Source organism: Nostoc sp. FACHB-190, assembly GCF_014696905.1.
GTDB lineage: Bacteria > Cyanobacteriota > Cyanobacteriia > Cyanobacteriales > Nostocaceae > Nostoc_B.
Genome location: NZ_JACJQW010000015.1, coordinates 57,672 through 115,342, shown reverse-complemented (window position 1 = coordinate 115,342; position 57,671 = coordinate 57,672). Strand labels below are relative to the sequence as shown.

Here is a 57,671-nt window from a genome sequence, read left to right as displayed (position 1 = left end):
AACATAAAGTTTTCCTTTTGTGTGTTTTGGAGAACGAGAACGAAGTTATTTCATCATGTGCGCTTTGTCAAGGAGGGTCTGACCCCCATTCTAGGTATCAGGATTTTTCTGAGAACCTAACGTCAGGAAGATATCAGGCAAAAAAGTATGAAGTGTGAAGTCTAAAGTATGAAATTTTATCCTTTAGCCTCCTGCCTGGTGGGTGAATCTCGACTTCGCTCGATTACCGCGAGGTCGAACCCACTGCCCCCTGCCCCATGAAATCAGATAAATAACTTAACAAACCCTCTAGCAGCGACCTTCAGGTTGTAGAGTGAAATCAAATAGCCCTATATATCGGCAATTGATAACTAAAAGGGAAGATAATCATGGTTCAACGTGGTTCTAAAGTACGTATTCTCCGCCCAGAATCCTACTGGTTCCAAGATGTCGGCACCGTGGCTTCTATCGATCAAAGCGGCATTAAATACCCAGTAATCGTCCGTTTTGAGAAGGTAAACTACTCTGGTATCAACACCAATAACTTTGCCTTAGATGAACTAATCGAAGTAGCACCTCCGGCTAAAGCTAAAAAATAAGTAGCAAAGCTCAAAGGGGATTCTTTAATGGGATGATGAAGGGAAGCTTTAAGTATGTAGAATGAAGCCTAAAGTTTCAGTTCTCTCATGCTTCCTCTCAGCCTACTCTAAGTCAGAGCAACTGCCCTGCGGGTATTTACGGTTTCTGTTCGAGACAATAGATATTTACCCCTAAGTGCGTACAGTACTTCCTCTCATCTTTCCCAACCGGAATAGGCAAGGGATTATGTCCCTGATCCTTTTCGATGATCCCTAAATAATTTGCTTACTTATCAGTTCCAATGCCTGAACTGCCTGAAGTTGAAACAGTCCGCCGGGGTCTTAATCAATTGACCCTGAATCAAAACATTACGGGTGGAGATGTGTTGCTCAATCGCACCATCGCCTACCCGTTTTCTGTTGATGAGTTTATTCAAGGAATCCAAGGTCGTGCCATTATGACTTGGCATCGTCGGGGGAAATATCTTCTCGCTGAATTATCTCCTGGTGCTGGCTACCTTGGGGTACATCTGCGGATGACTGGTCAATTATTATGGCTGCACCGTGATGAACCACTGCACAAACACACAAGAGTCAGACTATTTTTTGGGGATCAACAGGAATTGCGCTTTGTTGACCAACGCACCTTCGGTCAAATGTGGTGGGTTCCCCCAAAAATGCCGATAGAAATTGTCATGACTGGTTTAGCTAAATTAGCAGCCGACCCATTTGCACCAGAATTCACCGTTGAGTATCTGGCTGCTAAACTCAAAAACCGCCGCCGTCCGATTAAAACCGCATTATTAGATCAATCTGTCGTCGCCGGATTAGGTAACATCTATGCTGATGAAGCGTTATTTAAATGTGGCGTGTTACCAGAAACCTTGTGTACAGATTTGCAACCCCAGCAAATTGAACAGTTACGCAAAGTCATCATTGAAGTCTTAGAAACTAGTATTGCGGCTGGCGGTACAACCTTTAGTAACTTCCTCAACGTCAAGGGGATCAACGGTAACTATGGTGGTGTCGCCTGGGTTTACAATCGCACTGGGGAACCTTGCCGAGTTTGTCACAACGTGATTCAGCGAATTCGATTAGCTGGCCGTTCTAGTCATTTTTGTCCCCAGTGTCAAAGTTAGTTTTATAGGACTTACGTACAAAGGTTTTCTGTGGAGATTGGGTGCAAGGATATGGGATTTAAGGGTTTTAGATACACCCCGGAAGTCAAAATCCAAAAGTCAGAGAATTTTTGACTTTTAACTTTTGACTTTTGAATTGATGTTTTCCCTTCACCTCTCCCCAAACCCTTGATTTTTCATCTCACTGCGTAAGTCCTATTAATATAAAAATACCCGCAACCATTACTCATCGGTGAAAAGCTATGTCAGACACCACTCTAGCTGCACCAGATATTCAAATTCCGCCTACCCAAGCAGAACTTCCCTATGATGATGGTGTACCAATGGAAAGCGCCCGCCATAAAGCCCAAATGGATTTACTCATAGATGCTTTAATTCCTTGGTTGGAACAACGGGATGATGGGTTTGTGGGCGGAAATATGTTTGTTTATTACAGTCTGGCACAGGTACGAAACAAAGATTTTAAAGGGCCGGACTTTTTTGTTGTGTTGGGAGTTCCAAAGGGTGAACGTCGCAGTTGGGTAGTTTGGGAAGAAGGGAAAGCCCCAGATTTAGTAATTGAGTTACTTTCTGACAGTACAGCCATAGCTGACAAAAATGAGAAAAAACTGATTTATCAAAATCAAATGCGTGTCCCGGAATATTTTTGGTACGACCCTTTTCACCCCGATGATTTAGCTGGTTTTTCTAACGAAAAAGGTGTTTATCAACCCATCGAAACCAACGCTCAAAACCAGTTAGTGAGTCAATTTTTAGGTTTAGCCTTGCAATTGTGGCAAGGAAATTATAAAGGTATTGATGCTATTTGGTTACGCTGGGCAAGTTTGGCTGGAGAATTATTACCCACTCCTGAAGAAAAAGAACGTCAACGAGCCGAGAAGGCAGAATCTCAGCTATTACAAACTGCACGTAACTTACTTGAGACTGGGATGACAGTAGAACAAGTAGCTAATTTAACAGGTTTGAGTGTAGCTGAAATAGAAAGATAAAACTTTGCTTGATGAACTCGATGTGCAACTTATTTTTATAACCTCTTCCCGAAGTGGAAAGAGGCTATAGAATTAGGCGATCGCACTTACGCTTTAAATGTCAACACCGGACTTAATCTGGCTACGACATCTACCATTTGCGCTTCTACCTGTACATCAATCACCGACTGAATTGGCTTATAAGCTGCTGGTGCTTCTTCAATTCGCCGTTCTGCACGCAAGGTAATACAGTCTACTCCGGTTAAGCCCAGTTCTGACTCAGTTTGAGATGCACCTTGGCGACTCAAATCAAATCGACTCCGAATTCTACCAGCGCCATGCGAAGCTGAATTACAAAAAGCTGCATTGCCTTTGCCCACCATCAGATAAGAGTCAGCCCCCATTGAACCGGGAATAATCACAGGTTGTCCTGAATGGGCGGGACAAGCACCTTTGCGCGTTACCCATCCTTTACCTTCAGCTAAGGTGATATTGTGGGGTAAGTCGTAAACTAAAGGTGCTTCCACATCACCATAAACTTCTCGCAACCGCAGACGTAGCAGTTCTGCTAATAATAGGCGATTGATAAAGCCATAATTAGCAGCCGTCGCTTCAGCTTGGAGATAACTAGCAACTAATTCTGGATGGGAATGCACTGATAAAGGAAAAATCTGGGATTCTGGATACTTGAGACCTTTCGGCCAAGTTGCTTTCGTTCGGTCTCGCCACATTCCCCCAATGTACTTACCGACATTGCGTGAACCAGAGTGAATCATAAAGGCTAATTGTCCTTCTCTGATTCCCCAAGCATAAGCCAGGGAGCGATTTTCGATTTTTTCCACTTGTTGTACTTCAACAAAATGGTTGCCAGAACCAATCGTTGCCAGTCCTCCATCCCTTACCAGTCCAGTATCAGGAATTAATTCTTCTGGTGCTAACTTCCAGTCGCCCTCCATTGCACCACCTAAAAATATAGATTCGCTTTCCTGGGAAATCTGCTCCAAGTCTGATTTGACAAAACTACCCGTCGGCTGATCAAACATGGTATCTAACCAACCAAGAACACCATACTGAAATAATGCTTTCATGGTGTGGGCGGTCATGGTGACATCTCTTGTACCAAAGAAATAATCCCCCTTCATCCGTTCTACAAAGGAGTCCCGTTGAGCAAGAAATTTGTCAATGGTCAAATCGGCAACGTGTAACCGCATTCCACAGTTAATGTCAGAACCGACAGCATCAGGGATGACTTGACCAACCGTTTCAACTACAGAACCAATGGCAATACCCGCATCACCAGGATGAAAATCAGGTGTGGCACAGGCACGACAAACGCATCCGCCATTGGGATGACGCACATTTGCTAAATTAGCTAGTTGCTTCAGGGCTTTAGCTTCAATGGGAAAGCCTTCTGGTAATAAGACTTCAGCTACTGGTGCATCAGGAGAATTAGTTAAACGAACAGAATAAACACCATTAAAATAATTGACATTCAAACCTTGTCGTGCTAAAGCACGCAGGAGGCGTTGAAGATTTTTGGGCTGCATGAAAACTCCATGAGAGTCTGAAAAAGACCCTAGTTTTAAATTGATTGCAGAGACATGGGTTCAGCAGCCGCATCTCAAGTATTTTTAGGGGTTATTTTCCCAGAACTATGGGGAAAACAACGGGATGATTGTTAATATTTTGCCTATTTATTTTGGTAACACAGATTCTTGTGGTCTGGCAAGGGGGATATGTGAGGCGATCGCACTTTGATATGATGGTCATCGCAGCGATCGCACTCAACTAAGGCACAATCAACACTGGACAAGGAGAAAGATTAATTACTCTTGTTGTCACACTATCAGTTGCACCTTCATCCGTTAAGCCCAGTCCCCGACAGCCCATAATAATTAAATCCGCACCGATTTCATCAGCCACATCACAAATAGTAAAAGCTGGTTTTCCCTGTCTTTCTAGAATTTCAGACTGAATACCTTGCTGTAAGAATAAAGCTTGGGCATTTTCTAGCAGTTTGGCAACTACCTCTGGCGACACCATCGGATCAGGACTTGGTGCTTGTGTCTCTGTGGCGGTTTCCTCAACCACAGATAGCAAAACCAAGCGGCTACCGTACTTCTGCACAACATTAGCCACTACATCAGCAGCTTCTCGTGCTTCCCGACTTTGATCGATTGGAAATAATACTGTCTTAAACATATCTCTCCTCCGCACCCCAGACTCCGGTAAAATCTTGATGGTTATACTTTCAAAACGATAACAAAAAGGCAATCAGGAGGGTTTGGCTGTGTCCAAAAAAAGTTTAGCAAGTTTATCGGCGGCTGATATTTCTGGTAAACGTGCCTTAGTGCGGGTGGACTTTAATGTGCCTGTTGATGATCAAGGTAACATTACCGATGATACTCGTATCCGCGCTGCGCTGCCAACCATCCAAGATTTAACAAACAAGGGTGCTAAGGTAATTCTGGTCAGCCATTTTGGTCGTCCCAAAGGCGTAGACGACAAACTGCGTTTAACACCAGTGGCCAAGCGTTTGTCTGAGTTGTTGGGTCAAGAAGTTGTCAAGACTGATGACTCTATCGGTGATGAAGTTGCTCAAGCAGTTGGCGCTTTGCAAAATGGGCAAGTGCTTTTACTAGAAAATGTCCGCTTTTACAAAGAAGAAGAGAAAAACGATCCAGAATTTGCGAAAAAACTAGCCGCGAATGCTGACTTTTATGTAAATGATGCTTTTGGTACTGCACACCGCGCCCATGCTTCTACTGAAGGGGTGACTCAATTCCTGAGTCCTTCTGTGGCTGGATATTTGGTGGAGAAGGAATTGCAATATCTACAAAATGCAATTGAAAATCCCCAACGTCCTTTGGCTGCAATTGTTGGTGGTTCCAAGGTATCTAGCAAAATTGGCGTAATCGAAACTCTCCTAGAGAAGTGCGACAAGCTAATCATTGGCGGTGGGATGATTTTCACCTTCTACAAAGCCCGTGGTTTGAATGTTGGCAAGTCTCTGGTAGAAGAAGACAAGCTGGAACTAGCAAAATCTTTGGAAGCAGCAGCTAAGGAAAAAGGCGTTACCTTCTTGCTACCTACAGATATTGTCTCGGCTGATAAATTTGCTCCCGATGCCAATGCAACCACCGTCAGCATTGAGAATATCCCTGCTGATGGTATGGGCTTGGATATTGGCCCTGACTCTGTGAAAGTCTTCCAAGAAGCTTTGGCTGATTGCAAGACTGTAATTTGGAACGGGCCTATGGGTGTGTTTGAGTTTGATAAATTTGCTGTCGGTACAGAAGCGATCGCACGTACTCTTGCAGATATCAGCAAAACAGGTACAACTACCATTATCGGTGGTGGTGACTCTGTTGCAGCTGTGGAAAAAGTAGGTTTGGCTGATCAAATGAGCCATATTTCTACCGGTGGCGGCGCAAGCTTAGAATTACTCGAAGGCAAAGTTCTTCCCGGTATCGCGGCTTTAGATGAAGCGTAATTAGAAGTATGAAGTGTGAAGTGTGAAGTATGAAATTTCATACACCATACTTCATACTTCATTCTCACTAAATTGCTAAAAGCCTGACTATAAAAATTTCGGCGTTGCTGATTAGAGGCATGTTTTTTGTTTCGCGCAAAGGCTCAAAGGCGCGAAAAATGGATAGTTAACCTTGATAAAAAGGCTTAATCCATGCCGCATTTATGCAACGCCAAAATTTCTTCATTTCAGACTTTAGACTTCAGACATCAGACTTTTTTTGCCAGCCACAAGGCAAGATTACGAACATAAGTTTTAATATCTTCTACAGCCTGTGGCTCTTTTTTCATCCCATCTCCAGGCGGTTCATCAACAAAACTAGGACAGCCTTTGGTAATATCCCAGTTATAATCCACAAAATGATGAAAACTGGAAGTAGCTACTGTACGTCCTAAGTTATTACCTTGTGCATCTTGGTAATGATCAACTGCCACAATTAAATTAAAATCACGACCTGTAACTAAGCTTTTTCCTAAAGCAATTACCTGCGCCTGAGAATGACTAGGAGGTATACCAATACCGCCTTCGTGGGGATGGGCGGGGAAAAATTCAATCTTGCCTGATGGTGAATTGGGGTTTTTTAATAGTTCGTGAATTGGTTCAACAACAGTAATTTTTTGATAGTCGCCATTCGCCCCTGAATGATAATTGGGCCATGAAATATAAATTGTATATGGGTCATCTCGACACCAACGAGATTGATCAGGGTCGGGATTTTTGCTGTTGAAATAATGAATCTCGCCAATATCAATTAAATCGCACATAGAACAGCCCATATCTTGATGATCGCGTGTAGTTAAAACCCCGCCTCCGCGTCGGCGAAAAGCGTTAATTCCAGCAATATCTTTGGCTGTTAAACCATCACCAACATCTAAAGCAAATAACCAAAGTTCATCAAAATCAGATTGGTCAAGACTCCCTAAAATGGGATCATTGCCTTCTGCATCGGAAATGCGATCGCGTGCTACAACTGTAAATAAAAAATTACCCGCCTCATCTTGAATAGATGCTAAATAATCCCGGAGCATTGAGAATCTAAAAATGCTCCAGTCATTTTCAGTAGGGGGAATTGTGGTTTGTAAAAGAATCTTAATTGGTTCTGTCATACCCTGTAAAAACTGCTGACATACTCTACTTAACACACAATAGAGTATAGGACTTAAACACAAAAGTTGTCTGCTACAGCACTTGTGAAGTAGGTGAGGTACACCATGAGTATTAAGTAATGAGTAATAAGTAGTGAGTAATAAGTAGTGAGTAATAAGTAGTGAGTAATAAGTAAATTTCTGACTCATTACTTTTTTCAATCAGTTGCTGTACCTCATAAACATCTAATACCAATTTGAAAAATGATTGCGACAAATGGGTTACTGAAAAGCTCACCAGTAAGCAATTTCCCAATCCAAAATCCAAAATCTAAAATCCAAAATGGTATAATCTGCTGTAAGAATGAGTGTAAGAATTTTGAACACCTACACCCTTACACCCTGATACCCAGTTACTACAGATAAACTTTCTGTATAAATTCTGTCAGTTTATCTTGGCACGGAACCTAATAAAACCATAAGAATTAGTCGGTGTACCTTGTCCAGTCGCCGCAGGTAAGCTTGTTAGACTAGAATTTGTAACATTCACTACTACAGCCCCATTCGTATTACTTCCACAACTTGTAGGCGTAGATGAATCATTCGCTGTGTAAAAGGCTCCTCGATCTGAATCTGCGGCATTACTAAAATAAACAGTTGGTGTAGTAGAACCAACAGCCATTGCAATACCTTGGTTTCCGCCTGAAACACCATCATTAGGAGATAAACCATTAAATGCTGTAGAAATAAAAGTAGTATTCCCTGGAACTAAATCACAGAATTTCACATTAGTAGCACTACCACTACCGTTAGAGAGGAAATAAATAGTGTACTCTACCTCATCTCCTGGCTTGACATCAGTAGCACTGATCTTGCCTCGCAAATAACCACTCGGCCACTTAGAATCATTATCATCAGTACCCGCACCATCTACACTATCGTTTAAATCGGTACTATTAATGCGGGTAATGCGTTTTACTAAAACTATCTTGGGACTACCATTATTATTAACACCGACGCTGGTGACTCTAGTACCCACATTATCCGTATCTCTAGTTGGTAGATAACTAGGACATCTGCTGCTGGCATCGGTGCTAATTGTTCTTTCCCAACAAGCACTGGTGTTGGTATCATTACCATTTCTGGTTAAGCTAATCGATTGAGCATCAGCAGCATTATCAATGTTTGATTGATAAGTACTGTCCCAAAGATTAAGAGAACTAGGCGGAGGTGTGCTAATTGCATTACCAGAACCATAAGCAACATAATCAATAATTTGATTCTGGCTATCGTACAACCAGACATCATCACCGCCGTTAGTCAGTCGAGTTGAAACCCCTAGCCAATCTTGAAACGCTGCATCTGAAGCTTGAGTGTTGGAGTTTTGAGAACCTATCCAAATAACGGCGTATTCTCCTGGTTTTAAAGTTGTCCCATTGGGAAATGTGTAATTAAAGCTATTTGCTGTAGTCTCAACACTATTAACAATGAGATTACCATCTGCTAATTTGAAACCACTTAAATCAACAGTTGAAGAGGAAGCATTATAAAGTTCGATAAACTCATCGTTTGTACTAGCACTGCTACCTGATCCTGTTTCGTTATATAACACTTCATTAATAATAATTTTACCGGCTTGAGGCGAGACTTGATAAACATCAAAGCCAAAGTTTTGATTGGTGATTGCGCTTCCAGAAACAGTAACTGCTAGGTCATTAGGTGTACCCAAAGAAAATCCTACAGGAATGTTGCTATTGGCCGTATCAACTTGAATTTTATAACTACCATCTACCACACCAGTAAAGCTGTAAGTTCCATCTGCTTTTGTGCTAGTTACAGTGACAACAGAGTTATCACTGGCTTTGAGTAGTTTGACATTAATCCCAGCAGGTAAAGTTGGTTCGCCAGTATCAAAATCATCCCCGCGATCGCTATCTTGATATAAAGTACCTGAGATAGTTGCACCAAAGTCAACAATAGTTAATTGAGCGTTTGCAGCATTACTAGGAAAATATGTCCACAAATCAAGTCCCTTAGTATCCCCAAAAGAACCGTTACATTTGCTTCCAGCATTACCAGCGTTCCCCGACTGACCAAATTTTCTATCATTGTTTGTACTGTCAAACCCAGAAATAGGATTACTAAAAGCTGGGTTTGGTGGATTAATACCACAGAGTACTGTACCTGGTATACCAACATTTGTACCACCAACAGTGGTATATCCTCGGTCGTCATAAAATGCTTGGGTCAAACTGCCCAAACGAAGAGGCCCAGGTGGATTTAACAGCCTAAGAGTAGGGCCACCAGAAAAATTATTCTCTGCATCTAGTAAGGGAAAATGATATTCACCTCCATGAATTTTCACTTGGGCTTGATAGCCAGTACCTATAGGAAAATTATCCCCGCTATTATCTTTACCGTTCCAAGTAACAGACTGTGAACCAGAGCTAATCATTACCCCCCTCAGTACACGGTTTTGACTGTTAGTAGGGTCAAAATTTACCCCGTCCCGACTGATAATGATTTCGTAGTTACCCGGTACGTTGGTATTAAAAGAGAAAGTACCACCTGTGCCTAGAGAACTGGTATTTCCTGCCAGTGTACCTGTAAAGCTTAAACTATCTACGCTGGGGTCGGTTGGGATGGCAGGAATACCAGTACCATCAAATGTGCCATCGGCTCGGTAGCGATCAAGATATGAAAGTACCGTATCATTTGATAACTGATTAAAAAATGTAGGGAATTGAGGACGAGATAAGTTAGTACCACCTTCTCTCGTTGTCAGTACACTCTCTTGTGCAAGAATATTGTGATAAAGTGGCGTTTTCCCATCACTATCATAAAATCCTATTTGATTACCATAAAGTAAAAACCCATCTGGATCTGTACCTCTCAGTTCTATTTTGTAGCGGTAGCCATCTGTAGTGACTGGATAGACTGGGAAATTGAGAGTTCTGCCGTTACCACCCGTAAATAAAGCAAGATAGTAAGTAAATAATCTGGCGTTTATGTCTGTTGTAGAGTTTTGGTCACTACTGCGTACAGTGACATCCCATGCAGCAACAGTGCTTCCCTGACTAGCGTTAAAATTACTGCCACTGCTCAAGTTAATCTGACCAGTAGGAGCATTATTGGATATGTTATCTCCCACGGGGCCGTAAAATATGATGTCGTATATTCCGGTGGATGGTGCTTGGTAGTAGCAGGGCGTATATCCAGTTGTATTACCTGTACCAGAAATCGATTTCGGGCCTGCTAATTCCTGGGTACGAGATGAGATAAAACCCTGTCCTGTTTGAGTAGAACATTTAAAATCTGGTGTTGAGGGAATAGTTTCGCTCCCAATACTACCAGTGACATTGTTTCCTGGTTGAAAAACGACAATATCGCCATTATTCACTCTGACAGCACTAGAGCCTAAAAGAATGTATTCGTCTTTTTCGGCGTAGACCTTTAGGATGGTTCGTCGCTTAATTAGTCCCCCCCATAAATCAGTACGCCACTCTAGGTTAGCTCGATTACCCGTAGCACCACTGGGATACAGTGTACGGCTACCTTCCGCCTGAACAGGTTGTATCCACAGACCCAGAGCGCACAGTGAAACAGCCAAGTTCCCTAGTGATGTTCTACAACGATTAAAAGAAATTTTTTTAGTTGCTAAATATTGCTTGCTAAGTAATAAATTTCTGATCATAGTGGTTTTTCATATCTGGGAATGATCGAGACGTGTAGTTTCGCGTCTCTAAATTGATTTGCTTGGGACAATTAATAAAAATGATGTCGTGGATATTGCTAAGTATAATTACATAAAATTTATTGTATTTTTAATTAAAATCCCTGGGAGTTTTTACTTGAAAGTTTCGAGTTATTTTACTAATTACGGATAGTATGATTTGACTAGTGTTAACATGCCCAAAAAATTGGAGCGATCGCTTATCCAACAGAAACAAAATCCGAATTATCAGCCGCTTCATTGTGACTTACTAAACGACTAGATCGTAAGCAGTATTTTTACTGAGAATTATGTCAAATCATGGTTATTAAAATCCGCAAAACTTCTATTATCTAGAGAGCCAACAATGTCAAGTTTCTAACGCTGTGGTGGTGGGATTTTCTGCTGTCCAAAACCTTCAAATAATTCGTTGAGTTTCAAAGTTAAACCCAAATAAGGGCCGCCAGCAGAACGCACGCCGGAAAAATCTCGGTCATCAACTCTGCCAAAAGCATATCCAGCAGCTAAACGCAGGTTAGGCGACAAATAATAACCAGTTTCGACAACAAAGCCTGTTTCACTATAATTACCTTGCCCAATCCAACGCGCTTCTCCTACTAAATCCATCTTGTATCCCAAGCGGTAAGTAGCTCGCAATTGCCCCAAATTCACGCTACTAGTCCCAACTAAATCGTTAGCTAAGTAAGATGTACTGTTCCGCAAAGCATATTTACCGTAAAATTCCCATTGCCAATTGGGTGCATAAATAGCTTCCAGAGCAAAAGTATGGTCTGTAGAGCCTGTACCACTACCTAACAAAATCGTGTCAGGAATCACGGCTGGATTTTCTCGGTATTCATAGCGTAGCAAAGCATTAAATTGATCATTGCTGGGGTCACGGTAAGCTAAACCTAGTTTGAGGTTCACTGTATCACCCAAACCCGTGAGTTTTTGATTGGCTGAGTTTGCCTGTTGATAACGTGCTAAGGCTGTGAGTGCTGGCGAAATTTTCCCTGTGGCTGCTGCTGAAATTACTGTATTAGAACCACTAGCAGAAGTGCGATGCTCATAACGCGCACTGGCTTGAAACTCAGGGTTATCACTGTATTCTAAACCCACACTGTAGCTATCGCCACTCTCAAAACCTATAGATGAAGCGGCTTGGCCGACTGTGAAAGGTTGGGCGTATTGTTGTCCTGCGCCGGTGCGGTTAAAGAAACTGCCAAATACATGTTCGTAAGCCAGATTCAGCCGTAAACCAGGAGCAATTTTCCAACGGTTATTTAGGCCAATAGCACCTTGAGTTGTGAGTTGGTTAGCACCTCCTAAAATTGAGTAACGAGCAGTCAAAGTTGTGTCTGTGCCGAGTTTATGCTCGCCATTGATACTTAAACTGGTGATGGAATTGCCGCTTTGTTGACCGCTACTGTAAAACTGTTGGGCAAGACTGACATTCACACCAGGGATAGCAGCCCAATTCAAGCCCAAGATGGTACGGTCTGGATAAACAGTATCGGCACTGGAAGAGAGTGTGAGTTCATTTTGGGCGGCGAAGGTCAGGTTTTTGGCGATGGGAAAAGTCAAACGCGATCGCAATTGATGGGAATCACTCGTTAAAGCATTCACCGGAATCCGATCTTCTCGATGGCGATGAATCCAATCAACGTCAACGGTAGCCTTACCTAAACGTTGTTGAATCCCGGCAGAAATTGTTGTCAAGGAGTTATCAACTTTACTTCCTGGTGTAGCTTCCGAACGTTGTGCAAATAGTTCTTCAAAAGTATCTAGCGGTTGGGGTGCAATTCCAAAGTTATCTTCGTGGTCATATTGCGCCCGGAAATTCGTTGTTTGCGAAAGTCTCGCTGTGATTTGTCCACCATAGCGAGTTTGTCCAGGTACAAAACTGATGGTGGCATTATTGGCAAAGCCTGTATCAGCAAATCGATAATAAGCACGTCCTTGAATAGTCTTGCTAATTTGTCCCTCGGCTTCTAAGCGGTAAGCTGCACCACTGACTTTACCAATCACCTCCGAATCATTCGATGAATGAGCATATTCAGCAATTAGCTTGCCATTACCACCTAAAGAAATCAGCGTATCTGCACCATACAGTTGAAAGTCCCGCATTCCTTGATTTTCTTGGATAAAAGTTGCACCTAACCAACTTTCTTGATTCAAAGTGCGGGAAAAATGATACTGTAATCTACCTGCATAGATATTACTGTCAGAGTCTTGACTGTCATATTGATAGCTCACTACAATGCGTCGGACTAAGACTTGTCCAGTACTATCTATATCTGTACGAAGAATCGGTTCACGAAAAATTAAAGTACCGCGATCGTAATCAATTTCGTAGTCTGGGCCACGACTGAGTTGTTTCCGCTCTAATACAGTACCAGGACGGTTGAGTTCTTCTAATTCCAAAAAGACATTTTCACTACCAGCGATGACTAACCTTCTGGAAAGGAAGTAATAACCACTGGTTCCATCAGGCGCAATAGTATCTCGTTGAAAGCCTTCGATATTGTTACCATAAAAGCCTGTAAATTGAAAATTTCCAAAATTATAGTTAGTTTTAAAGCCGTGGAGTTGACGAGTAATAGAAGTAAATTGCTGGGATGTCCGGGCAAACTCTTCTGTGTCATAATCACCCCACATGAAATAATCAGGAGCCGCATTAGGAATTTTTGAGGTGCGTTCAAACCGCAAAAATACACTATCAATTGAGGGTGTAACAACGTCGGTGCGAGAACTATCGCCATAAACAGGATAGTTCTGCTCGTTAAATTGATAGTTTCTAAATAGGCGATTGTCGCAGTTACAATCTTCGTTGAGAGTGCGGGAACTATTATATGCACCTGTAAACAACCATTCGCCGATTGCACCTGTGGCAAATATCGCTGAGTGAAAATCTAATTGCGTGCTGGTATCTTTGTCAGGACGGACAAAATCTCGAAAACTACTGTAGTAATCTGTACCTCTTGCACCCAAACGGACATCAATCACACCAGTTAATAAACTTGGACGCAAGGCTGTTTCAAATTGCAGTTGGGTAAAGGCTTCTAAATCATTGGTTGTGGCGCGAATGCGGACGGTTTGGGCTTTTAAATCAGACCGCAATCTGGCGGTAAACTCCCCAGCTTTCGCTTCTACCTGAAATCCTGGTTCATCAGGTTTGAAGTCCTTTCCGATTAATTCTCCCGCCGTTGGTATTACGGTCACAACAGCATCGCGGTTAGAGCGATTGCCATTTTCATCGATTAATTCACCACGGATAGTTGCAGTTGAACGTCCATCAGCCGGAATACGGGCTTCTAGGGTTTCTAGTGTGAGCTTTTTTGGTGTACTCCGCACTACTACCCGTACTTTTACAGATAATTCTGGTTTACCTACTTCTTGTGCAGAGATGATATTTTCTCCGGCTTGGAGTGAGACACCATACCATGTCTGTGTGACTAAATTGGTCTGACTATCCGTTTCTGTCCGTCCAATTAATGAAGCATCTACCAGTAGGCCGTTAACGCGCAATTCTATTTGACTATCACTCGAAAACTGCACACTCACGTTCGTCGCCGGAATATCCACCACACTATCAGTAGAGGGGTTAAGAATTTTGATAGTTGTGTTTTGATTCTCTACAGATGCCGCAATTTTACGTAACTTTTTAGGAATTTGAATATCAGTAGCAGGTTGAAATGGTTGTATGCCGGTTGTTACTAAAGGAGGTTCAACCGCAGTTAGTTCGTTGTCAGATATTAACGAACTATGAATATGATTGTCTTGGGTTGCAGGATTTGGCTGAGAAAGTTCATCAACTTCTTTGGACACATCCACAGAAGTTTGATTATCTGCTGTGGCTAAGGTAGAAGCTGAGGGAAACTGACTCTTTTCTGTTTCTGGCGTGGATGTTTGGGCTTTAACGACAGCTGGATACAAAACAACGCTGATTGCACTTGCTACAGCACCCATCAGCCTGAGATTCAAGGTAGTTACACCATGCACTTGAGGTTTCATACTTTATTTACTCCTGCTTGCTGGGGGTGACAGCAAAGTTCATTCTGACTAAGCCGCCAGGTTCCAGACGTACCCAGCGAGATTGCGTATTACGTTCGCGGAATTTGTGGTTGGGGGCTAGAGTGTAGCCGGGAATGCTGCTGAGGTCGAGTACTCCTGTATGGCTTCCTGGCAAAACATTGGCGACAGAAAACAAACCATTGGGATCTGTGGTGATGCGATTACCGTTTTCTAGAAAAATTACGGCATTGGGAATTCCTGGTTCGCCATTTTGCTGTTCGCCGTCAAAGTTTTTATCTTCAAACACACGACCGATAATTGTGCCGCAGTCAGCCACAATCCCTGGACGAATGACTAATTGGTGAGTTGCAGGGCCATCCTTGGCAGCTAGGTTGTTGTCAGTTCTAAGTACACGAGCGATCGCACTATTGCGGCCAGTCCCCCGCACTGCATCAGGTGTGAGTTGGGCAGCGTAGGCAATATTGACAACTGTTTGAGATGGAATTGTGACATCTGTGCGGAAGGTAACTGTATTACCATTGCGCTCTGTAGTAATGTTAACTGCTTGACCATTTAACTCACCACGCACAGATTTGTTAATGAAATTAAAGCCTAAAGGCAAGGTATCAGTGACAACTAAGTTATTTAAAGTAGTATCAGATAAGTTTTTCACTGATATACGGTAAATAACTGTATCCCCTGGTTCCGCCGTGGCGCGATCGCCTGTTTTAATAATCTGTAATTGCTGTGCTTGACACATATTAGTGGTCAAGGCAAAAGCTAATAAATCTAGCCCCACTACCTCTGCATTGGGTACAACAACAACGCTATCTTCTACTCTGGTTTCGCCTGTAATTCGGATTGGTTGACCATCTAAAGAGGTAGCAGCATAACGCACAATACTGTTATTACCTGTACCTGTGCGATCGATGATTTCAATTTTAATCCGCCGTTGTTGGTATATAGAATTAGCTGGAGGATTAATAACTAAAATATATTGTCTCCCCGGATCAGTTTGGCCTCGATTGGGGTCAAGTAAAAAATTATAGAAACCGGCTGGATTATTAGTAATCGAAAAGGGATTACTATTCTCGCTATTGGGTGATTTACCACCAGGAATATTGTTACTCGGAATATCAGGAATTTCGGTACGGGTTAAAGAAAGTAATTGCCCTAATTCTGTTCCTGTAGGGTCAGAGGGGTTAGGTTCATATATACCTACAGAAAAACCCGTGTAGTCTGCTAGGGGTGTACCCCCACAACCTAAAATCCTTCCTGATGGGTCAACTAATGGGATAGGACTAACTTGAAGTTGACTAGTAATTCCTTGATATGGAATATTTTGACCATTATCTTGATAAGTATAAGTATAAGTAGCTTGGTTAGTGAGATTAACCACGCGAGTATCTTGCGCGGTTACTACTATGGGTGCGTTAGTATGCAAAAAACTAATCAAAAAAACTATTTTTGTTAAACCTTGGTTCCAGTTAATACCAAAGGTTATCTGTTTTTTTTTACAAGGATGACTCATTGAATTAATCTCCTCATAAACGCCATAATACTTGTTAATAAAAACATTTATTGATAAGTTGAATTTGTTGTCGTTTAAAAGAAGCCTGTCAATGACTTGTTGGTAATTATCCAGTCAAATGAAGTAGTAAAAATAGACCGATAATGACAGATGACTAGTAAATAAATCTTGCCCAAAAGCGGAACAAAAATTATCAGTTAGCGTACCTGATTTTGATAAGTTAATTTAACTGTAGTTTTTGCTGCTACCAAGGGAATGTTTACCCGGATGTGAGTGTAAGCAGTTGCAGGTGCTGGTTTGGTTTCTAATTTGCCGTTTGGTAGAGTAACTTTTAATGTGGGATTTTCAACAAAACTACGTCCGCCGTCAATGCTGTAGGTAATTTTGGCATCACCAGTAAAATTGGCAGATTTTAAAATATAAATCATTCCCTTGGGAATGGGTTGATTGAGTGTAAGATTTTTTAGTGGGCGATCGCTTGTATTTTGCCCAGTCAAGGTATACCGTAATATATCTCCCGATTGTACTACTGCTTGCCCTTTTAATGCTTGCCAATTTACCTTTTGCTTACCTTGCTGATCTTTAAATAAAACCTGCTTTTCTGCTGCCAAAACTAACTTTAAAGCCTGTGTTTTTTGTGGAGTTTGAGCAACGGCAATGTTAAATTTTTGCCAATGAAATACCCCTGATAAATTAGTTATAAAAGAGGCTGTGGTCAGCAATAAACTTGCTCCTATCCCAGCCATAAAAATTTGTTTCATGTTCATCACCCTGATAAATTACTGTTAATTAACCTTACGTTGAAAGATAAATGTTCCTGTTTGACCAGGTGTAACTGGGGCAGAGAGAGTATTTACATACTTGGTGATATCTGTAGCCGCAGTAGTACCACTTTGTTCACTACCAACAGTATTAGCAAGAGTACCACCGAAGAATTGAATTGTTCCTGCTGCCTGAACTGAGCCAAGAACATGGCTTGTATCAATTACGTTATTGGTAGGTGCATTGTCTACCGCCCAATTATTAGGAGCTAAAGTACCATCTTCCGTAATTACCACTTTGGTAGCATTTAAAATTACATTATTGTTACCATTTGCTGGCTGTGGTTCAGAAATATTTTTGTATTGAATCACGTACTCAACAATATTTCCCGGTGCAGGTTTTTTCGGTGTTGTACTCAAAGTACCATCCGTACCTTGAACTGCTGGCCCAGTTCCTTGTAAAATCCGTGACTGTTTAATTAGTTGCAAGAAACCAGTGTAGACACGATCAATAGTGATGTTTGCCACTTCGTTGTTGTTAGACACACCATCACCATTAGCGTCAATAAATGCCGTGATTGGTACAGGGAAGCCGCGTTCCAAACCAGGATCAGTTGAAAGTGGAGTACCAGCAGGCAAATCAACAGTGACGGTATAGCTAGATTGAGTATTTGTTGCCAATGCGCTAATTTGTAATGGGTTAGTAGCACTGATAGGGTTGCCTGCCGCAAAACCAGTGCCACTTGTAAATGTAAAGACTGTGCCGTTGTATGTATAAGTAGCGGATGAAGAGCCAACAGTTATCGTTACGGTTGTACCGTTAGGCAAGTGACTTGGGGTAGCTGGTGGTGTAGGTAGTAAAGATATATTGGCTACCAAACTACCTGTATTGAGAATAGTGTTAGTAAAAGTAACTGCGTTTGGATTAAATGTTGAACCAGGAGTTAAGCCAGCCGGAACATTGGAAGACTTGTTTGTAAAATCATCATTATTATTATTCGGGCCTACTGCGTCAGGAAAACCATTCGGCCCGTTGACAAGTGAGTTAAGGCTGATTGTAAATACGTTGGCTTCACCATCAGTGCCTGAACCAGTATTATTACCATTGGTATCAGTTCCGGTGTTGTTTAGATCAGTGGGGTCAGTTTTTGGATCAGTAATATAACCATCAGGTACGACATCTGGTAACTTATCTGGTACATTATCCCCATCTGTATCTACGTTTCGTGAGGGTGTCATGTTATTCGGAGTCCCATCAAAGTTGCTGGGATTGATATCACCAGACTCGTCAAATACAGGAGCATTTGTCTCTGGTGTTTTACCGAAGACTTGCGCGATGTTGGCAATGGTTAGAGGTGCAGTCTGTCCTGTTTTAACTTTTACCTGAATAGAGAAGTTGGTTGATTGTGCATCCGCAGCAGCAAGATAAGTAGATGTGTTGCCATCTACAGTAGTTTTTGCAAAACCGATGCGGGTGACAGTAGATAAATCTGCTGGCGCTGTGGTTGTCCAGGTAGCAGCGTTAGCAGATGTAGTTACAGGAGTAGTAGAGTAAACTACAGTCCAACCAGTGGGAGCAGTTGGTATTGCTGCTAATTGTGTCCCAAAAGGAATAGCATCGGAAACTAAGATATTGGTGCCAGTAAGACCAGGTATAACAGAACCAGCTAAAGCTGAGGGAGTGATGTTTTGACCTGTGTTATCAGTAGACCTAACTTGTAAACTCAAGCTGTAGTTGATAGTATCGTCTGTAATATCAGTTGGCGTATTGCTATTGCTATAAGTACCGCGAGTTTTGAGTATGGTAGCCAAAGAATAGTACTTCGGAGCAATAGTGATTGTGGCTGCCGCACTGCCTTCTACTACACCGTTAGCAGGTACACCTGTAACTTCTCCTTGTGTGCCATCTGCATTGTCCACAGTGTAAATATCTCTAGCATCATTAATCGATCCGGCTCGTGGAGAGTTAGAGTTAGTCTCAGCAGGGTTAGTTTCCCCTAAAGTCACTTTAATGGTTTGTCCAGGTGTTACTCCTGAATTTACTGTGACTGGGACTCGTACTTGTATCGTGCCATTAACTGGTATGGAAGCTGTAGTGAAGCCACCAGTAGGAACATCTGTCCATGTTGTTCCATCAGTGCTGTATTGTAGTGTGCCTTGTGTACCTGGCCCTGTAATACCAGCCTGGGTGGGAATTTGGAACCGAGTCGGGTCGTTACCGATGTTGGTGATAGTAAAAGGAAAATATATCAGATCGCCTGTTTGAATAGTTCCACCGTTGTTATCTACAGGTGTACCAGCTTGAACCAAAATACCAGCTACTTCTGCTATGGAGATAGTAACGGTGTTAGAAGTGGCATTGATGGGTATATTTGGATTATTGGGATCTTCGTAGGTGGCTGTAGCTTGGTTATCGATAGATGTACCAGCTGCGGTTGGCGTAGTTTGAGCTAACACTGGGGAGACCAAGAAAAACCCGTTAGCTAACAATACTGTTGCTACTACAGTATTGTATAATTTGCCGTTTTTAGTCTTGTGAGTTGGGTAACGAGATTTCATTGGGTGTAGTTGCTAAATACGGTGCAGTCTGATTAATTTCGATAAGAGTTGATATAAATGCTGGAATTGAATTCTTCCATTCCAATAGTGATGTAATACTAATTAAATATAAGTGACAGATTTTACTTACATTTTGCTTGATTTACTGACACTTTGGCTATTACTTCTTACACAAATATTGCGTAACAATAACAACCTTAAATCAAGCATCTGCAATAAAAAAACAGTCGAAATACTGGTATACCAAAAATTCATACTTAAATTTACCCAGTATTATCAACGATATCTTAATTAAAAAAAATACATTTTTTTATACTTAATTAATAAGGTATTACCGTAATACTGAGTGTTCATCAACAATCAGAAAGATATTTTTATTTTTTCAAGGAATTTTTGTGCGTAGACAAATATCCGACTATTTTTATCGGGTATGTTTGACTGGTATTTTTACTCGTGTTACTATCAAGCGACAGTTGACGGACAAAACAGGGAAAGCGATCGCTATGACTCAGGCAATCTCCAAACATACCCAAACCACCACAGCCACATTAGAAGCGTTGAAGTGTAAAGAATGTGGTGCAGAATACGAACTCCAAGCTAGTCATGTTTGTGAGTTTTGCTTTGGGCCGTTGGAAGTGAAATACAACTACAACAATATTCGCCTGAGTGTGAGCCGCGAAAAAATTCAAGCCGGGCCAAATTCAATTTGGCGCTATCGTCAATTTTTACCTGTTGCAACTGACAATGTAATTGATGTGGGAACTGGGATGACTCCTTTGGTGCGTTCCCAACGTCTTGCCCGTCGCCTGGGTCTGAATAAGCTTTACATTAAAAATGATGCCGTCAACATGCCTACCCTCAGCTTTAAGGATCGGGTAGTTTCAGTTGCTTTGTCTCGCGCTAGGGAACTAGGCTTTACTACAGTATCTTGTGCTAGTACTGGTAACTTAGCAAATTCTACAGCTGCGATCGCGGCTCATGCTGGTTTAGACTGCTGCGTATTCATCCCCTCTGACTTAGAAGCAGGTAAAGTTTTAGGTAGCTTGATTTACAGCCCTACACTCATGGCTGTTAAAGGCAACTACGATCAAGTAAACCGCCTCTGTTCAGAAGTTGCAAATACACATGGTTGGGGTTTTGTAAATATTAATCTGCGTCCTTACTACTCTGAAGGTTCCAAAACTCTCGGCTTTGAAGTCGCTGAACAACTGGGTTGGCAATTACCAGATCATATAGTTGCGCCTCTGGCTTCTGGTTCGCTGTTTACCAAAATCTATAAAGGCTTCAAAGAATTTGTCGAAGTTGGCTTAGTAGAAGATAAAAATGTGCGGTTTAGTGGCGCACAAGCTGAAGGTTGTTCGCCCATCGCTCAAGCATTTAAAGAAGACCGCGACTTTATCAAGCCAGTGAAACCAAATACAATTGCTAAATCGATCGCAATTGGTAATCCAGCAGATGGTGTCTATGCTGTCGAAATTGCGAAGAAAACAGGCGGTAATATTGAATCAGTCACCGATGCAGAAATTATCGAAGGCATCAAGTTGCTGGCAGAAACCGAAGGTATCTTTACAGAAACAGCAGGTGGTACAACCATCGCTGTGCTGAAAAAATTGGTAGAAGCTGGCAAAATTGATCCAGATGAAACTACCGTTGTTTATATCACTGGCAATGGTTTGAAAACTCAAGAAGCAATTCAAGGTTACGTTGGCGAACCATTGACAATTGATGCCAAACTCGATAGTTTTGAACGCGCCCTAGAACGTTCTCGTACCCTAGACCGCCTAGAATGGCAACAAGTTCTAGTTTAAAGGTAAAAAACAACAAACCTAAATTTCCCACTTCATACTTCACACTTCACACTTCCAATATGGCTGTTACTGTTTTAATTCCAACTGCTCTCCAAAAATTCACAAATAGTCAAGCTACCATCGAATGCACAGGTAGCAGTGTCGCTGAGTTGTTCGATTCTTTAGAAAAACATTGTCCTGGTATCAAAGAGCGACTGTGTGATGAAGCAGGACAACCACGACGCTTTTTAAATTTGTATGTGAATAGTGAAGATATCCGCTTTTTAGAGGGAATAGCTACATCGTTGAAAGATGGTGATGAAGTGAGTATTGTACCTGCTGTTGCAGGCGGTTGAGCCAATAAAATGTAGGTTGCTCAAATCGGTACAATATCCATCTACAAAAATAGCGAACAACTGTTCTTAATTACTCCCCTGTTTGTCGAAATTTGCTTGTTGCACCAGGAAGATACCCCACCCAGGGTATTTTACTGGTGCATTTGTTTTTGTAGACAAAGATAGGTCAGGCTTCTTTCCTACTCCCTGGGTACATAACTAGATTCAGGAATCAAACCGTATTCCTATATGTTTAAAACAATTAATTCACGACTTGGCTACCATGACTGCGGGGATCATCTTGCGGTTTTGGTGCAACTGAGGTGGAAACTTTAGAAGTTTTACCACTAGCTTGGGCATAAGGTAAGGGTGTACCAGCCACTAACGCCTCGACATTATTAGCCATGATATTACGGGGTATATCACCGATCGCCTGGGCCGTACTTTCTCCATCTTTAGTTAAAAATATAAAATGGGGAATACCATCTACGCGATATTTCAACATTTCTGGCAACCATTTGGTGTTATCTACGTTCAGCATGACAAAATTAGCTTTGTCGGCATACTGCTGTTCTAGTTCTGCCATATCTGGTGCCATTTTTTGGCAAACAGTACACCAGTCAGCGTAAAACTCCACGATGGATGGTTTACCGTTACTCACAGCAACATCTAGGGGTGTGGAGTTTTTCGCCAACTCAGCCACAGAAATGGAATTAGTTTCAGTTCTTAACCCTAAAACAAGGGCAACACTCAGGGCGATCGCTACTATTACAATTAAGAAGTTTCTTAAACGCTGCCCAAATTTAGATTCTGGCTTGGTGGGAGTATTAACGGATGCTTCTGTAGTCATAGCAAATTTATTCATACTTATTAACTATTGCCACTTTTTAGTTTATCGCTTTCTTTTTATCTGTCCGCCTCTACCTGCTTAAACCTGTGAAAAAACGAGTTACTTTAACATTTCCCAAGCGTGCTATTCAAATGCCTGTAACCTATGTACTGGCAAAAGATTTTAATGTAGCTGCCAATATTATCCGCGCCCAAGTCGCCCCCAATCAAATCGGTAAATTGGTGGTGGAACTTTCTGGAGATATTGATCAGTTAGATGCAGCAATTGAATGGATGCGATCGCGTCACATTGGTGTATCTTCCAGTTTGGGAGAAATTGCTATTGATGAAGATATCTGTGTTGACTGTGGCTTGTGTACTGGGGTATGTCCCACAGAAGCACTGAGTTTGCATCCAGAAACATATAAATTAACATTTACGCGATCGCGCTGCATTGTTTGTGAACAGTGTATTCCGACTTGTCCTGTGCAAGCAATTTCTACTAACCTTTAACTTAAGGAGAATATATCGGCGGTGACGCTGCGATCGTCAATTAACCTAGTCTCAGCCGGAGAATCATAAACCACTAACAGCGAAGGCGCTCCTAAAATATCTTGAAATAAAGTCATTCCCTCAGCATGATCATTGCGATTTCCATAAGGAATTTCTTGCACAAGCTGTGGATAGTTGAGCAGATTTTCTGAAGACTTCACAGCATTTTGCCAACGATAAACTTGCACTGGGCCATCTAAATCCATTGTTGGCCCAGCTAAAATTAATAAATCTTCCCCATCCAGACACAAATCACGAATTCCTAACCCATTCAGCCAAAGGAAATATTTTTTGTATTCTTTCTTTTCTTCACCAATCGGCATGAGTTTCAGCAATCCAGGACTGGAGTTTTGTAGTTCAATTTCCAGAACTATTGCCCAACCTCGTAATACAGGGCCACGCAACCCTAAAAAAAGCTTATTTTGATAAATAGCTAACCCTTCAATATCAAAACCATTGTCTTTACCGGGAATTGCAGCTTGAATAAATGCCCCCAAATGAGGGTCATTTACTAAAGCAGACATTAGTAAATTGCCTTGTTTTGTGATTTCTAATTTTGCCGAAGTTAACTGTAAATTTGCGTCTTGTGGGTGTTGACAAGCAGAAACTAATTTGCCATCTATCAAAGGAATTCTGCCTAAGATATAACGATTAGGTTCGGTTTCAATTTTTGCCAGTCTCGAAACATTTTTTTGATCAGACTTGTCAGGTTTGGGTTTTTTGCGTTTGTAACTATGGGAACCAACTAACCATAAATAATAATCTGTATACGCCAATCCTTCAATATCAATTTCTTCGTCTTCTGAAGCAGGTAATTTAAGAAAATCTGAGACTTTATATTGTTGGTGTTCGGCAAATTTATTTTCTTCACTCAAAGTTAGTCTTTCCAAGGTAGAAGTTTCATCTGAGCCTAACCATAAATGTTTATCAGGCGTTAACATTACTCCTGAAATATCCGTTCTGTATTCTCGAAAACTTTCAGTAAATGTGAGAATAACTTGCTTGATGATCTGTGAGTTTGGCATTTTTATGATGAATATTTTTTGTGATTCCAGTAACTATCCAAGATAATGACAGCCATTTTAATCAGTATTAGACAAAAATCTCTATAAACTCACTTTATTTTTAGATTCATCTCAAAATAATGCTAATATTAATACTCATCATTATAGTTATCAAGTTTAAAAAACTATCTGGAGATAGATGGTTTTTTTAAACTGATGCTAGTATGCAATAACCCTAATCAGTAACTAGTTGCTATTAATTATGAAACTAGCCACCAAACCCACAGTCAAAACACTAGGCGAATACGCCTACCAAGCAATTCAAAAGCATTTTAATAAAACTTTAAAGTACGAAAAAACTGTTAAAAAAGATGAAGATCCTGAAGCATTACATCAAATGCGTGTAGGGATGCGCCGTCTCCGTACCGCAGTCAGTCGGTTTGATATTGTACTAGATTTGCCAAAGCCAGCAAGTGATAAAAATATTGGTAAAATTGCTCGTCGGCTAGGTAGCCTCAGAGACTTAGACGTACTCAAAGAAAGTTTAGAACAGCTTTATCAACCAAAACTACCACATAAGGAACAAAAATCTCTACATAAAGCTTTTCAGGCTTTAGCAAAACAGCGAGAAGTTGCATTAGCTGATGTGTTGAATACACTCAAAGATGAGCCATATAAATCTTTTAAACAAACATTAGAAGACTGGTTAGAAAAACCTCATTACCACTCTTTAGGTTCTCTGCCAATTCAGCAAGTATTACCAGATTTACTCTTACCAGAAGTCAGTATTTTCTTCCTCCATCCAGGGTGGTTAGTGGGAACTCAAGTTACCGAGTCAGAATTGAAGATTCGCAGTGATTGGCAAGCTGAAAAAATAGAACAACATTTAACTAGTAAAGGTGAGACGATTCATGATTTACGCAAACAAGCAAAACGCTTGCGTTATCAAATGGAATTATTTGCTGAATTATATACAGACGCTTACACAGGCTACATTGCGGAAATAAAAAGCATACAAGATATTTTAGGAAGCATTCAAGATAGCGTGGTGATGGGAGATTGGCTGACAGAAATTTTTAAGTCAGAATTTAACACTCATCTGCCTACTTTAGCTAACTTATTAGCAGAACATCGTTACCAATTATGGCAGCAGTGGCAACCGTTACAACAAAAATACTTGATAGTAGAAAATCGACATAATTTTCATTTAGCCATCTTGCAGCCAGCGTAAAACTTTGGGAATGATTTTTTCTGTTACTAACGAGGAGTTAAACTAATAGGAGCTTCAAGGGATAGGACATAAACACTACTTTGGGGAATTTGTACAATCCGGGTGTTTTCTGCGGAACGTAAACCTGTCAACAATCCTACAGCACTGCCTAACATAGCTCCTCGATCAAATTGCTCAGGATCTCCTTGGCTGATAAAGCCTAAAGTACTGCCGCCAATTCTCCCCCAAACCGAACCATTTTCAACTGCCTTATCATTAGCTCGCACATAGGTAATGGTAGTACCAGGAATCACTTGACTAGAGGCTTTGATGGTAACAATTTTGCCGTTAATCACTAAAGACTGTGCTATAATCTTCGCCCCGCCTTCTTTGGGTTTTAAAACTATACTGACTGGGGTATTTTCAGGCGCGATGATATTGCCTTGAGCATCTTTAATGGCACTAGCCAAAGGAAGAGTCAGAGGATAATCTTTCTTCTGCCCAACATCGATGGTAACAGGTGCAGGAAAAGCCACAATAATTGCAGTATCTTGAGGAATGGTAATTTCAGAACTGATTGCTTGTGGTTGCACAGTGGGAACTGGTTGAGCATAAGTAGGTAAGGTAACTGTACCTAATAAAGAGATAGAACAAGCAAGGCTGAGTAAAAGATGTGTTTTCATAACTGTTTTCCTTTGAATGTGAGTGTTTAGTGTGTGGGTTTTATCCCTTCACTCAATCAATAGGTTTGGGGTTATGAGTTTATGCAGCCTGTCAGACTATTACAACAAGTAAAAAGGCAAAAGGCAAAAGGCAAAAGAAATAATCTTGATACCACAAGACTTTTAGCAATTCTTTATGGTCACTGAGCGTACTTGTACTGAGCGTAGCCGAAGAGTGGTTTGTTTATTTACGCCAACCTGTTATCTATCTCCCTTGTCTAGCTTGTCCCTCGTTTGATATCTCAAATAGAATTGCCATATCTTCCATCCAGCTTCTAGCGATCGCTGCCGAATTTCTGTATTCTCAATACTACATTGAAATAAGAATGTAAAATACTTAGATGCGATCGCCACAATTATGCAGCTTTTACAAGTTAAGCTGGATAAGAGTAGCGATTGATTGCGCTTTTTATAGAAAAAATTCTGTTAGTTTTTATTTTTAGCTTGAGAACCCCGGAATGCTAGACAGCATATTTGATTATCTCCACTTTCACTTCAGCGTCGAAGCCCCTATAGTCCTGTTAATTCTGGTGTTTTTAGAGGCAGTGCTTTCGGCTGACAATGCGATCGCCCTCGCTGCGATCGCGCAGGGATTAGAAGACAAAGAACTCGAACGTAAGGCGCTGAACTTTGGTTTAGTAATTGCCTACGTGTTGCGGATTTCCCTGATTTTGACTGCTACCTGGGTACAAAATTTCTGGCAATTTGAACTGTTAGGTGCGGCTTACTTGCTGTGGCTGGTATTCCAACACTTTACCTCAGAAGAAACAGAAGACTCTCACCATCATGGGCCGAGGTTTAAAACTGTTTTACAAGCCATACCTGTAATTGCATTTACAGACTTGGCATTTTCATTGGATAGCGTGACAACCGCGATCGCAGTTTCCCAAGAAAGATGGTTAGTCTTAACAGGTGCCACCATCGGAATTATTACACTGCGATTTATGGCTGGCTTGTTTATTCGGTGGTTAGATGAATATGCCAACCTCGAAGATGCAGGTTATGTAACTGTGGCGTTCGTAGGTTTGCGTTTGCTCTTAAAAGTGATCAACGATGATTTAGTGCCACCAGAATGGTTAATGATCACTGCGATCGCCCTGATTTTAGCTTGGGGCTTTTCTAAACGGAATCCCGCCCCATTACCCCAAGCTGAACCGGAAAAAACCGAAGTCTCGAAATAAGGAGGCAGGAGTCAGGAGGCAGTGGTTCGGCTACGCGGTAATCGAGCGAAGTCGAGATTCACCAACCGGAGGCAGGCGGCAGAAATGCCGTGTTTTCCTACTCCCCACTCCCCACTCCCCACTCCCTACTCCCCAAAATTATTCGTGCAACCAAGGGAAAATATGTGGTTGCCAATTAACTAACTCTTCATCTTTAAACCACAAAGCAACTTCCTGCTGTGCAGTTTCGGGAGCATCGGAACCGTGAATTAAGTTGCGTCCAATATTGATCCCAAAGTCGCCGCGAATTGTACCTGGTTCTGCGGTTAAGGGATTGGTAGCACCGATGATTTTTCTCGCCGCCGCAATCACACCATCACCTTCCCAGACCATCGCTACAACTGGGCCAGAAGTGATAAATTCGACTAAGCTACCGAAAAAGGGGCGTTCCCGGTGAACACCATAATGTTGTTCCGCCAATTCTTTACTTACTTGGAGAAACTTCAACCCCACCAGGGTAAAACCCTTAGTTTCAAACCGACGGATAATTTCGCCAACTAGTTTACGTTGTACGCCATCAGGCTTAATTGCTAAAAATGTGCGTTCCAAAGCTGTCTCCCAAAACTTAATAAAGTTTTTATCTTGTCAATTTTCTTTTGTCCTTGGTCTTTTGTCCTTTGTCAATAGTCTAAAAACGAATGACCAATGACAAATGACAATATTGACGAATGACAATTGACCAATCAGAGTTTATCTCAGAAATCATCACTAGGTGCGTATCCATTACCAGATGAATGCGTTAAATTGTTTATTCGTGGGTGAAACACAGAGGTCAGAAATGGGTGTTGAGTCAACTGCTACATCTGATGAGGTGGTACAACTACCGTCAAATGGTCATAAATCTGAAGTGAAAAATCACAAACAAAAAAAGTTATTACCACCAAGCACTACCGCCGGCGATTTACCTCGCGCTTGGAAAATCGAGGATAGCGAAGCACTATACCGCATTGAAGGATGGGGACAACCTTATTTTTCAATTAATGCTGCTGGTCATGTGACTGTTTCTCCCAAAGGCGATCGCGGGGGTTCTCTTGACTTGTTTGAACTGGTCAACGCCTTAAAGCAAAGGAATTTGGGGCTACCCTTGCTGATTCGCTTTTCTGACATTTTAGAAGACCGCATTGAGCGGTTAAATGCTTGTTTTGCCAAAGCGATCGCTCGTTATAACTACCCTGGTGTTTATCGTGGGGTGTTTCCTGTCAAATGCAACCAACAACGGCATTTGATTGAAGATTTAGTCAAATTTGGTAAACCCCATCAATTTGGATTAGAAGCCGGTTCCAAGCCAGAATTAATGATTGCCCTGGCTTTATTGGATACCCCAGGCGCATTGCTCGTTTGCAACGGCTATAAAGACCGGGAATACATCGAAACGGCAATGTTAGCCCAAAGACTAGGCCAAACCCCAATTATTGTTTTAGAGCAGATTGAAGAAGTTGATTTGGTAATTGCGGCTAATCGCCAGTTAGGGATTAAACCAATTTTGGGAGTGCGTGCCAAACTCAGCACCCAAGGAATGGGACGCTGGGGAACTTCCAGTGGCGATCGCGCCAAGTTTGGTTTAACCATGCCCGAAATTATCGAAGCTGTGGATAAATTACGCGAAGCCGAGTTAATCGAGTCTTTGCAGTTATTACATTTCCACATCGGTTCGCAAATTTCTGCCATCAATGTAATTAAAGATGCCATCCAAGAAGCCAGCCGCATTTATGTAGAGTTGGCGATGTTGGGAGCAGACATGAAATATCTCGATGTTGGTGGTGGCTTGGGTGTAGATTATGACGGTTCTCAAACCAACTTCTACGCCTCGAAAAACTACAACATGCAGAACTATGCCAACGATATTGTTGCAGAGTTAAAAGATACCTGTGCGGAAAGACAAATCCCCGTACCAACACTGATTAGTGAAAGTGGACGGGCGATCGCATCTCACCAATCGGTACTGATTTTTGACATTCTCAGTACCAGCGATGTCCCCCTCCATCCCCCCGAACCCCCACAAGAGGGAGAATCACCAATTATCAATTACTTGTGGGAAACTTATCAATCAATTAACAAAGAAAATTACCAAGAGTTTTTCCACGACGCAACCCAATTTAAAGAAGAAGCCATCAGCCGCTTTAACTTAGGCATTTTGCGTCTACGGGAAAGAGCCAAAGCCGAGCGTCTCTATTGGGCTTGTTGTCAAAAGATTTTAGACATTACTAGACAGCAAGATTACGTACCCGACGAGCTGGAAGACCTAGAAAAAATCATGGCTTCCATCTACTACTCCAACTTATCAGTGTTTCAATCAGCACCAGATTGTTGGGCGATCGACCAGTTATTTCCCATTATGCCTATCCACCGCCTTGATGAAGAACCAACAAGACGGGGAATTTTGGCAGACCTCACCTGCGACAGTGACGGTAAAATTGACCGCTTTATTGACCTGCGTGATGTCAAATCTGTTTTAGAACTGCACACCTTCCAACCAGGCGAACCCTATTACTTGGGAATGTTCCTCAATGGTGCGTATCAAGAAATCATGGGCAACCTGCACAACTTGTTTGGTGATACCAACGCCGTTCACATTCAACTCACACCCAAAGGCTACCAAATTCAACACGTCGTCAAAGGCGATACTATGAGCGAGGTAGTCAGTTATGTGCAGTATGACTCCGAAGATATGGTGGAAAATATCCGCCAACGCTGCGAGAAAGCACTAGAAGAAAAACGCATTACCTTGGCAGAATCCCAAAGGTTATTGCAAACCTACGAGCAAAGTCTCAGAAGATACACCTATCTGAACAGCTAAAGGTTAGGGATCAGAGACTAGGGACTAGTAGTGTACCAACCCAAAATTGCTACGTGGAGGTAAGCTCTTGTGCAGGGGAGCAGGGGAGAAACTTGCAGTAAGTCTTTTCCCCCTGCCCCTCTGCTCCTCTGCTGACCACAACGCAAAGTTTCCTTGGCAGACTACTAGAGATTAGGGGAATTTTTTTGGGATTAATCCAAAGTTACCAGCCCCTAGCCTCTAGCCTCTAGCCCCTAGCTGGTGCTTGTCCCCAGCAATTCTTCAATCGCTTGTCGTTCTAGAGGTGTGTGGACTGGTGGTGCTTGACGCGCATCAGTAATTAGCCAGTCTAAAGCAGCAGCTTGCACATCAATAGATGCGCCTGTTTTATCCACGCAATAACGACCAAACACCAACTTGTCAACGAGACGGACACCAGGCCCCAAACGTGACCATTCAAAGATGACGCTGTTATCTACAGTTGCGCCACTGCATATCCAACAATTCGGGCCGATCATCGCTGGCCCAACGATTTTCGCTCCATCTTCAATTCTGGTCATTCCACCAATGTAAACTGGGCCAGTGATATCTACCTTGTCCCAATTGATTGCCACATTTAAACCAGTGTAGATGCCAGGGGCGACTTCATGACCGGGAATTTGGACGTTTTTAATTTCACCTAGTAATACACCGCGAATTGCTCGCCAGTAGTCTGGGACTTTACCAATATCTACCCATTCAAAATCCATCGGAATCGCGTAGAAAGGCGCACCAATTTCGACTAATTTGGGGAATAACTGACTACCGATGTCATATTCAACCCCAGAGGGAATGTATTTAAATACTTCTGGCTCAAAAATGTAAATCCCTGTGTTGATATTGGTGCTGAGGGCTTCTTCTACTGAAGGTTTTTCTTGGAAAGCTTTGACACGTCCCTCTTCATCAGTAACGACAACACCGTAACTAGAAACTTCTTCTAGGGGAACAGATTTAGAAATGATTGTGGCTATAGACCCTTTAGATTTATGCCACTTCACAGCTGCTGTTAAATCCAAGTCAATTAAAGCATCACCGCATAATACTACAAAAGTATCGTCAAAAAACGGCGAGAAATCTTGAATCCGCCTCATTCCTCCCGCCGAACCAATGGCTTCCCCCACCAGTTTACCGTCATCAATTTTACCTTCAAAAGAATAGGCAATTTGTACGCCAAACCGTTGACCGTCGCGGAAATAGTTTTCAATTTCTTCAGCTAAATGGCTAACATTGACCATAATTTGGTCAAAACCATGTTGACGCAAAAGTTCCAGTAAAAATTCCATCACTGGCTTTTGCAAGATAGGAATCATTGGTTTGGGAGTCGTGTAGGTAATGGGACGAACGCGAGTACCCTTACCCGCCGCGAGAATCATCGCTTTCATAAAATTTGTTCCTCAACCACAAGCCAGTTTACTTTCAACGAGTAATACTTAATCATCAGTTTTAATCTCTGTTCTAAGCAACTCCTAGAATCAGGGATAACAGTAATTTACTGGTTATTGCAACCATAGCGAGAGATAGGCTACAGGCTTAACCCGCCGCAAGCGATCGCTAATATTCTAAATTTGCTAAAACTTAAAAAAATAGCTTTGGTATCTCTGTGTAACTTACATAATTATTTTTAATCTGAACTAGTAATTTAGTTTATTGGTTGTTCTACGGATTTTGGTATGTTAACTGCATCTGTAATCAGCCGAATTTGGATTTCTTGGTAAAATTCCGCTTGAAATAGTTCGACTTTAGATTGAGCCGATAACAACAGTAAAGCCCAAAACACACCAACTAAGTGGCTGTGTTCTGACTCATGGTGAGCATTATTTTGTTGTGGTTGCTGGTTTTGAGACCATAATTGTACAAGCTGTTCCAGGGTGACATAACTTTGTTCTTGAAATAATTCTTGGGCAGCATTACGCAGTAACTCCTCCAGTTCTTGAGCAACTTCTGTGAGATTTTCTTGGTGAGCTAATTCTAGCGCCTGCCGCATTGTACGGACACTAGGCTGGCGCTTCACCCGCGCTGGCTTATCAACTTTTTGGACGAGTTTTAGCTGATTTGCCATCAGCTGCAATTGTTCAATTAATTCTTGCAGGGTGACACGTCGCTTAGGCGGTGGCATAGCCGAGGGACGGCGGCGTAGCTGTAACTCTAATGGCAATCGACGCTGATGAGAGAAGCCGTTTTCCAAATCAGTTATGCCGTCATCTTCTAAAATTTCTGCGACATCTCCAGCTGTTGACCATTGCATCAAGGTATTTGCTTTGAATAACACCAGCATTGATGCCGACAAAAAAGCTTGGCCAGATTGAGATAAATCGGCTTCATAGCCTTTTGTTGTCGCCTCCGGTGCCATAAATTCTAAATAACGGTCAATTACCTCTATCACCTTGACATCCCAAGGGTCTATTTCCCCCCGTTCAGCTTGGTCAATGAGGAGTGTTATTGTCTCTAATAGCTCGGAAGCATCCATTCTGATTTCCGAATTATGGAAGGTGTGATTTGAGGTCGGTGAAACAAATCCCAGCAAGATACTCTAGTTAATTTAATTATTTATGGACAAACTAATATATCATTAGGTTTTTATACTGGTGTTTCAGCAAGATAACTTAATAGTCATTTGTCATTTGTCATTAGTTCAGAGTGCTGTACACTGAGCGTAGCCGAAGTGTACGTGCTGAGTAAAACATTCTTCCCCTGCCCCTTGTCCCCCTTGTCTCCCTTGTCCCCTGCCCCTACTCGCCGAGCGTTCGCGCAGCGTCTCCGTCAGGAGAAGTCGAGGCGCTACTCCCTACTCCCCACTCCCCACTCCCTAATTTATCCGGTCTTCTGGCGGGTCGTGGGAAATGGTGAAAGGTGAGACGAAATTACCTCCTTTGTTGGTTTTGATGGCATCAAATGTGCCTTTAATAGTGCCAGCGATGGGAACAGCCACAAGTGTACCTAACAATCCCGCAATTTCAAATCCAATCAAAATAGAAATAAAAATCCAAATGGGGTTGAGACCGATAAAGTCACCGAGTAATTTGGGTGCTAAGAGATTATCTTTAATTTGTTGCATAATCATTGCAGCGATCGCAACTTGCACTCCTAACCAACCGTTTTGCAGCATTACTAAAATTGTCACCAAACTAATGCCCAAGGTTGCCCCAATAAAGGGAATCAGTTCTGATATGCCGATAACTATGGCAAACAATAAGGCAAAAGGCGCTTTCATCACAAGAAAAATCGGGGTGAGAGTCACTATCATGAATAAGCCAAGTAGCAATTGACTCAAGAAAAATCTTTGAAAATTTAGCTGTAGAGATATCGTCAAAGGTACGCCAATGTGAGATGGCAAAAGATTGATTAAACCGAGCCAGACGCGATCGCCATACAAAAGCATATAAAATGCCAGTACAACCACCAGTACAATATTTAATAAGCCCGATAGCAAAGTCCCAGCTACACCCACCGCTCCAGATGCTAACTGCTGGACTATGTTTTGTATACTGGCATTAATTTGATTACTCAGTACTCGTAAATCTAAAGGTAAACGGCGCTTTTGGGCAAATGCTTCTAGTTGTTCTAAGTTGGTTTGACTTGCAGTTAACCAATCAGGAATTTTATTTAACAGTTGAATTGTTTGGTCAATCACGATTGGGACTAAAGTCACACCCAAAATGACAAACAATGTCAATGTCACCAACAACACTATGATGACTGCCTGTGTCCGAGTGATGCGGGCGCGTTCAAAAAACTTCACTGGGTAATTCAGTAAAAAAGCTAAAATCGCCGCAACACTAACAATCGTGATGGGATGCTTAAAATAGTTGAAAAGTATTGATAGCAGCCCAACATTGAGAGCGATAATCGGGCCGCTCAAACCGTAGAATAACAGAGTTTGCAGAGAGGCTGAACGGCGCATTGGATTTAATGCTTGAGACGGTTCGGAAAGAAATTTGGGCAACTGGCATTGATACCAGCCATGATTTATAGATATTTTTAACTAAGCCCTGTATAAGTGTATCTGTTATAGAGGAAATACATAACGATGAATACCACCATAGCTGACCTCCGCAAAGACTACACATTACAAGACTTAACTGAAACTGAAGTTGACCCTAACCCATTTATACAATTTAAAAAATGGTTTGAGCAGTCATTAGCAGCGCAATTGCCAGAACCCAATGCCATGACTTTAGCTACTGCCACACCTGATGCTAAACCTGCGGCGAGAATGGTGTTACTCAAAGATTTTGATGAACGAGGTTTTGTTTTTTTTACTAATTACGACAGTCACAAAGGACAAGAACTCGCAGAAAATCCTCAAGCAGCTTTGGTTTTTTGGTGGGCAGAATTAGAACGCCAAGTACGAATTTGTGGTCATGTAGAAAAAGTTTCGGAAGCAGAGTCAGACAAGTATTTTGAAAGTCGTCCACCTAATAGTCGCTTAGGTGCTTGGGTTTCTCATCAAAGCGAAGTTATCGAAAGTCGAGAACTGCTAGAAAAGCGAATGGAACTGTTTCAGAGTAAATATGAAAATCAAGAAGTTCCTCGTCCGCCTCATTGGGGGGGTTTAAGGGTCATTCCTTCCGAAATTGAGTTTTGGCAAGGTCGTCCTAGCCGACTACACGATCGCTTGCTTTATACTCTTTTAGATGATGGCAGTTGGAAAATTGAGCGGTTGTCGCCTTAGAAGTAGGGAGTGGGGAGTAGGGAGTAGGGAGTAGGGGTAGAGGAAGAATGTTTTACTCAGCACTCACACTTCGACTACGCTCAGTGTAAAGCACTCAGCACTTGCCGCATCAATCAAAAACGTACTTTTCCGCTACTTTCCAATAGCGGGAAAAACGCTTTAAATCGATATAGCCGTCATACTCAAAAAATGGTTCTACGGCTAATACTTCTAATTTCACAGAACGTTCTATGTCATCGCAGATATCATCAAATCTCGGACTTGGGCTTTCGGCTGTCACCACAAAATTAGCATTGTGTTCTTTAGCAAAGGCTAAAATTTCTTGGGCAACATTGCCGCGACGAATTTCTACTGGCAACTCTAGCAAGCATTCATAAATAAAGGCGATGCGTTTCAGGCTTAATTGCCATTCTTCGATTAAAGCATCGTCCCATACCCAAATTGCTGGGGCATCAGGGTATTCTTGAAATGCGGGGTTGGATGGGCTGAGACAGTCGCCGTGTATCCAGATAATTGGTTTATTCATGAGAACTGCCTTGAAAATGGGTGTAGGGGTGTAAAAGAAGTGTTTGTATAGCCCCAGACTTCAAGTCTGAGGGGTTTATAGGCTTTATTTTTTCCCTTTTTTGCCATGCTGCCAACTTTGGCTATTTGGCTTTTTGGTAAATTCCCCTTTGGGAAATAACTTCTGTTCTAATTCTTCGTAGCTACCTTCAAAGTCACAATGTCCGTACAGTGGGCATTTTTGACAATAGACACCTTTGGTATAGCGTTCTAAATTCTCGCGGTTGAAAAAATATGGTTTATGGCTAAATGTGCTGGCTACCCATTGCCAAGACATATTATTACTGGCAGGATCACCATCTAAAAGATGTTGCAAAAACCATTTAGCCCCGGCTTGCCAACGAATACGCCGCCAATGAACGATGTAAGCCGCTAACCACATCCGCCCGTGGTTGTGTAAGTAGCCAGTTTCTCGCAATTCTTGGCTGAAACTGTCGATACAAACTCGCCCTGTACTACCTGCTTGAATGTCTTGGGGTAGTTCTGGGACGTATTCTGAGACTGTGTAACCTGTTTTATATTCTTCTTGGTCTTGCCAGATGCCATCACCTAGCTTGACATACAATCGCTGCCAATAATCACGCCAGCCTAATTCGTTAATTAGTTTGGTAGCATCTTCTGGATGTTTGACGTTATCAAGTACATATTCGCGGATTTCGGCTAGACTTAACACCCCATAGCGAATGTATGGTGAAAGTTTTGTAACTGCGCCTGTAAAAAAGTTACGGGTTTTGCTGTAGGCGGCTGGGTCTACTTTTTGTAATGCTTTTTGGGCTGCTTTGCGTCCGCCAATAGTATTACTAATATGGTTGTCACGTTCTGCGGCTTGGGGAAATTGTTCGCGCAGATACGTTATCAATTCATCCCGACTAGTAAATTTACGTAGCATGAATAATAATTCAAGTGTATTAATCCCAATTGTAGAAGACTATGAATGAGTTACTTCAACACTCTCATTCAGTCTGCGGATGAGCCGTGATAACTCACGAATGATGTTGACGGCAATTTCGGGAGTTTCTTCAATTGCGTCATAAAGTTGTTCTTGTGTGAGTTCTAAGCATTCACAAGGTTCGATGGTGGTCGCAGTGGCAGAACGGGGCTGTGTATCAAATACTGCCATCTCGCCAAAGTATTTTCCCTGTTCTACTTCTGCGAGAAATTTATTACCAATGTGGACTTTAACTCTACCTGATACCACTATATAAAGCGATCGCCCTTCTTCACCCTGTCTAAAAATTGTATAGTTTGCCGGAAATGACAACTCGTGCATGACTGAAGTTAGCCGCACGATAAAATCATCCCGCAATTCTTTAAAAATCGGGACTCGGCGCACAAATAATAATCGGTCAACACTACTCAGCATAATTAAGAGTTAAGATACACCCACACAACATAATCGGGCAGTTTTGGGATTTTTGAATATGCGATCGCCATATTAACCGATAAAAATTGTAACTATAGCAGAAGGCAGTCCCGATGAGACAAATTTCATAACTAAGTATAAAGGAGGGTCTAGAGGCTGGAGGCTAGTTATCAGTTTTGGAGAAACGCTGTATAAAATTATACTAAATCAAAAAATGATTGCGACAGATGGATGGCTCAAAAGCTTACCGATCAACCCTTACCTAATCCAAAATCTGTCTTGAAAAGTTTGCTCAAGTCGGGGAACCCGCCCACGCAACTTTTCGCAAAATCTAAAATCCAAAATCCACAATGGTATTAGACTGTGTACGCTTTTCTCATATTCTCCCTTTTATTTGTAGCAGGTTTTTTCTATTTGATAGCAATCCATTGAGTCACAGGAGCCATTGCTCGCCAGCCTAAAAATTTACCAATGGGTTCTGCTCGTTGAATGGCGATGCGGGTAAAACTGCCACCAACTTTTTCATACCATTGAAATAAGGTTTGCTCGCCTTCGATGGTGACAACATTGGCGACTAAACGACCGCCAGAAGGTAGTGCTGTCCAGCAAATATCAAACAATCCGGCTGCTGTCACGCCACCACCAATAAAAATCGCGTCTGGTGTGGGTAAGTTTTGCAAAGCTGGGGGTGATTTCCCTGCAATAACTTCTAGGTTTGGTGTACCCAAAGCGGCGGCGTTATCGGCAATATATTGCAGTCTAGATGAATTTTGTTCAATGGCGATCGCTCGACACCGGGGATGAGTCCGCATCCATTCAATGGAAATGGAACCACAACCCGCGCCGACATCCCACAAAAGTTCCCCTGGTAAGGGTGCTAATGTTGATAAAGTAATTGCCCTGACTTCTCGTTTGGTTAATTGTCCGTCATGGTGAAAGGCATGATCTGGCAATCCTGGTAATCTTGGTAAGGCTGTAACGTCAATGTCAGCCAGACATTCAACGGCGATGGTATTTAAGTCAGCAATTTCTGTTTCACTCCAAGCGGCGGCTGTACTTGCAATTATTCGTTCATGAATGCCACCTAAACGTTCTAGAACAATCATTTTACTTTGACCATAGCCCCGATTTTTCAGGATTTCTGCCACAATTTGCGGTGTTTCCTTGTCGGCGCTCAAAATTAATAACTTGGCTTGGGGATAAATATAAGCCTGAAGCAAACTTGCGGGACGACCACACAAACTGATAGTTTCGACTTCTGTTAATGACCATCCCAGTCTGGCGCAGGCGAGGCTAAAGGCTGAAGGTGCGGGAATAATTGTGATTTCTGAAATGGGAATGTGTCGAGTTAAAGTCACACCCACGCCGTAACACATAGGATCGCCACTGGCTAAAATGCAGATTTGCTGACCACGACGGCTGATAATTTCGGCGACTGATGCACTAAACGGAGAAGTCCAAGGAATTTTCTGGCGCTGATCATCACTGGGAAGCATCGCCAAATGCCGATCGCCTCCGATAATAACTTCAGCTTGGGCAATTATAGAACGGGCGATCGCACTTAAACCCTGTAACCCATCTTCGCCAATACCTATAATAGAAAGCCATTTCAATGTTTTATTCCCCAATCCTAGTTTGAGAGTGCTGAGTGCTGAGTAAAAATTCTACTACCTAGTCAAGAGTCCCTTTTTGATGTTTGGTTGTGAGATTTTCTCATGAGTAGCTGACTTAATACCAATTCTCCATGAAGATGCACTTAATTTTTTGACGAACCGCCAAGAACGCCAAGAGCGCCAAGTCATTCAATAATAATTATTTAGTGGAGGCTTACAGAGATTTGATATGAGAAACTTTCTTACACAAAAGAATACACAAAGCTACTGCCACACAGGCGACTTCCGCCAACAAAAATGCAGCGACGGATGTTATACCAATTTGCTTGATTAAGAGTGAAACGATCGCAGTTCCGCCAGCACTCCCACCCAAATATAAACCTATACCCAAGCCAGCCTGAGTTACAGCTAGTTTCCCTAACACCAAGGGAATGATGCTCATCAAGACTAAACTTAAACTTATCCCAAAAGTCAAAATTAAAGCGATCGCCAGAATCGAACTATCATTTAATACTGTTAACCCCATCAAACCCGTCATTGTTCCCACACCCAGCAACATTGACTTGTTTGCACCTAAATCTGCTGTCCAGTCACCTAAAGGTACAGATGCGATCGCAGAAACTAAGAGTATTTCCGAAGCAACAAATTCTACTGACAATCCAGGTAGCTGAGTTTGCAACTTTTGGGGAAAAATGCTAAATAACAAGTTAATTTCAAATCCTGTCGCTAAACCGATGATAAAAATTAGGAGTAATAATACAGAAGGCGCAGTCGTCGATTTATCTGGCTGAATTGCAGCAATCAAAGTATGTTTGGGAGTGAATAATTGCAGAATATATGCACCCAAAACTAAAGCGATCGCACCTAACATAAAGGTAATTGACGCACCCATACTATCAAGTAAGGTGTGTAATAAAGGTGCGATCGCTCCCACTGTACCAAATATCAGTACTAAGATGGCATTAACTTGGGGTAATGCGGTTGTCGGGACAAACTGAGTTAAAAGTGCGATCGCCGGGCCGCGAAAAATAATCATCGCCATTACCCAAGCTGTCATCAGTACGGGAATGATCCACCGCATACCTGCGGGTAAATTGTAGTCAGCCAACAACGAAACACTGACAAAAATCACCCCAGCTAACAGCACTCCCGTACTAATCATTGGTAAGCGACTACCCAAACGTTGCTGGAGGCGATCGGAAATTCCCCCATTCAAAGGTTCAACCACCGCAACGATTAACCCTTGCACAATTCCCAACCAACCCGCTAATTCAACCAAGTCTAAATTTTGCAATATCCTTGGTTGATAAAAAGCGTACGCCATCCAACAGAGGATCATAGCTACTAATAAAGCAGCTAATCCCCAAACCTGTCGCCATAATATTTCCCGGTTGGTGTTGCAAGAGTTAACCATGATTCTGCCTTATACCCGTGGAGTGATTTTAAGACAAATTCTTCAAGATAAATCGCATTTAAAATTGCATATTTTAGAAAGTTTAGAATCATTATTTTGTACAATTTATCACTTGCAAATAAAACTAATTTAAGTATGTCTGGGTGAAATTACTAATAACAACTCTTGGACAACTAGCCTTTAACTATCTTAACAACATAGTAATTATGCCAGTTCACAAATTACTAGATGTTATTTAATGCACAATCTATAATATCCATATTTGGGGAAATTCCCGGAAAATATGTCGTTGAAGAATAATTTCAACTATTTTAATTTTTAACCAAATATAGCCACATTACATAATTTATATAATCCAACTGAGTATATAATCAATTACCTGAAGATATAATTTATCGGCAGAAATCACAAAAATATCATGTTAACTTAAACGTAAGTATACCAGGATTGATAACTTATATTAATGACACCATAATTATTGATTGAGTTATCTGTATTAATTACTATATTGACGATATACCCATAGTTAAGAATTCAGGAGCCAAAATCTAAGAGTCAGAATGGTGAAATATTTAGTCAAATCCCTCTAAATACGCCATATTGTTGAATCTAGCACCCAGTTTTTCTCTCAAATAGCAAAATATGGATAAATAAGTAACCACGCAAAATTAATTACAGTCATTGCGAGCGAAGCGAAGCAATCCCAGCCCTTGCGATTGCTTCATTTCGCTTCGCTCCATTCGCAATGACTTTGTGTAATTAATTATGTTTAACTACTTACGAATATCTCCAGATACTCAAAAGCGTACTGGAGAAATAATCATAAATTATGGTCTTTGCAGAAATCCTTTTATTCTAGTTGAAGTTATTGTAGATACAATTACAACTCCACTTAGCCCATATCAACAAATTTCAAATCTAGGCTGACTAGCTATTTTGTAATTTTTGTCTGCGGCGTTGGTACAAGAACATACCACCTACGGCTAACATCCCTAAAGTAACACTAGGCTCAGGAGTAGCTTGAGCTTGAGAAAACTTACCTTTACCCAGGTGAAATGTGTGGTTATCAGATTCAAAACCACCACCCCCAACTTGAGAAAGTCTGATTTCGTCAAAGTTATCGTCTTTACCGTCAGAGAAAAACTCAAAGAAGCCGTTCTTTTGGTTATTCATATTGATACCAACAACGGTAGCAATCTTATTCAACTGCTCGAAGTTCCATTTCGCTACTGTTACCCCGCCTTTAAGTAGTTCAAAAGTGTTACCACCACTTAAAGCACCTGCATCCAAACCAAAATAGTTGAAAACGCCACCACTTTTGGCTTTGATGCTGACAGAGTTATTTGCAAATACTGCTAAATATTTGCTTTGGTTGACTTCACCATTTACACCAGCCGGAGCCCATTGATCATTAAAAATACCTGTACTTCCAGGGCTGGTCGCATAGCTACCTTGAGAGAATGTGTACTCGACTAGATCGTTGCCTTTAAAATTTTTGTCATTGACATTATTGAAATCAACAGTGACAAAATTACTGTTGTTAACACTTTCCGAGAACGCACCTTCATTTGTAACTTTGGGTGTTCTGTAAGCACCTGCGGTGTAAGTCAAGCTAATAGCATGGGCAGAACCAGCATAAGCCACAGATGCGATCGCAGATGTCAAAAGAAGAACACTACAAGTAATTTTTTTGAGAGACATAATTTAATTTGTTCCTTACTAGCCGTTTCATGAGTCAATTTTGCGATTAATTTCTCACAAAACAAAGGATACAATTACGATATTTTATTCAACATATAAAAAGCATAATTTGGTATTATTATTCGTTCATATCTAAGTAAGTTTAAAGTAAAATCATAAAAAGAATATGAAAAACTCTTCATTTTTAATGAAAATCGTATAATTACGATTCAACAAATTTTTATAATTAAAAATCTCGTGTTGAAGATAGCAGTCAAATAAAGATATAGACAATTTTGGTGCGTAAGTCCTGAAATAATAAAGACGCAATTTATTGCGTCTCTACAGAATAATGTGGTATGGCGATGAAGTTTTAGATTCTGAAAGGCTATCTCCCGACAACCAGAGATTTTTCTGGCTGTTCTTGTAGATTAATGCCTGATTTTAGCTGCTGACAAAGTTCATCTAATTCTGAATCTCGTTGCTTAATAATCTGTTGTGCTAATGTTATTAATCGAGCAATATTTTCTGGACTAGTATCATCCATATCGTCATTAGCTTCAGTTAACTGTCCTTGGAAACGATAGTATTGTTTAGGATAACCGTCAGCTTGTGGTAACATCTGCTCTAATTGACAAGCTACCGACTCACTACTACCATCCAAAGTAATACTCAGCAACGGTTGTACCCACTGAACCAAACCCCAATTTACAGCTTGATTGTAATTATATTGACGAAGCAGAGAGCCTGTACCTAATGAAACTACGAGAATATCATTGATAGTCAGGGGTTTTTTGTCAGGGTTTTGGGGATCAGGTCTAGCAGATGAAATTAAAGCTTCCATAATTGCCAAAGATGTAGGATTATTGGCAAATACACCACCATCCACTAAAGCATAGTAACCGCTTTTCTCGCCGACAGTATCAATTTTATAAGGTTTGAAATAAGTTGGTGCAGCAGAAGTAGCCATTCCTGCTTGCTTCATAGTGTAACCATCACAAATTTTGCGGAAGTTTTCGCCTAATTTTTGGTTTTTGACATTATTGACAAAGAAAATCGGCATCCGTAATTCAATATCATAGCTAGTAATAAACAAGTCAGTTAGTGCTTTCTTGAGGGCAGTATCTTGCAAATATTCTGTTAAAACTTCGTCTCTGCCTTTGGAAGAATATTTGGCCTTGACAATATCATCAAGTTTGAAAGTTTTTGCTAGTGTAGATTCAGCAAAAATCCGCTTTCCTTCTTTGCGATAGATATTATTTAAATCTTCCGCCTTAAAATGTGGTTGATTGGGATGATGGGGATGAGGCTTGGTTAAACCAGCAGATAAAATCCCCCCTGTAGAGGTTCCAGCAATTAAATTAAATAACTGACAAATTGGTTTACCTGCACGTTTTTCAATTTCCGCCAGAATAATTCCTGGGATGATACCGCGAATACCACCGCCATCAATCGACAATATTTTGTAGCGATAAGCCATATAAACTCCTTTTTTGGCTGTTTTTTGCGAATCAAGCAGCCAAACTATCTGTAGATGTCTCCCATAATATAGTTGCTATAAATACTATGCGTCCAGTATTATTTCTAACCGTTAACATAAAAACAGAGACCTGAATTATTCAATAATCCAAGTCTCTATTTTTGATTTTATTAATTCAGTGTTATCGGTCAGAGGATCATAAATTCAGGCACAAATCTCAAATTCTTCTGCCTGCTGTCATAAGTTACAGTGTTAAAGATTGGGCGTTAGTTTCAATCAACTTCGCCAAGTCTTGCAGGAAGGCGGCGGCGTGAGCGCCATAAATAATGCGGTGGTCACAGGTGATATTAACCTGCATTTGTTGGCGTACACCAAACAAACCATCAGCAGTAGCAACTAGTTGGGGACGAGCCGCACCGATCGCCAGAATTGAACCTTGTCCTGGTGGTAAAATTGCATCAAAAGTATCGACACCAAACATCCCCAAGTTAGACAGGGTAAACGTACCACTGTTGTATTCATCTGGTTGTAATTGTTTGGCGCGAGCGCGGTCTACTAAAGATTTCCAATTGCGTGAGAGAGAATAAATATCTATCATGTCTGCATTCCGCAATACAGGTGTTATCAATCCTCCGTCATCCATTGCCACAGCGACAGAAATATTAATATCAGAATGGTAGACAATTCCTTGCTCAGAATAGCTGGCGTTGATTAAGGGATGTTTTTGTAATGTGACTGCAACAGCTTTCGCCAGTAGCGCAGTCATGGTCACGCCTTTTGATTTAATTTGTTTGTAAAGCTTATCTAAACCATCGGTGGTAATGGTGTAGCCGACACGGAAAACAGGTACAGCTAAACTCGCAACCATACCCCGTACTACAGCATTTTGCAGAGTCGTGAAAGGTACAACTTGACCAGAAACTGCACTGCTGGCGGCGGCGGGAACTGGTGCGGGTGCTGCTGGGGCTGGTGCTGCTGGTTGAACTGGTGCAACAGTTGGTGCAGGGGTTACGGGGGCTGCTGGTTTAGCCTTACCTACTACAGCTTCCACATCCTCAGCCACAATACGACCGTAGGGGCCACTACCTTTGAGGCTAGTTAAATCAACTTTTAATTCTTTTGCTAACTTGCGGGCGCGGGGGGAAGCGACGAGTCTACCTTCTTTGTGGTTCGAGCCGTTACCGTTTTGAGCGGCTGTGGGTGCGCCGACAGAGGCTGTTGCTGGTACTTTTTCAGGCGCAGGAGTCGTCGCCGCAGTGCTACCGGAATTAGCGAGAGATTTTGCGGCTTCAATTTCTGCTTCAGTTTCAGCTACATAAGCGATCGCACTACCTACAGCCGCAGTGCCACCAGCATCTACAATGATGTGAGCTAGATAACCTTCATAAAAGGTTTCTACATCCATGTCTGCCTTATCTGACTCGACAACCACCACTGTCTCGCCCTTTTCCACTTTATCCCCTGGCGATTTTACCCAAGAAACAATTTTACCTTCGGTCATGGTGGAACTAAGCGCCGGCATGAATATTTCGTGAATGCTCATATATGGTGGTTTCAGAATCGATAAATAATTTATGGACTTTAACAGCTTTTGCCAGATCGAATTGTATCTTGGCTAGAGAGTTTTAGACTTTCTATTTTATGTCACCGCGCAGTCAACAATATCTGGACGGTGCTGAAAATTATTAATTCTCGCCTATTGTTGCAGCGCACAGCCGAGCTTTGGGAAACTGACCGGGGTTGCACCAATGGTCTGAAGTCGCGCACCAATGAGGGAGTCGGGGCTTCCTCAATTCCCCCTGCACCCTACACCATACCCCTTGTCCTCTTATTGACCAGCTTTATGATTGCTCACCTGCTACATTTCTAATAACTTCCACATCTAACTCTAATATCTCCGCTACTTCTTCTACACTCATTCCACGTTGCAGCAGCTTGGCAATCATTTCTGTTTTAACTTCTGCCTTGAGTTCTTGCTTAACTTCTTGTTTGAGTTCTTGCTTGACTTCTTCTCTAACTTCTGCCTTTACTTCTTGTTTAACTTCTTCCCTAGCTTCTGCCTTGAGTTCTTCTTTGACTTCTTGTTTAACTTCTTCTCTAGCTTCTTCTTTTAACTCTTGATATACTCTTGTACCTCTAATTAATTCCAAACTTAACATTGCCTTTATCTCCTCCCTGCTCAAATTAGGAAACTTATTAACAAGAATCGCCTCTATTAATTCTAAAATTTTTCTTTGGATGGCTGTATCTTTACTTAATAAAATAAATGATAGTTGCTTTTAATTTCAGTTTTTGTTTTCAGGATCGTAATCAACACAAAGAAATAAGGCAATCAGTAATTCTTCCATAACGGCTGCTGATACTTTTCCTAAACACCGAACAAATCGCTGAGTTGTTACACTACGGACTTGCAAAACATTACCTGCTGAGTTTGTATCTAAGCCATTTTCATCAGTTTGCTGAATGGGAATCATGAAAGGGCGATTTTGGAATTTAGGTTGCCATGTTGCTACCGGAATAATAATTCGCATGGCTATAGAACTGAAAATATCAGAACTAATCACAACAGCAGGGCGAGTTTTTTGGATTTCCTGTCCTCTGGTGGGATCGAGTTGTACTAGCCAAATTTCACCTTTTTTGGGATTAGTCATCTTCTATCTCCCAATCTTCGCCGTCTAAAACCGAAAACTCAGTTAATTCAGTGTCAGTTAAAAAATCTTCGGCTGTGGCTGCAATAAAAGGTTCTAGGATTTTGTGCCGTTCTGCTATTGGTAGCCTAGCAATTTCTTGGAGAGATAAACGTTTTTGTGGTTTGGATACAGCTTCATTCACTAAATGCTTTTGATTGGCAGTTTTCTGCACAAGAAATTCTACGAAATCTAACACTTCTTGTTGCTTGTCATGGGAGAGACTTCGGAGACTTTCTAATATAGCTTGTTCAATATCGATTGTGTCTGACATATTTTTTAACTGCTCAGTAGCTAACCTTGAATTAATGCTTGAAAACTTTTATCATGTCGAATATTATCAAAATCAGAGTCAGTTTTTGCCATTTCTCGATATTCGTCAGGATTGAGATTAATTGCTTGTTGTAGATTTTCTAATGTCTGCTCAATATTACCTTGAATTGCATAACAGCCAGCTTTGTTGTACCAAGCTTCGTGGTAATCAGGTTTAATTTCTAAAGCTTTGTTATATGAGGCGATCGCTTCTTCATAGCGTCCTAAATTCCGTAGTGCAATCCCCCGATTGTGCCAAGCTTCGTGTAAATCAGGTTTAATTTCTAAAGCTTTGTCTAAAGATGCGATCGCTTCCTCATTGCGTCCTAAATTCTCTAGCACATACCCTCGGTAGTTCCAAGCATAATGGAAGTCATCATTAATTTCAAATTCCAAAGCTTTATCTAGGCTAGTGAGTGCTTCTTCATATTTGTCTAACGCAGAAAGTACTATACCTCGCCACTTCCAAGAATAATAGTCATCAGATTTAAATTCAAAAGACTTATCAATACTAGTAAGTGCTTCTTCATAGCGCCCTAAATTCTTGAGTGCAATCCCCCGATTGTGCCAAGCTTCGTGTAAATCAGGTTTAATTTCTAAAGCTTTATTGTATGAGGCGATCGCTTCTTCATTGTGTCCTAAATTCCGTAAAGCTTGTCCTCTACCAAACCAAGCATAGTGGTCATCCGGTTTAATTTTTAATGTTTGTTCATAGGAAATGATAGATTCTTCATACCGTCCTAAATTATTCAGTATGTAGCCATACCAGTTCCAAGCATAGTGGTAATCTGGTTTAATTTCTAAAGCTTTTTCTAAAGATGCGATCGCTTCCTCATTGCGTCCTAAGTTCTCTAGCGCAATCCCCAGATTGTGCCAAGCATCGTGGTGATCAGGTTTAATTTCTAAAGCTTTGTCTAAAGAGGCGATCGCTTCTTCATAACGTCCTAAATTACGTAACGCATAGCCCCGATTGTTCCAAGCTAGGTGGTCATCAGGTTTAATTTCTAAAGCTTTTTCTAAAGAGGCGATTGCTTCTTCATAGCGTCCTAAATTATTCAGTATGTAGCCACACCAGTTCCAAGCTAGGTGGTAATCTAGTTTAATTTCTAAAGCTTTTTCTAAAGATGCGATCGCTTCCTCATTGCGTCCTAAGTTCTCTAGCGCAATCCCCCGATTGTACCAAGCTAGGTGGTCATCAGGTTTAATTTCTAAAGCTTTGTCTAAAGAGGTGATCGCTTCTTCATAGCGTCCTAAATTACGTAACGCATAGCCCCGATTGTTCCAAGCTAGGTGGTCATCAGGTTTAATTTCTAAAGCTTTGTCTAAAGAGGCGATTGCTTCTTCATAGCGTCCTAAATTATTCAGTATGTAGCCATACCAGTTCCAAGCTAGGTGGTCATCAGGTTTAATTTCCAAAGCTTTGTCTAAAGAGGCGATCGCTTCTTTATAACCTTGTACAGCAGAATGCAATCTTCCGAGCTTAAACAGTAATTCACATTGTCGTTCATGTGTTTGATTATCTTCTGCAATTAATTCTTGAATTCTGAGTATTTCCTTTGTTCTTTCCTCTGGCGTGAGAGTGAGATATTTCTCATAATCTGCCTCCTGAATAACCCGCGATGATTCTTGTTCTAAAGTTTCAGAATCCAAAGGAAATTCAAACAAACCAGAACGCCAATCAAAAAAGTCTGGCGCACGTTGAATGAAATATTTAATTGCAAATATCGGTAGCAAGAACACAAAACAGATATTAAAGTTTTCCTTTAAGCGTTCTCGTTGTTGGTTCAGGTTAATTAAAACAGGCGGTACACCTTTCCAACTGTATGTATAAATATCTTTACTCTGCCAACCATGTAAGCTTTTGCATTCTTCATATTCATAAAATGAATGTTCTAAACCTGTAATAAATAGAATATTTATTACGGGTTTATTATCTAAATTATCAATAATTTCATATAAATTATTTACTGCTTTCTCAAGTCGCAAAACTTGAATATTTTTATTACTAATATCTGTTTGTACCTTGGTAATTAACTGCTCACCCCCAGCCGGAGAGCAACGCACAAATAATAAGCCAAATCCTTCTGTAAAATTAAGCGTACGCACTAAGGCTTGATATTCTTCTTCTGCTTGTGATGGTAAATCCTGATCCCAATCAGTTAGTTCTAGTGACATAGTTTTAACTGTTTGATGCTTGATAGTTTCAGAGCATGTTTTAAAAATTCTATGTTCTGGTTTTAATCCTATTAATCCCTTCTTGGAAAGGCTGCGGTGCAAACATAAGTCTAATTACCCCCCTTAATCCCAGGGCTGTTTCATTCGCTTTGATCAGGATTTTGTCAAGAGTATCATCCAAAAATTTTAGGGAGTTGGTAATCGACAAATTACTGCTTTAACCAGTAAATTTAAGTGCGATCGCCAGGCTCATGAGTAAATAAAATTTTTGAATCACCTGATTTTTTTGCTTGATACGCTTGTAAATTAGAGACTTTTAGGGAACGAAACAGCCCTGCTTTACAAGGGGAGGGTTAGGGTGGGGTAAAAATATTTAACAGTGTTGCATTCATCTATCCCGGATACAATCGATTAAAGGTGTCTTGAAATTCTTTAATTCCCTTAATCAGAGGATGAATATCATACCAAACTTGACTTTCTCCATCTCCATTTAAATAACGATATTCTAAAATACAGCGATTAAATAATAAATCTCGATACAGTGAATCATTTACTATCTCTTTAGAATAATGCACAGTTGCTAGTGCTTCCCATTGATTAGCAAAAACTGTATTGCGATAAGTATTCCGCAACTCGCTAACAGAACGCAGTAAAGCTCTAGTCGGAATGGGTAAAGAGTTAGTGTATTTAATCGCCTCCTTCATTAATAATAATAAATTTCTCACATGACCTCCACTCATTAAGCATAGTCTTTCTAATGCTCCTCGCTCCTCAAACATATCAACAATAGATAAACTAGGGTCTATCAAATTCAGGCGTTTTTGTAAAATTTCTATAACTTTATTAATACCCCTTTGGTATGATTGATTATCAGGTGTTTGCACCATAATCATGGGCAATACCTGAGTACTACCATAGGTATTAGCGAGGTCGGCGGCGCGATTAGAATATAGTAAAGAAATTGGTACTGTGTACAGTAAATGACAATCTAAAGCTTGGAGTTGTTCGCTCCGGTCAAGAAAAATTTGGTCGTGATTGCTGCGTCCATCTTCTTGCGGTATGGGTACAATTCGGTCTAAGTTATCAGCAATTAATACTAGTTGAGAATATCCTGAAGGTAAGTGCTTTTTAGCATCTTGAATAAACTCATTTAACGCCGCAATTAAAGTAACTGTATGGGGGTTAATCTGTTCTCGAATTTTTTGGCGTTGAGTGGGTTCTGTTCGCAAATTTGCTGTTAATTTAGCAAATTGAGAAATCTGAGCTTCGATACTTAGACTTTCTAAAGAAACTTTAGTTAGTGCTAAATCTTTTAAATCTTGCCAACGTTCTTGTAACCAATTCAACAAAACAGTTGGAGGAGTGCTATCTTTTAATGCTTCTACTAAGTGGCGGGTACAAGCTAACAAAATATCAGTATATTGAGCATCTTCTGGGTCAATATCTTCTTCATCGGCGGGAAAATAAACTACAAAGCAACCTTCGTCATCTAAAAATTTCTGTAAACGCAGCAGTTCTGTAGACTTCCCCGCACCTCGATGACCTGCATACAGTTGCGAGGTCATTCTGTCTGAGTATAAAATCTCTCTGCCGATTTCTACTAATATATCGCCGTCGCCCCGCACTTCTGAACAATCAACATAAGCCGGATCTCCTGCGGGTAAAGGTCGGAACGGGTCAAAAACATTATATATCCGCTTTAAAAGCGCAAAATTCGAGGTCATAAAGATGAGTCACTGAATTTAGCGTCATATTATCGCAAATTTGCGGAGATAGATAGGTTAGTAAATCTTACAGCAGATTCGATGTTTATGAGGTACAGCAACTGATTGGAAAAAGTAATGAGTATTAAGTAATGAGTAACGAGTCAGAAATTTATTTATTACTCATTACTTAATACTCACGGTGTACCTCGCTTGCTTCAAAAGTGCTGTAAGTAGCCAGATGATGGTGCGTGAGGCGCTGGTATATAGTTTTGGTGATGAATGAGCTACACAGTCTGCGCCTCACACACCCTACAGGAATTAATCTTTTAGTATTTGTGGATAAATGTTTACAGGAACTTTCAGGTGCAATAAGAGTCCGTCTGTATTGCTTTTTGACAACTTGAGCGAAGTCGAAATGCGTCTTCTAGATAATTATGTAAACTTACTTATCAGGATTTTGTTCTTAGGGACGTGTATAGGATCAATGGTTTAACTTGAATTTAAAATTCAGAATTAACAATTAGTTCTGTAGGAAATTTTTGTAAGCTTATGCTGTCAGGCAAGTGGAAGTTTCTGAGGATTTTATTACTCAGTATTTTTATTACTGCTGCTACTAGTGTTTATATCACTCAACATCAACCTCCGGCAACAGTTATTAATACTGAAAATCCCGAAAAAGAACAATTTTCAGTGATACAACATTCTGAAAATCATCTGGTTTATCCAGAGCGAGTTAACTATAAATCTATACCATTAACAAGTCTTAATTCGGCTCTGCAAGGGAGTGACCCCAAAACTCTGGCGTTAAATGCGATTGAAGATGTGGAGGAAGTGAAAGGAACACGTAAGGTTGAAGTGATTTATCCGCAACATAATCAAGCTTTAGTGACAATTACACATATTCCCCAAAACAGTGCTGCTGTAACGGCGATTAAATATCGGGTGGAAATGAATACTTTTGGCCGATCGCTTTTAGTTAGTTCTCCGCCTGTCTGGGAAATTATCTGGGCTGGCTCCCAGATACAATGTAAATCTGGGAGTCGCCAAAGTAAAAGTCTGAAGTGTGAAGTATGAAGTATAAAATTTTCAGATTTCATACTTCATATTTCACACTTTATTTAGATATCTCCGCGAATATCTTCAATAATGCCGTCACGGATGACGATTTCAACTTGCATTTTGCTAATTAAGTTATCACCTTTTTCGACACGGAAAAATCCTTCCATTTGAAATTGGTTAACTTCTTGATCTAACTCCAGCAGTTGTACTTGCTGAAGGTTTTGCAGCATTTGGTTTTTCTGCTCTAGGAATTCGCTTTTCTTTTGATTAACTTGCAGTTGGATGTTGTCGATTTGTTGCAGAGTTTGGGGGCTAGGTGGTTGGATACTTTGCTTTTGAATGGCTGCGATCGCTCTTTGTCCTTCGAGGTCTAGTTGCTGCAATTGCTGATCAAGTTGATTGATCTGGGCTTGTAATTGCTGTTGTACTTCCTCTTTCCACAAAGGAGTTACAATCACTTTGACATTGACGATGCGCTTCAAAAGTAGTTGGGGGTTGGAAAGATCCATATTTCGCGTTCACTCTATAAAGTTTGCATTGGAAATTATCAACAAAGAAATCAGGGTGTCAGTAGTCAGAACTCAGAATGTAACTGTTTTTCATCAATTCTGAATTCTGAATTCTTGACTCTGAATTCTGCTTTATCAGGCAAACATTTCGTTAATCAGGTCGCGGTAGCGTTCTGCAACAACGTGTCGCCGGATTTTTAGTGTTTGGGTCATCAAGCCATTTTCAATAGAAAACGGTTCTAGAATCAGCCTGAATGGCCCAATGCGATCGTCTAAACGATAACCTGGACGATTCTGAACTTCCCGATTCAATTCTTGGCGAAACAAATCCTGGATTATTTTACTCTCTAGGTCAACACCAGTGCTGAGTGCTGTTAGCGGTAGCGAGGCGTTTAGCCCGTCCTGAGTGCTGAGTTGAGTTGGTAGATTTATTTGCACGTTCTGACTTTCAGCCCATTTTGCTAAGGCTTCCAGGTTGGGGACAATTAAGGCACCAATACTGCGCTGATCTTGCCCTACGAGCATGATTTGGTCAACATAAGGCGATCGCAAACACGCATCTTCAATTGGTTGTGGTTCGATGTTTTCCCCGTTGGTCAAAACAATTGTATCTTTGGCTCTGCCAGTCAGCACCAAGTCATTTTCTGGTGTGACCCAACCCAAATCACCGCTATCAAACCAACCTTCAGCATCAATCACTTTGGCGGTTGCTTCGGGATTTTGGTAATACCCTTGCATGATTTGTGGCCCCCGCAACAGCACTAAACCTCGTTGTCCTTTTGGGAGAGGCTGGCGATTTTCAGGATCTACAATTTTTACTTCTGTACCTGGAATTGGTTGACCGGATGAACCACGGAAATTTCGCCAAGGACGACGCGCATTCGTCACGGGAGAAGTTTCGGTTAAACCGTAACCTTGTAAAATATCTACACCAATAATTTCAAAAAAGTTATCAATGTGCCTTGGTAATGCGCCACCACCACTAATCACATGCTTGATTTGTCCGCCTGTGGCTTCTCTTACCTTGGCATAAACAATCTTTTCTCCCAAAAGATGCAACGGTAACAATGCCAAGGCTTGAATTTTAGCCAAAATTCTTTCTACGCTGGAAGCCTGAATATGATCTAAACTCAAGCCTTGGGCAATGCGTTGCGCTTTGATATACTTTTCGCTTGTCCCTACTAAGAAGTTGATCAGGCGTTGCTTGTTGGCTGGTTGTTCTCGAAACTGCTTCTGGACACCTTCATAAATCGATTCCCACAACCGGGGGACGGCAATCATATAATTTGGTTTAAATTCTCTCAAGTCGCGTTTGACAGAACGCAAGTTTGTGTAAACTTGAGTGCAACCTTGTGATAACAAAAAGTATTCACCACTACGTTCGTAACTGTGCCAGGTTGGTAAAATACTCAACACAACATCACCTGGGTGTGGTTGGACGATCGCCCGCAAATATTTCACCTGGTGCATTAAATTGCTGTGGGACAGCATTACACCTTTGGGCTTTCCGGTGGTTCCAGATGTATAAATTAACGTTGCTAAGTCATCAGGAGACTGTTGCGGTCGCACTAATGTCCGATTTACCCCGATTTCTTGTAACTGGTTGAAATTCAGGATTTTGAGTGCGTCGTCTGTTGGTGGCGTTTCGTCAGAGAGTAAGATAATGACGCGAATTGGTAAGTCATATAGGCGATCGCGTAATCTATTTAAGGTTTTTAAATCTTCAACTACCAAAATTGTACTGCCGCTATTGGCAATAATAAACAGCAGTTCTTCTTTCTCGGCTTGCGAACTACGCACCGCATCCACACCGCCAGCCGTAATAATACCTTGGTCAGCAATAAACCAGCGAGGACTATTATCAGCAATTAAGGAAATGCGATCGCCTGCTTGGACTTCTAAAGCTTGCAAACCTGCCGCAAATTGTTGAATTTGTTCCGCTAACTGAGTATATGTAACAACTGTTTCTGGTTTGGAATGGGGATTTCGCAACGCCACAATATTCCCAAATTCTTTTGCAGCTAAAGGCCAAATCTCCGAGAGTAAATTTACTTTTGAGTAATCTACAGAACCTTGAAATGCCAGCCTTTCTCTCTCACTGATGTTTAATAATATGGAAGATGCAGATTGGGTCTTGGACATAACACATTACCTAAATTGTAGTAATTTTTAAGTTCTAGTTTATTCTGCTATCCACACTACAATACTCTCCTCAATTTCTAGATCGCGGATTGTGTCAGTTATTTCGTCAGTCCAACGATTGTATTGATAAAAATTTATGTTAGAGTGAAGTTATATAAACTTTAAGCAATACATTCACCAATGATTGCTTAATTTTTGATGGCGAACATCAAAAACAGTGACCACCTAACTTTTCAATGGGGGTGATTACCTATAGATTTCACAGATGCAATATGCCTCACTCTAATCAATGCGACTGCTTGTTTGGCATTACCTAAGTTTCTGTCTGGGATTCTAGCTAAAATCAGGTCTAATCAAGCATCTACAACAGCGCCCACCTCAACAAAAGCTACAGTTGCAATTACTAGTTTCCCCTATTGTACGGTTTATGCAGTAACAGGCAGTCAATATTGTAGATTCAGTCCCCATTTTTGTTCCAAATGTTCTAGTTATTAATTAATCTCTGCACCATAAGACTGAGAACCCCAATTTCTAAAAGAAATTGGGGTTCCATTTATTCAAGAAAAGTTTAGGAATTGTGTAAAATTAGATGTTTTATCACAGATAGATAATAACTTTATTTTGAATCTGGTTTAGAAGCATTTTCAATTATATAAGTTAACAAAGAGGTAATCATACCAGCCGTAAAAGAAAACACAGCAATAATTGTATCACGAGGTAAGATACCATCTAAAAAACTACCTTTGATACTGGATACTGGAAAATTTTTATCTAACCCAATGTTAATTTGTTGAGTTTTACCAACGAAACGAACTTCTAAACCTTTTTTAGGCAAAATCTGAATATGGCGTATTAATCTTATATCTAAAGGCATATCAGGTTTTGCTGCCATGAGAAATTGACCTTGTTTAATTTCTCGTTCCTGTTCTGCCATTTGGACTTTGCCTTCGATGATCGTAGAAATTGCTAAATCATCTCTAATATCACCACTTCTTTCTAAACGCTCAAAAATAACATCTTTGGTAGTGATTTTGCTCCGAAACCATTGTTCATCATCTTCTGGTAATTCTGATGCAGTCAGGTAAATAGTATTATCTTGACTAATTTTCAAATTTAATTCTTTAATATCGGGATTTAAAGTAAATTCTAATGGTGTTTGTGAATCTTGAATTTCTGGTAACTTTACTTCTGGTAATTTATAGCCTTGTAAACTAATTTTTACTGGTTGCTCTCCTAAATAAAGATTTAAAATATTCGGCTGACTGTCTAACTCTGGTGTAGCTTGAGGTTTAAGAGAAAAAGCTATTCTTTGACGATAAAAGTCATAAGTTAAGCCTTCGACTTTAGTATTTGGTTGTAGTCGGAGTTCATTTAAATCTATTTCACTGGTTATTGGCGAGTTAATTGGGGTAATAATTAACTTACTCTGACTATCAGTTAAATTAATTTTGAGCGTATTTAACTGATTTAGTTTTGGCGAAGATTGGCTAGTGAATTTGCCTGTGAAAGTTAATGTTTGAATACCTTCTGTTTCTAGCTTTTTAATTCGCCTAACAGATTGTAAAAATAGCTTGGGTTGCTGGTCATTATAGGTAAAACTCACTTCTTTTACAACGAGATTACCTTCAAAAACATGAGTGCCAGGAATCAGAATAAAAAGACTAACAATACCAAAAATTATTAATAACAACAGTACAATCACAAATAATCTTTTACCAGCTAAATATTTACCCAACTGGTTCAAAACTTGGAAAATGAATTTAATAACTGTATAAACAGAACGTACCAAAACAATAATTAAATTTTTGATAATTCGCAGTAATTTGCTAGTCTTTTGCCTAAATACCATGATTTATTTCAGCCAGTTGGGATTGTGGTCAAAATCATAACGCCGTTCAAATGGCTCATCTTTTCTGCCAATACGTTCTTGTTGCGCTATGACATGGATTTGATAACGACCAGCAGGGGCTTTGAGAGCGTGCCAAGTAAATACAACTTCACCATTTTGGTAATTATTTCGAGGGCTTTTGTAAATAACTTTACCTTTACGCAAAATTGCAAAGGTAGGAAATGTTGCCCGACGAGAAGTATAAAACACAAATTCATATCGCCCAGAAGGCTTCCCAATGGTAACTGGTAGATAAATTGAATTGACTGAAGCAAGGGCGCGTAGACTGTTGGGGGGAACTGCGGCTGCGTTTAAAACATCAGGTTTTAAGGGAAAGGTAAAAAGACCTTGAGTTCGTTTTAAAGATAAGTTATCTAAAAGATAATTTTTACTCAAGGATTGTAATTTGACTTCTGGAGTAGTGTTGCTGTTGCCCACGCGAGGAATTTGCAGAGTTATAAGGTCAGGATAGTTAGTAATGCCACGAGTGGCAATGGAAATTAATCTAATACCAGAAGTTACATCTCTTGTTTGTATGCCTTCGCAACGGTTGTTATCACGGCGAATGTAGTCAGTGGTTTCAGGGTTGCCAGAGGGGCAAGCTTGGGCTGGAAGGGTACTAAGGCTGAAAATAAATAAACTAGGGAATAAAAATTTATATTTCATAATTATCGCTGTTATTTTTCATTGATTATTAAATTATGGTTTTGTAATGATATAGATTTGTGTCCTAACGACAACAAATTGTGTCTAAACAACAACTTTTTTCATAACATAGTTATATTTATTTCTAATCACTTCATTCAGGTATGCCCCATTCACGAAGTTTTTTAATTACTGCATTCATACTGTAGGCAAAACCAAAACCGCCTGTGGACGGGGACAGCGTTGAGGATTGAAACTGAGTTCTAGCAGCATTTTCTCTTCGTGAACTAGAATCAGTAATCTGCACCATAAAGCCAATTACCTCATATGTCTCTTTATCAATGATTGGCCCTCCAGAATTGCCTTCTGCAAGAGTGGCTGTAATTTGCAGCTTGTTTTCTTGAGAAATTACATTGCTAATTCTGCCTGATTCAGTAGTCCAATCACCGCCATTGCTGGGATGGCCAATTACGATTACTTCGGTAGTACGCCGCACATTGCCAGAAGATATTGTTAGTTTTTGAATATCTTCTGGTATGTCTGTAACTTTAAGTAAAGCTAAATCTAATTTATCGTTGGGCTTTGTAATTTGCACAATTTGGGCTTTGTACCGAGGAGGAAACTTACCAGGAGGCGGTTGACTATAAAACTCCAACTCGATTCTTTCACTGGCGCGTTTTGTGCCTTGTGCATCTGTAACTACATGACGATTGGTGAGAACCCAGGCTGTGTTTCCTTCACGTTTCACCACCCAACCAGCACCAATATTATTGCCAGTGGGAATTTCGGCAACAATCCGCACCACAGAACGTAACACTCCAACTAATGGTTCTTCTTGAGAACTAGGTAGCCACTGGCGATCATTTACTACTTCTGGTTGTGGATCTATATAAGTTTTGATATCTACTAAGTAAGCACCTTGGCTATCTAAATTAAGCTCAAGAGGACGGCTAGCAGCAAGCTTTGTCACATCAAGTAACTGCCTCAATACTTTATTTGGATCAATACCTCGCTTGAGAGTGAATAATAAAGTACTATCTGTACAAGGAGCATTGACGCTAACAACAGCACATAAAACTGGTTCACCTTTAAAGATTCCAGCCTTGATAAACTTTAGCGTATTGTTATCATAGTTCCTTTGAAATCTGCGAGATACCTCTGTACATCGGCGTTCAGCTGACAACTCTGATGAGGAGTAGTTTTGAGAAACCCATTTAATTATTGGTACTTTCTGTCCATCCGAGGAACGAGCAAACGTAATTGGTACACCATTGCTTTGACCACAAAAGAATTTTGTGCTTTTAATAGAGTGTTGTGAATTTTTCTGTATTGCTAACAGCCGTTCTGCTTCCTTAAGGTTATTTTGAGCAATTGCGTAATTTGGATCTAAGGAAATAGCTTGTTTAAATTCTGCGATCGCCTCTGTTAATT

General features: G+C 40.9%; 46 protein-coding genes and 1 pseudogene (2 of these 47 cut by a window edge). 13 read left to right on the top strand and 34 right to left on the bottom strand.

The window, feature by feature from the left end; genetic code table 11:
* The 4 genes from H6G28_RS17570 to H6G28_RS17555 form a co-directional block, all read left to right on the top strand.
* Positions 1–7, top strand: partial view of a PAP/fibrillin family protein gene (locus H6G28_RS17570; protein ID WP_190672699.1) — the end only. The gene continues 578 nt to the left of window position 1, outside the view; 7 of the gene's 585 nt are visible here — the last part of the coding sequence; the start codon falls outside the window, past its left edge; it ends in the stop codon at positions 5–7.
* A gap of 361 nt (positions 8–368) precedes the next feature.
* Positions 369–578, top strand: a complete 210-nt coding sequence (locus H6G28_RS17565; protein WP_190593599.1) for a photosystem I reaction center subunit IV — start codon at positions 369–371, stop codon at positions 576–578.
* A gap of 281 nt (positions 579–859) precedes the next feature.
* A complete protein-coding gene (locus H6G28_RS17560) occupies positions 860–1,696 on the top strand; it encodes a DNA-formamidopyrimidine glycosylase (protein WP_190672697.1) in 837 nt (278 codons plus the stop codon).
* A gap of 242 nt (positions 1,697–1,938) precedes the next feature.
* Positions 1,939–2,685, top strand: coding sequence for a Uma2 family endonuclease (locus H6G28_RS17555; RefSeq protein WP_190672694.1), 747 nt, complete (start codon positions 1,939–1,941; stop codon positions 2,683–2,685).
* Between the two features lie 86 nt (positions 2,686–2,771).
* Here the strand turns inward: H6G28_RS17555 and H6G28_RS17550 are convergent, their stop codons facing one another.
* Together H6G28_RS17550 and H6G28_RS17545 are read right to left on the bottom strand one after the other, a co-directional pair.
* Positions 2,772–4,211 carry an RtcB family protein gene (locus H6G28_RS17550; protein WP_190672690.1) on the bottom strand — a complete coding sequence of 480 codons (1,440 nt, stop codon included), beginning with the start codon at positions 4,209–4,211 and terminating at the stop codon, positions 2,772–2,774.
* Positions 4,212–4,452: 241 nt separating this feature from the next.
* Complete coding sequence (locus H6G28_RS17545) at positions 4,453–4,866, bottom strand: universal stress protein (RefSeq protein ID WP_190593591.1); 414 nt, start codon at positions 4,864–4,866, stop codon at positions 4,453–4,455.
* Between the two features lie 88 nt (positions 4,867–4,954).
* Here H6G28_RS17545 and H6G28_RS17540 point away from each other — a divergent pair, with 88 nt between their 5' ends.
* Positions 4,955–6,157, top strand: coding sequence for a phosphoglycerate kinase (locus H6G28_RS17540; RefSeq protein ID WP_190593589.1), 1,203 nt, complete (start codon positions 4,955–4,957; stop codon positions 6,155–6,157).
* Positions 6,158–6,405: 248 nt separating this feature from the next.
* Here H6G28_RS17540 and H6G28_RS17535 read toward each other — a convergent pair whose 3' ends face one another.
* The 6 genes from H6G28_RS17535 to H6G28_RS17510 form a co-directional block, all read right to left on the bottom strand.
* The gene (locus H6G28_RS17535) at positions 6,406–7,302 is read right to left on the bottom strand and encodes a hypothetical protein (protein WP_190672687.1); all 897 of its coding nucleotides are present in this window, start codon (positions 7,300–7,302) and stop codon (positions 6,406–6,408) included.
* 424 nt (positions 7,303–7,726) lie between these two features.
* A complete protein-coding gene (locus H6G28_RS17530) occupies positions 7,727–10,975 on the bottom strand; it encodes a lamin tail domain-containing protein (RefSeq protein ID WP_190672684.1) in 3,249 nt (1,082 codons plus the stop codon).
* Positions 10,976–11,371: 396 nt separating this feature from the next.
* Complete coding sequence (locus H6G28_RS17525) at positions 11,372–15,007, bottom strand: TonB-dependent receptor (protein WP_190672682.1); 3,636 nt, start codon at positions 15,005–15,007, stop codon at positions 11,372–11,374.
* 7 nt (positions 15,008–15,014) lie between these two features.
* Positions 15,015–16,538: an isopeptide-forming domain-containing fimbrial protein gene (locus H6G28_RS17520; protein WP_190672679.1), complete on the bottom strand. Its 1,524-nt coding sequence runs from the start codon at positions 16,536–16,538 to the stop codon at positions 15,015–15,017.
* A 197-nt stretch (positions 16,539–16,735) separates the two neighbouring features.
* Complete coding sequence (locus H6G28_RS17515) at positions 16,736–17,299, bottom strand: DUF11 domain-containing protein (RefSeq protein ID WP_190672676.1); 564 nt, start codon at positions 17,297–17,299, stop codon at positions 16,736–16,738.
* A 24-nt stretch (positions 17,300–17,323) separates the two neighbouring features.
* Positions 17,324–19,858, bottom strand: coding sequence for a beta strand repeat-containing protein (locus tag H6G28_RS17510; protein ID WP_190672673.1), 2,535 nt, complete (start codon positions 19,856–19,858; stop codon positions 17,324–17,326).
* 503 nt (positions 19,859–20,361) lie between these two features.
* On the opposite strand from H6G28_RS17510, the gene thrC reads away from it, so the two are divergent.
* Both thrC and H6G28_RS17500 read left to right on the top strand, forming a co-directional pair.
* Positions 20,362–21,666, top strand: coding sequence for a threonine synthase (thrC, locus tag H6G28_RS17505; protein ID WP_190593636.1), 1,305 nt, complete (start codon positions 20,362–20,364; stop codon positions 21,664–21,666).
* 59 nt (positions 21,667–21,725) lie between these two features.
* Positions 21,726–22,001 (top strand): MoaD/ThiS family protein, encoded by a 276-nt coding sequence (locus tag H6G28_RS17500; protein ID WP_190593575.1) that lies wholly within the window; start codon positions 21,726–21,728, stop codon positions 21,999–22,001.
* 241 nt (positions 22,002–22,242) lie between these two features.
* Here the strand turns inward: H6G28_RS17500 and H6G28_RS17495 are convergent, their stop codons facing one another.
* Positions 22,243–22,830, bottom strand: a complete 588-nt coding sequence (locus H6G28_RS17495) for a thioredoxin family protein (protein ID WP_190672773.1) — start codon at positions 22,828–22,830, stop codon at positions 22,243–22,245.
* A gap of 86 nt (positions 22,831–22,916) precedes the next feature.
* On the opposite strand from H6G28_RS17495, the gene H6G28_RS17490 reads away from it, so the two are divergent.
* Positions 22,917–23,321 (top strand): NIL domain-containing protein, encoded by a 405-nt coding sequence (locus tag H6G28_RS17490; protein WP_096582235.1) that lies wholly within the window; start codon positions 22,917–22,919, stop codon positions 23,319–23,321.
* Here the strand turns inward: H6G28_RS17490 and H6G28_RS17485 are convergent.
* Complete coding sequence (locus tag H6G28_RS17485; RefSeq protein ID WP_190672670.1) at positions 23,318–24,385, bottom strand: DUF3616 domain-containing protein; 1,068 nt, start codon at positions 24,383–24,385, stop codon at positions 23,318–23,320. The genes H6G28_RS17490 and H6G28_RS17485 overlap by 4 nt on opposite strands.
* 241 nt (positions 24,386–24,626) lie before the next feature.
* Here H6G28_RS17485 and H6G28_RS17480 point away from each other — a divergent pair, with 241 nt between their 5' ends.
* Entirely contained in the window at positions 24,627–25,595 is a 969-nt protein-coding gene (locus H6G28_RS17480) for a CHAD domain-containing protein (protein ID WP_190672667.1), read from the top strand.
* 26 nt (positions 25,596–25,621) lie between these two features.
* On the opposite strand, the gene H6G28_RS17475 is transcribed toward H6G28_RS17480, so the two are convergent.
* Positions 25,622–26,257: a hypothetical protein gene (locus tag H6G28_RS17475; RefSeq protein ID WP_190672664.1), complete on the bottom strand. Its 636-nt coding sequence runs from the start codon at positions 26,255–26,257 to the stop codon at positions 25,622–25,624.
* Between the two features lie 497 nt (positions 26,258–26,754).
* Here H6G28_RS17475 and H6G28_RS17470 point away from each other — a divergent pair, with 497 nt between their 5' ends.
* Positions 26,755–27,477 carry a MeeY/MeeF family manganese export membrane protein gene (locus H6G28_RS17470; protein ID WP_190672661.1) on the top strand — a complete coding sequence of 241 codons (723 nt, stop codon included), beginning with the start codon at positions 26,755–26,757 and terminating at the stop codon, positions 27,475–27,477.
* Positions 27,478–27,615: 138 nt separating this feature from the next.
* On the opposite strand, the gene ndk is transcribed toward H6G28_RS17470, so the two are convergent.
* Positions 27,616–28,065 (bottom strand): nucleoside-diphosphate kinase, encoded by a 450-nt coding sequence (gene ndk, locus H6G28_RS17465; protein WP_190590567.1) that lies wholly within the window; start codon positions 28,063–28,065, stop codon positions 27,616–27,618.
* A 229-nt stretch (positions 28,066–28,294) separates the two neighbouring features.
* Here ndk and speA point away from each other — a divergent pair, with 229 nt between their 5' ends.
* On the top strand, positions 28,295–30,313 hold the full coding sequence (speA, locus tag H6G28_RS17460; protein ID WP_190590566.1) for a biosynthetic arginine decarboxylase: 2,019 nt from the start codon (positions 28,295–28,297) through the stop codon (positions 30,311–30,313).
* A gap of 233 nt (positions 30,314–30,546) precedes the next feature.
* Here speA and H6G28_RS17455 read toward each other — a convergent pair whose 3' ends face one another.
* The 3 genes from H6G28_RS17455 to H6G28_RS17445 all read right to left on the bottom strand — a co-directional run bounded on the left by H6G28_RS17455 (position 30,547) and on the right by H6G28_RS17445 (position 34,232).
* A complete protein-coding gene (locus H6G28_RS17455) occupies positions 30,547–31,713 on the bottom strand; it encodes a nucleotidyltransferase family protein (RefSeq protein ID WP_190590565.1) in 1,167 nt (388 codons plus the stop codon).
* 257 nt (positions 31,714–31,970) lie between these two features.
* Complete coding sequence (locus tag H6G28_RS17450; protein ID WP_190590564.1) at positions 31,971–32,798, bottom strand: segregation/condensation protein A; 828 nt, start codon at positions 32,796–32,798, stop codon at positions 31,971–31,973.
* 339 nt (positions 32,799–33,137) lie between these two features.
* Complete coding sequence (locus tag H6G28_RS17445) at positions 33,138–34,232, bottom strand: AI-2E family transporter (protein ID WP_190672659.1); 1,095 nt, start codon at positions 34,230–34,232, stop codon at positions 33,138–33,140.
* Between the two features lie 126 nt (positions 34,233–34,358).
* Here H6G28_RS17445 and pdxH point away from each other — a divergent pair, with 126 nt between their 5' ends.
* Complete coding sequence (gene pdxH, locus H6G28_RS17440; RefSeq protein ID WP_190590562.1) at positions 34,359–35,003, top strand: pyridoxamine 5'-phosphate oxidase; 645 nt, start codon at positions 34,359–34,361, stop codon at positions 35,001–35,003.
* Positions 35,004–35,112: 109 nt separating this feature from the next.
* Here the strand turns inward: pdxH and H6G28_RS17435 are convergent, their stop codons facing one another.
* From H6G28_RS17435 to H6G28_RS17375, 14 genes and pseudogenes are all read right to left on the bottom strand, one after another.
* Positions 35,113–35,529: a hypothetical protein gene (locus H6G28_RS17435; RefSeq protein WP_190672656.1), complete on the bottom strand. Its 417-nt coding sequence runs from the start codon at positions 35,527–35,529 to the stop codon at positions 35,113–35,115.
* A gap of 84 nt (positions 35,530–35,613) precedes the next feature.
* Positions 35,614–36,456 (bottom strand): FAD-binding domain-containing protein, encoded by an 843-nt coding sequence (locus H6G28_RS17430; protein WP_190672654.1) that lies wholly within the window; start codon positions 36,454–36,456, stop codon positions 35,614–35,616.
* Between the two features lie 39 nt (positions 36,457–36,495).
* Entirely contained in the window at positions 36,496–36,930 is a 435-nt protein-coding gene (locus H6G28_RS17425; RefSeq protein WP_062286916.1) for a cyclic nucleotide-binding domain-containing protein, read from the bottom strand.
* A 410-nt stretch (positions 36,931–37,340) separates the two neighbouring features.
* Entirely contained in the window at positions 37,341–38,543 is a 1,203-nt protein-coding gene (gene cbiE, locus H6G28_RS17420) for a precorrin-6y C5,15-methyltransferase (decarboxylating) subunit CbiE (RefSeq protein ID WP_190672651.1), read from the bottom strand.
* A 214-nt stretch (positions 38,544–38,757) separates the two neighbouring features.
* A complete protein-coding gene (locus H6G28_RS17415) occupies positions 38,758–39,957 on the bottom strand; it encodes an MFS transporter (RefSeq protein ID WP_190672649.1) in 1,200 nt (399 codons plus the stop codon).
* Positions 39,958–40,884: 927 nt separating this feature from the next.
* A complete protein-coding gene (locus H6G28_RS17410; protein WP_190672647.1) occupies positions 40,885–41,658 on the bottom strand; it encodes an Npun_F0296 family exosortase-dependent surface protein in 774 nt (257 codons plus the stop codon).
* A 367-nt stretch (positions 41,659–42,025) separates the two neighbouring features.
* On the bottom strand, positions 42,026–43,117 hold the full coding sequence (locus H6G28_RS17405; RefSeq protein WP_190672645.1) for a patatin-like phospholipase family protein: 1,092 nt from the start codon (positions 43,115–43,117) through the stop codon (positions 42,026–42,028).
* A gap of 244 nt (positions 43,118–43,361) precedes the next feature.
* The gene (locus H6G28_RS17400; RefSeq protein WP_190672643.1) at positions 43,362–44,660 is read right to left on the bottom strand and encodes a dihydrolipoamide acetyltransferase family protein; all 1,299 of its coding nucleotides are present in this window, start codon (positions 44,658–44,660) and stop codon (positions 43,362–43,364) included.
* A 298-nt stretch (positions 44,661–44,958) separates the two neighbouring features.
* A complete protein-coding gene (locus tag H6G28_RS17395) occupies positions 44,959–45,276 on the bottom strand; it encodes a hypothetical protein (protein WP_242051374.1) in 318 nt (105 codons plus the stop codon).
* 6 nt (positions 45,277–45,282) lie between these two features.
* Positions 45,283–45,357 (bottom strand): annotated as a pseudogene (locus H6G28_RS37390) (DUF2887 domain-containing protein); the annotation flags it as partial.
* Positions 45,358–45,402: 45 nt separating this feature from the next.
* Positions 45,403–45,768: a type II toxin-antitoxin system PemK/MazF family toxin gene (locus H6G28_RS17390; RefSeq protein WP_190590554.1), complete on the bottom strand. Its 366-nt coding sequence runs from the start codon at positions 45,766–45,768 to the stop codon at positions 45,403–45,405.
* A complete protein-coding gene (locus H6G28_RS17385) occupies positions 45,761–46,078 on the bottom strand; it encodes a DUF2281 domain-containing protein (RefSeq protein WP_190672641.1) in 318 nt (105 codons plus the stop codon). The genes H6G28_RS17390 and H6G28_RS17385 overlap by 8 nt, the downstream gene beginning before the upstream one ends.
* Before the next feature lie 20 nt (positions 46,079–46,098).
* Positions 46,099–48,291: a tetratricopeptide repeat protein gene (locus tag H6G28_RS17380; protein ID WP_190672639.1), complete on the bottom strand. Its 2,193-nt coding sequence runs from the start codon at positions 48,289–48,291 to the stop codon at positions 46,099–46,101.
* A 392-nt stretch (positions 48,292–48,683) separates the two neighbouring features.
* On the bottom strand, positions 48,684–50,015 hold the full coding sequence (locus H6G28_RS17375) for an AAA family ATPase (RefSeq protein WP_190672636.1): 1,332 nt from the start codon (positions 50,013–50,015) through the stop codon (positions 48,684–48,686).
* Between the two features lie 531 nt (positions 50,016–50,546).
* Here H6G28_RS17375 and H6G28_RS17370 point away from each other — a divergent pair.
* Entirely contained in the window at positions 50,547–51,071 is a 525-nt protein-coding gene (locus H6G28_RS17370; RefSeq protein WP_313888529.1) for a hypothetical protein, read from the top strand.
* A 44-nt stretch (positions 51,072–51,115) separates the two neighbouring features.
* Here the strand turns inward: H6G28_RS17370 and H6G28_RS17365 are convergent, their stop codons facing one another.
* From H6G28_RS17365 to H6G28_RS17345, 5 genes are all read right to left on the bottom strand, one after another.
* The gene (locus H6G28_RS17365) at positions 51,116–51,565 is read right to left on the bottom strand and encodes a YlqD family protein (RefSeq protein WP_062295191.1); all 450 of its coding nucleotides are present in this window, start codon (positions 51,563–51,565) and stop codon (positions 51,116–51,118) included.
* Positions 51,566–51,700: 135 nt separating this feature from the next.
* Complete coding sequence (locus tag H6G28_RS17360) at positions 51,701–53,707, bottom strand: AMP-dependent synthetase/ligase (protein ID WP_190672633.1); 2,007 nt, start codon at positions 53,705–53,707, stop codon at positions 51,701–51,703.
* Positions 53,708–54,323: 616 nt separating this feature from the next.
* Positions 54,324–55,556, bottom strand: coding sequence for a hypothetical protein (locus H6G28_RS17355; RefSeq protein WP_190672630.1), 1,233 nt, complete (start codon positions 55,554–55,556; stop codon positions 54,324–54,326).
* A 3-nt stretch (positions 55,557–55,559) separates the two neighbouring features.
* A complete protein-coding gene (locus tag H6G28_RS17350) occupies positions 55,560–56,261 on the bottom strand; it encodes a hypothetical protein (RefSeq protein ID WP_190672628.1) in 702 nt (233 codons plus the stop codon).
* 133 nt (positions 56,262–56,394) lie between these two features.
* Positions 56,395–57,671, bottom strand: partial view of a tetratricopeptide repeat protein gene (locus H6G28_RS17345; RefSeq protein WP_190672624.1) — the 3' portion only. Its footprint extends 772 nt past the window's final position; only the last 1,277 of its 2,049 coding nucleotides appear in the window; its start codon lies beyond the right edge, outside the window — the gene reads right to left on this strand; its stop codon occupies positions 56,395–56,397.

Excerpts from the sequence above, each read along its gene's own strand:
- H6G28_RS17565 (WP_190593599.1), top strand. The coding sequence starts at position 369 with ATGGTTCAACGTGGTTCTAAAGTACGTATTCTCCGCCCAGAATCCTAC.
- H6G28_RS17560 (WP_190672697.1), top strand. The coding sequence starts at position 860 with ATGCCTGAACTGCCTGAAGTTGAAACAGTCCGCCGGGGTCTTAATCAA.
- H6G28_RS17555 (WP_190672694.1), top strand. The coding sequence starts at position 1,939 with ATGTCAGACACCACTCTAGCTGCACCAGATATTCAAATTCCGCCTACC.
- H6G28_RS17550 (WP_190672690.1), bottom strand. The coding sequence starts at position 4,211 with ATGCAGCCCAAAAATCTTCAACGCCTCCTGCGTGCTTTAGCACGACAA.
- H6G28_RS17545 (WP_190593591.1), bottom strand. The coding sequence starts at position 4,866 with ATGTTTAAGACAGTATTATTTCCAATCGATCAAAGTCGGGAAGCACGA.
- H6G28_RS17535 (WP_190672687.1), bottom strand. The coding sequence starts at position 7,302 with ATGACAGAACCAATTAAGATTCTTTTACAAACCACAATTCCCCCTACT.
- H6G28_RS17530 (WP_190672684.1), bottom strand. The coding sequence starts at position 10,975 with ATGATCAGAAATTTATTACTTAGCAAGCAATATTTAGCAACTAAAAAA.
- H6G28_RS17525 (WP_190672682.1), bottom strand. The coding sequence starts at position 15,007 with ATGAAACCTCAAGTGCATGGTGTAACTACCTTGAATCTCAGGCTGATG.
- H6G28_RS17520 (WP_190672679.1), bottom strand. The coding sequence starts at position 16,538 with ATGAGTCATCCTTGTAAAAAAAAACAGATAACCTTTGGTATTAACTGG.
- H6G28_RS17515 (WP_190672676.1), bottom strand. The coding sequence starts at position 17,299 with ATGAAACAAATTTTTATGGCTGGGATAGGAGCAAGTTTATTGCTGACC.
- H6G28_RS17510 (WP_190672673.1), bottom strand. The coding sequence starts at position 19,858 with ATGAAATCTCGTTACCCAACTCACAAGACTAAAAACGGCAAATTATAC.
- thrC (WP_190593636.1), top strand. The coding sequence starts at position 20,362 with ATGACTCAGGCAATCTCCAAACATACCCAAACCACCACAGCCACATTA.
- H6G28_RS17500 (WP_190593575.1), top strand. The coding sequence starts at position 21,726 with ATGGCTGTTACTGTTTTAATTCCAACTGCTCTCCAAAAATTCACAAAT.
- H6G28_RS17495 (WP_190672773.1), bottom strand. The coding sequence starts at position 22,830 with ATGACTACAGAAGCATCCGTTAATACTCCCACCAAGCCAGAATCTAAA.
- H6G28_RS17485 (WP_190672670.1), bottom strand. The coding sequence starts at position 24,385 with ATGCCAAACTCACAGATCATCAAGCAAGTTATTCTCACATTTACTGAA.
- H6G28_RS17480 (WP_190672667.1), top strand. The coding sequence starts at position 24,627 with ATGAAACTAGCCACCAAACCCACAGTCAAAACACTAGGCGAATACGCC.
- H6G28_RS17475 (WP_190672664.1), bottom strand. The coding sequence starts at position 26,257 with ATGAAAACACATCTTTTACTCAGCCTTGCTTGTTCTATCTCTTTATTA.
- H6G28_RS17470 (WP_190672661.1), top strand. The coding sequence starts at position 26,755 with ATGCTAGACAGCATATTTGATTATCTCCACTTTCACTTCAGCGTCGAA.
- speA (WP_190590566.1), top strand. The coding sequence starts at position 28,295 with ATGGGTGTTGAGTCAACTGCTACATCTGATGAGGTGGTACAACTACCG.
- H6G28_RS17455 (WP_190590565.1), bottom strand. The coding sequence starts at position 31,713 with ATGAAAGCGATGATTCTCGCGGCGGGTAAGGGTACTCGCGTTCGTCCC.
- H6G28_RS17450 (WP_190590564.1), bottom strand. The coding sequence starts at position 32,798 with ATGGATGCTTCCGAGCTATTAGAGACAATAACACTCCTCATTGACCAA.
- H6G28_RS17445 (WP_190672659.1), bottom strand. The coding sequence starts at position 34,232 with ATGCGCCGTTCAGCCTCTCTGCAAACTCTGTTATTCTACGGTTTGAGC.
- pdxH (WP_190590562.1), top strand. The coding sequence starts at position 34,359 with ATGAATACCACCATAGCTGACCTCCGCAAAGACTACACATTACAAGAC.
- H6G28_RS17435 (WP_190672656.1), bottom strand. The coding sequence starts at position 35,529 with ATGAATAAACCAATTATCTGGATACACGGCGACTGTCTCAGCCCATCC.
- H6G28_RS17430 (WP_190672654.1), bottom strand. The coding sequence starts at position 36,456 with ATGCTACGTAAATTTACTAGTCGGGATGAATTGATAACGTATCTGCGC.
- H6G28_RS17425 (WP_062286916.1), bottom strand. The coding sequence starts at position 36,930 with ATGCTGAGTAGTGTTGACCGATTATTATTTGTGCGCCGAGTCCCGATT.
- H6G28_RS17415 (WP_190672649.1), bottom strand. The coding sequence starts at position 39,957 with ATGGTTAACTCTTGCAACACCAACCGGGAAATATTATGGCGACAGGTT.
- H6G28_RS17410 (WP_190672647.1), bottom strand. The coding sequence starts at position 41,658 with ATGTCTCTCAAAAAAATTACTTGTAGTGTTCTTCTTTTGACATCTGCG.
- H6G28_RS17405 (WP_190672645.1), bottom strand. The coding sequence starts at position 43,117 with ATGGCTTATCGCTACAAAATATTGTCGATTGATGGCGGTGGTATTCGC.
- H6G28_RS17400 (WP_190672643.1), bottom strand. The coding sequence starts at position 44,660 with ATGAGCATTCACGAAATATTCATGCCGGCGCTTAGTTCCACCATGACC.
- H6G28_RS17395 (WP_242051374.1), bottom strand. The coding sequence starts at position 45,276 with ATGTTAAGTTTGGAATTAATTAGAGGTACAAGAGTATATCAAGAGTTA.
- H6G28_RS17390 (WP_190590554.1), bottom strand. The coding sequence starts at position 45,768 with ATGACTAATCCCAAAAAAGGTGAAATTTGGCTAGTACAACTCGATCCC.
- H6G28_RS17385 (WP_190672641.1), bottom strand. The coding sequence starts at position 46,078 with ATGTCAGACACAATCGATATTGAACAAGCTATATTAGAAAGTCTCCGA.
- H6G28_RS17380 (WP_190672639.1), bottom strand. The coding sequence starts at position 48,291 with ATGTCACTAGAACTAACTGATTGGGATCAGGATTTACCATCACAAGCA.
- H6G28_RS17375 (WP_190672636.1), bottom strand. The coding sequence starts at position 50,015 with ATGACCTCGAATTTTGCGCTTTTAAAGCGGATATATAATGTTTTTGAC.
- H6G28_RS17370 (WP_313888529.1), top strand. The coding sequence starts at position 50,547 with ATGCTGTCAGGCAAGTGGAAGTTTCTGAGGATTTTATTACTCAGTATT.
- H6G28_RS17365 (WP_062295191.1), bottom strand. The coding sequence starts at position 51,565 with ATGGATCTTTCCAACCCCCAACTACTTTTGAAGCGCATCGTCAATGTC.
- H6G28_RS17360 (WP_190672633.1), bottom strand. The coding sequence starts at position 53,707 with ATGTCCAAGACCCAATCTGCATCTTCCATATTATTAAACATCAGTGAG.
- H6G28_RS17355 (WP_190672630.1), bottom strand. The coding sequence starts at position 55,556 with ATGGTATTTAGGCAAAAGACTAGCAAATTACTGCGAATTATCAAAAAT.
- H6G28_RS17350 (WP_190672628.1), bottom strand. The coding sequence starts at position 56,261 with ATGAAATATAAATTTTTATTCCCTAGTTTATTTATTTTCAGCCTTAGT.